34 protein-coding genes and 5 pseudogenes are annotated in these 50,510 nt (G+C 67.9%); 6 read left to right on the forward strand and 33 right to left on the reverse strand.

What is annotated here, in order from left to right; all coding sequences use genetic code 11:
- Both ACFW1A_RS05660 and ACFW1A_RS05665 read left to right on the forward strand, forming a co-directional pair.
- The coding region (locus ACFW1A_RS05660; RefSeq protein WP_380404674.1) for an ATP-binding protein at nt 1–1,903 on the forward strand (1,903 nt) is incomplete at its 5' end.
- Nucleotides 1,885–2,118, forward strand: a complete 234-nt coding sequence (locus tag ACFW1A_RS05665; protein WP_380404677.1) for a hypothetical protein — start codon at nt 1,885–1,887, stop codon at nt 2,116–2,118. The genes ACFW1A_RS05660 and ACFW1A_RS05665, both read left to right, overlap by 19 nt.
- Here the strand turns inward: ACFW1A_RS05665 and ACFW1A_RS05670 are convergent.
- From ACFW1A_RS05670 to ACFW1A_RS05685, 4 genes are all read right to left on the reverse strand, one after another.
- Nucleotides 2,055–2,729: a hypothetical protein gene (locus ACFW1A_RS05670; protein ID WP_380404680.1), complete on the reverse strand. Its 675-nt coding sequence runs from the start codon at nt 2,727–2,729 to the stop codon at nt 2,055–2,057. The genes ACFW1A_RS05665 and ACFW1A_RS05670 overlap by 64 nt on opposite strands.
- Nucleotide 2,730: 1 nt before the next feature.
- The gene (locus ACFW1A_RS05675) at nt 2,731–3,978 is read right to left on the reverse strand and encodes a tyrosine-type recombinase/integrase (protein WP_380404683.1); all 1,248 of its coding nucleotides are present in this window, start codon (nt 3,976–3,978) and stop codon (nt 2,731–2,733) included.
- 412 nt (nt 3,979–4,390) lie between these two features.
- A complete protein-coding gene (locus tag ACFW1A_RS05680) occupies nt 4,391–4,705 on the reverse strand; it encodes a helix-turn-helix domain-containing protein (protein ID WP_380404686.1) in 315 nt (104 codons plus the stop codon).
- On the reverse strand, nt 4,702–5,214 hold the full coding sequence (locus ACFW1A_RS05685; RefSeq protein ID WP_380404689.1) for a tyrosine-type recombinase/integrase: 513 nt from the start codon (nt 5,212–5,214) through the stop codon (nt 4,702–4,704). The genes ACFW1A_RS05680 and ACFW1A_RS05685 overlap by 4 nt, the downstream gene beginning before the upstream one ends.
- Before the next feature lie 689 nt (nt 5,215–5,903).
- Between ACFW1A_RS05685 and ACFW1A_RS05690 the strand changes: the two are divergent.
- Nucleotides 5,904–6,044: pseudogene (locus tag ACFW1A_RS05690) on the forward strand (ATP-binding protein); the annotation flags it as partial.
- A gap of 20 nt (nt 6,045–6,064) precedes the next feature.
- On the opposite strand, the gene ACFW1A_RS05695 reads toward ACFW1A_RS05690, so the two are convergent.
- The 6 genes from ACFW1A_RS05695 to ACFW1A_RS05720 all read right to left on the reverse strand — a co-directional run bounded on the left by ACFW1A_RS05695 (nt 6,065) and on the right by ACFW1A_RS05720 (nt 10,716).
- Nucleotides 6,065–6,475 (reverse strand): hypothetical protein, encoded by a 411-nt coding sequence (locus tag ACFW1A_RS05695; protein ID WP_380404692.1) that lies wholly within the window; start codon nt 6,473–6,475, stop codon nt 6,065–6,067.
- A 278-nt stretch (nt 6,476–6,753) separates the two neighbouring features.
- Nucleotides 6,754–7,182 carry a hypothetical protein gene (locus ACFW1A_RS05700; protein WP_380404695.1) on the reverse strand — a complete coding sequence of 143 codons (429 nt, stop codon included), beginning with the start codon at nt 7,180–7,182 and terminating at the stop codon, nt 6,754–6,756.
- Nucleotides 7,179–8,012, reverse strand: coding sequence for an IS5 family transposase (locus ACFW1A_RS05705; protein WP_380404699.1), 834 nt, complete (start codon nt 8,010–8,012; stop codon nt 7,179–7,181). Before ACFW1A_RS05705 ends, ACFW1A_RS05700 begins: the two co-directional genes overlap by 4 nt.
- A gap of 138 nt (nt 8,013–8,150) precedes the next feature.
- On the reverse strand, nt 8,151–9,179 hold the full coding sequence (locus ACFW1A_RS05710) for a GNAT family N-acetyltransferase (RefSeq protein ID WP_380404702.1): 1,029 nt from the start codon (nt 9,177–9,179) through the stop codon (nt 8,151–8,153).
- A complete protein-coding gene (locus ACFW1A_RS05715) occupies nt 9,176–10,186 on the reverse strand; it encodes a sporulation-delaying protein SdpB family protein (RefSeq protein ID WP_380404705.1) in 1,011 nt (336 codons plus the stop codon). The genes ACFW1A_RS05710 and ACFW1A_RS05715 overlap by 4 nt, the downstream gene beginning before the upstream one ends.
- The gene (locus tag ACFW1A_RS05720; RefSeq protein WP_380404708.1) at nt 10,138–10,716 is read right to left on the reverse strand and encodes an SdpA family antimicrobial peptide system protein; all 579 of its coding nucleotides are present in this window, start codon (nt 10,714–10,716) and stop codon (nt 10,138–10,140) included. The genes ACFW1A_RS05715 and ACFW1A_RS05720 overlap by 49 nt, the downstream gene beginning before the upstream one ends.
- A 337-nt stretch (nt 10,717–11,053) precedes the next feature.
- On the opposite strand from ACFW1A_RS05720, the gene ACFW1A_RS05725 reads away from it, so the two are divergent.
- The gene (locus ACFW1A_RS05725; protein ID WP_380404711.1) at nt 11,054–14,143 is read left to right on the forward strand and encodes a BTAD domain-containing putative transcriptional regulator; all 3,090 of its coding nucleotides are present in this window, start codon (nt 11,054–11,056) and stop codon (nt 14,141–14,143) included.
- A gap of 497 nt (nt 14,144–14,640) precedes the next feature.
- Here ACFW1A_RS05725 and ACFW1A_RS05730 read toward each other — a convergent pair whose 3' ends face one another.
- Nucleotides 14,641–15,477 carry a transposase gene (locus ACFW1A_RS05730; RefSeq protein ID WP_380404714.1) on the reverse strand — a complete coding sequence of 279 codons (837 nt, stop codon included), beginning with the start codon at nt 15,475–15,477 and terminating at the stop codon, nt 14,641–14,643.
- A gap of 128 nt (nt 15,478–15,605) precedes the next feature.
- Here ACFW1A_RS05730 and ACFW1A_RS05735 point away from each other — a divergent pair.
- Nucleotides 15,606–15,755 (forward strand): annotated as a pseudogene (locus ACFW1A_RS05735) (IS5/IS1182 family transposase); the annotation flags it as partial.
- A 63-nt stretch (nt 15,756–15,818) separates the two neighbouring features.
- On the opposite strand, the gene ACFW1A_RS05740 reads toward ACFW1A_RS05735, so the two are convergent.
- The 14 genes and pseudogenes from ACFW1A_RS05740 to ACFW1A_RS05805 form a co-directional block, all read right to left on the reverse strand.
- A complete protein-coding gene (locus ACFW1A_RS05740) occupies nt 15,819–17,081 on the reverse strand; it encodes a methylaspartate mutase (RefSeq protein ID WP_380404717.1) in 1,263 nt (420 codons plus the stop codon).
- A complete protein-coding gene (locus tag ACFW1A_RS05745) occupies nt 17,078–17,551 on the reverse strand; it encodes a cobalamin B12-binding domain-containing protein (protein ID WP_380404720.1) in 474 nt (157 codons plus the stop codon). Before ACFW1A_RS05745 ends, ACFW1A_RS05740 begins: the two co-directional genes overlap by 4 nt.
- Nucleotides 17,551–19,401, reverse strand: a complete 1,851-nt coding sequence (locus tag ACFW1A_RS05750; protein ID WP_380404723.1) for an amino acid adenylation domain-containing protein — start codon at nt 19,399–19,401, stop codon at nt 17,551–17,553. The genes ACFW1A_RS05745 and ACFW1A_RS05750 overlap by 1 nt, the downstream gene beginning before the upstream one ends.
- A gap of 34 nt (nt 19,402–19,435) precedes the next feature.
- A complete protein-coding gene (locus ACFW1A_RS05755) occupies nt 19,436–19,648 on the reverse strand; it encodes an MbtH family protein (RefSeq protein WP_380404726.1) in 213 nt (70 codons plus the stop codon).
- Between the two features lie 45 nt (nt 19,649–19,693).
- Complete coding sequence (locus ACFW1A_RS05760) at nt 19,694–27,091, reverse strand: amino acid adenylation domain-containing protein (RefSeq protein ID WP_380404729.1); 7,398 nt, start codon at nt 27,089–27,091, stop codon at nt 19,694–19,696.
- Nucleotides 27,088–31,665: an amino acid adenylation domain-containing protein gene (locus ACFW1A_RS05765; RefSeq protein ID WP_380404732.1), complete on the reverse strand. Its 4,578-nt coding sequence runs from the start codon at nt 31,663–31,665 to the stop codon at nt 27,088–27,090. Before ACFW1A_RS05765 ends, ACFW1A_RS05760 begins: the two co-directional genes overlap by 4 nt.
- The gene (locus ACFW1A_RS05770) at nt 31,665–33,122 is read right to left on the reverse strand and encodes a KamA family radical SAM protein (protein WP_380404735.1); all 1,458 of its coding nucleotides are present in this window, start codon (nt 33,120–33,122) and stop codon (nt 31,665–31,667) included. Before ACFW1A_RS05770 ends, ACFW1A_RS05765 begins: the two co-directional genes overlap by 1 nt.
- Nucleotides 33,123–33,201: 79 nt before the next feature.
- On the reverse strand, nt 33,202–34,947 hold the full coding sequence (locus ACFW1A_RS05775) for an amino acid adenylation domain-containing protein (RefSeq protein WP_380404738.1): 1,746 nt from the start codon (nt 34,945–34,947) through the stop codon (nt 33,202–33,204).
- Nucleotides 34,948–35,117: 170 nt separating this feature from the next.
- Nucleotides 35,118–36,023, reverse strand: coding sequence for an LLM class flavin-dependent oxidoreductase (locus ACFW1A_RS05780; protein ID WP_380404741.1), 906 nt, complete (start codon nt 36,021–36,023; stop codon nt 35,118–35,120).
- Nucleotides 36,024–36,043: 20 nt separating this feature from the next.
- Entirely contained in the window at nt 36,044–37,414 is a 1,371-nt protein-coding gene (locus tag ACFW1A_RS05785; protein ID WP_380404744.1) for a flavin monoamine oxidase family protein, read from the reverse strand.
- Nucleotides 37,411–38,607 carry an aromatic ring-hydroxylating dioxygenase subunit alpha gene (locus tag ACFW1A_RS05790; protein ID WP_380404747.1) on the reverse strand — a complete coding sequence of 399 codons (1,197 nt, stop codon included), beginning with the start codon at nt 38,605–38,607 and terminating at the stop codon, nt 37,411–37,413. The genes ACFW1A_RS05785 and ACFW1A_RS05790 overlap by 4 nt, the downstream gene beginning before the upstream one ends.
- 98 nt (nt 38,608–38,705) lie before the next feature.
- Nucleotides 38,706–39,872, reverse strand: coding sequence for an MFS transporter (locus tag ACFW1A_RS05795; RefSeq protein ID WP_380404750.1), 1,167 nt, complete (start codon nt 39,870–39,872; stop codon nt 38,706–38,708).
- Nucleotides 39,873–40,627: 755 nt separating this feature from the next.
- Nucleotides 40,628–41,056: a hypothetical protein gene (locus ACFW1A_RS05800; protein WP_380404753.1), complete on the reverse strand. Its 429-nt coding sequence runs from the start codon at nt 41,054–41,056 to the stop codon at nt 40,628–40,630.
- A 193-nt stretch (nt 41,057–41,249) separates the two neighbouring features.
- A pseudogene (locus ACFW1A_RS05805) lies at nt 41,250–42,418 on the reverse strand (IS3 family transposase).
- A gap of 137 nt (nt 42,419–42,555) precedes the next feature.
- Between ACFW1A_RS05805 and ACFW1A_RS05810 the strand changes: the two are divergent.
- Complete coding sequence (locus ACFW1A_RS05810; RefSeq protein WP_380404756.1) at nt 42,556–43,011, forward strand: hypothetical protein; 456 nt, start codon at nt 42,556–42,558, stop codon at nt 43,009–43,011.
- 11 nt (nt 43,012–43,022) lie between these two features.
- Here ACFW1A_RS05810 and ACFW1A_RS05815 read toward each other — a convergent pair.
- From ACFW1A_RS05815 to ACFW1A_RS05850, 8 genes and pseudogenes are all read right to left on the reverse strand, one after another.
- A pseudogene (locus ACFW1A_RS05815) lies at nt 43,023–43,574 on the reverse strand (ATP-binding protein); the annotation flags it as partial.
- 27 nt (nt 43,575–43,601) lie between these two features.
- The gene (locus ACFW1A_RS05820; protein WP_380404758.1) at nt 43,602–44,045 is read right to left on the reverse strand and encodes a hypothetical protein; all 444 of its coding nucleotides are present in this window, start codon (nt 44,043–44,045) and stop codon (nt 43,602–43,604) included.
- Nucleotides 44,046–44,104: 59 nt separating this feature from the next.
- Complete coding sequence (locus ACFW1A_RS05825; protein ID WP_380404761.1) at nt 44,105–44,554, reverse strand: DUF6262 family protein; 450 nt, start codon at nt 44,552–44,554, stop codon at nt 44,105–44,107.
- Nucleotides 44,551–46,749: a tyrosine-type recombinase/integrase gene (locus tag ACFW1A_RS05830; protein WP_380404764.1), complete on the reverse strand. Its 2,199-nt coding sequence runs from the start codon at nt 46,747–46,749 to the stop codon at nt 44,551–44,553. Before ACFW1A_RS05830 ends, ACFW1A_RS05825 begins: the two co-directional genes overlap by 4 nt.
- Nucleotides 46,746–47,906 (reverse strand): tyrosine-type recombinase/integrase, encoded by a 1,161-nt coding sequence (locus ACFW1A_RS05835; RefSeq protein WP_380404767.1) that lies wholly within the window; start codon nt 47,904–47,906, stop codon nt 46,746–46,748. The genes ACFW1A_RS05830 and ACFW1A_RS05835 overlap by 4 nt, the downstream gene beginning before the upstream one ends.
- A 172-nt stretch (nt 47,907–48,078) precedes the next feature.
- Nucleotides 48,079–48,330: pseudogene (locus ACFW1A_RS05840) on the reverse strand (ATP-binding protein); the annotation flags it as partial.
- Nucleotides 48,327–49,967, reverse strand: a complete 1,641-nt coding sequence (istA, locus tag ACFW1A_RS05845; RefSeq protein ID WP_380404771.1) for an IS21 family transposase — start codon at nt 49,965–49,967, stop codon at nt 48,327–48,329. The gene istA and the pseudogene ACFW1A_RS05840, both read right to left, overlap by 4 nt.
- 74 nt (nt 49,968–50,041) lie before the next feature.
- The coding region (locus ACFW1A_RS05850) for a transposase (protein WP_380404774.1) at nt 50,042–50,510 on the reverse strand (469 nt) is incomplete at its 5' end.

Raw genomic sequence — 50,510 nt, forward strand, 5'->3', positions numbered from 1 at the left:
GGATTCAGGTTCCAGTGCCCGCAAGGGCGTGGGGGTTCAACTCCCCCCTCGCGCACCACCAAGGCCGGCCGGTCCTACAAGACCGGCCGGCCTCATCACATACGAACCCGAGTCCAAGGGCGGCGCGGAGGCCTCGGTCCGCATCGCGAAGGCCGACCTGGTCCCCACCGAGGCGAACCTGCTGCCCGCCTACGACACCTTCGCCGAGCTCGCGGACGCCTGCCAGATCTGGTGCGACACGGTGAACACGCGCCGGCACCGGGCGACCGGGCAGATCCCAGCCGACCGGCTCGACATCGAACGCACCACGCTGCACGTCCTGCCGGCCGAGCCACTGGCGCTCGCGCTGGGCGAGGAGCGGGTGGTCGGCTCGGACCGCACCGTCAGCTTCAACTCCGTGCGCTACTCGACCCCGCCCGGCTACACCGGAGCCAGGGTCTGGTGCCGAGTCGTCGGCGACGAGCTGTCGATCACGGCCCGCACCAAGTCCGTTGGCCTGTCGGAGATCTGGCGTCACCAGCTGTCCACGCCCGGCGTCCCGCAGATCATCGACGAGCACTACCCCGACCACCCCGACGGCCGCTCGGTCCACCAGCCCAGGCTCCAGCCGCGTTCGGAGGCGGAGATCGCGTTCGTGGGCATCGGTCCCGGGGCCGGGCGCTGGCTCAAGGAGGCCGGACCCGCCGGGGTATCCCGCATCCGCGCCAAGATGGCCCACGCCGTCGAGCTCGCCGCCATCCTGGGCAGCGACCGGGTCGATCAGGCCCTCGGGCTCGCGGCTGCGGCCGGGCGCTTCGCCGAGGACGACCTGGTCTCCATCCCGGAGCACATCGCGGCCAGCAGGCCCGTCGGCCAGGTCGTCCGCGCGGGCGAGGCCCACTCCGTCCAGAACGGCACCATCGCCTGGCAAGCCTTGGGCCGGCAACAGGCGGCGGCCGGGGAGTCGAGGGCCGACCGAAGTCAGTCGCCGATGAACCACAGATACAAGTGCGTTCCCCGCTCCACGACCTGGCACAGCTCGCGGGCCTGCCCGACCCAGGCACCGCCCAAGTCGGCCGGAAGCCGGTCGAGTTCCGCCAGCAGCAGCGGCACCTGCCGCTGGTTGAAGACCGCATCCCCATACGGCGTCAGGGCCCAGAGCATCGGGAACTCCGCCGGGTCCAGATCCGCGAAACCGGCCGTCCACTCCACACCGGCCTCGGCGCTGGCCACGACCTTCCTGCTGTCACCACGCACCGCCATATTGATCACCCGCCGAGCCTATCGACGCCCACCACGACCCACGAAGGAATTACCGACCGTGACATTTCCCCAGTCCCCGGCCCTGCCCGAGGAGCTCGACAAGCTGATGCGCCGGATGCGCCTGCCCTACATGCGCAAAGCCGCCCCCGACGTCCTGGCCACCGCCCAGGCCCAACGGTGGGACCCCGCCGAGGTCCTGCGGCTACTGATCTCCGAGGAGGTCACCGGCCGCGACGCGGCCACCCGGCGCCTTCGCCGCCACTCGGCGAACTTCCCCACCGGCAAGACCCTCGCGTCCTGGCGGGCCGAGGACTCCACCATCCCCGAACCCACCCAGAACTCCCTGATCACCCTGGAGTGGATCGGCCGCGCGGAGAACCTGGTGATCGCCGGCCCGTCCGGGACCGGGAAGTCGCACTTCACCGAGGGCCTGGCCCAGGCCGCGATCGAGAAGGACCTGCGGCTCGCCTGGTTCACCCTGGAGACCTTCGCCGCCGCGATCGGCAAGTCGAAGGTCGACGGCTCGACCGCCCGCACCGTCGCCCGGATCTGCCGGGCCGATCTGATCGTGATCGACCTATGCCGATATCGGCATAGGTCGATGAGCTTGGCTACCTCGAACTGGACCGCCGCGGCGCCGAGATGCTGTTCCAGGTTCTGACGGAGAGGGAGGAGAAGAACAGTGTTGCGATCGCGTCGAACGAGTCGTTCGGGAAAGCGCACATGTTCCGGCGAACCTGTGCGAGGCGGTGCCGAAGTTCCACGCGTTCCGCCCGGTCATGCGAACCCGTTGATCCGAATCTGCAGGCTCGTCACAGGAGACGGAAGTCGCTTAGAATGACACCATATTCTGCAGGTACAACCCAGCAAGTATAGTGACGGCCGACGAGGTTCGACACACCAACCCCCAACTGTCCCGCCAAGTCGGCTGCGACAGTTTTATACGTCTTAGAGGAATTCCCAAGGGCTTGATAGTGCGCAAGAGCGCCACGTAGCCCGACGACAACGTACTCCATGCGCCTGCCTTCTCTGGCGATGCTAGAGGCATCTGACACGCCATGGGAGTGCCGGTCATCCAATGCCCGACCACAGAGATCGCACCTGGCATCTTCTTCGTTCCTGCGGGCGATCCGGAAATCACGATATTCGTCACAGATGATGCCTTGATTGACCCAGCGGTCAGGGTTCACGCTGGGCTCGCTGCAGGCCCGGTTGAAAGCCTCCTCCGGAGTCGACACGGTGGCGATCTCCTTGCCCCAGGTCTCGTCATCGGGGTCCAGGGGTGGGAATTCGGAGATGTCGTAGAAGGTGTCGGTACCCGCGTCTTCGACGTCGCTCAGGTAGATCGTGACGCCCGTGCGGCCCGGGCTGATGGCGATCCAGCGAAGGCCCCGGTGGCCCTCGTGGTCGACTTCGCCGAGGAACTGCTCGATTTGCTTGCCGCGGTGCAGTGCTCCAAGGGCGAGGGCTGGGGTGAGGTGTCGCACTTCATGGTCTCCGTTCTTGGTGGTCGGTCAGGCGCCCTGTATCGACGTAGTCGGCGAGGTAGATCATCACGCCCTCGGGATCCATGCCGAGGGCTGCGGCGACGAGTTTGGGATCCAGGGTGTTCACGAGGTCGGCAAGGCGGGTGCACCGCAGAGTCCGAGGCGGAACGCCGCAGGGGTCGAGGACGTGGCTGACATAGGCGGTCGACGCTGCTGCCCGGCCGGACTTGGTGATCTTGGTAACGATCACGTGGGGGTTGTCGGTGCGCTGGCTCGCGCGGTGGGCCAGGCAGCGCTGCAGCACCGACCAGCTGACCGGGTCCATGGGCACCGGATGCGGTCGTTTACCGAGGCGGACGCCGCGGTTGGTGGGGTCGAGGTCGTCCACGCGCAGGAACCGGACTTCGCTGCTGGAGGCCGCGTGGAGGAGGGCCAGGATTCCGAGCAGTGCCTCGTGCGGGTGCGCGTCGGTGCCAGTGGTCCAGCGGCGGAACAGTTGCCGCTGCTGGTCGACGGCGACGGTGGTGCCGCTGAACCCTGACGGGCCTTTGGCCTTCACGCCCCGGGTGGGGTCGATGAGCACGACCTTGCGGGTGCGCGCGAAGCGGAAGTACTGCCGCAGCACGGTCAGTCGGCGTTGCCGGGCCTTGGGCATGGTCGCCAGGAATGCCTCGACGTCGTGGACGTCGGTCAGGGCCCAGTCCTGCTTGTTGCGCGTGCTGGTCAGGAAGCGGGCGAGGTCGCGGATGATGGCCAGGGCCGCCTCGATAGTGCTGTCGGTGCGAGGCAGGGTGCCGGCCTTGAGGGCGCGCTCGCGTGCTCGCAACATGGACTCGGCGAACGCTTGCACCTGCGGTCGAAGCGGGATCGGGGTGGCGTCGATGCGGCGTCGGCGGCGCCCGGTGGCGAGCTGTTGCGCTTGGTCGGTGGGGAGGGCAAGGCCGCGCTGGGTGAAGAAGCCTTCGAGCGCGCGGGCGAGCGAGCCCATCGACCGGCCGGGGCGACGGGCGCGGTCCAGCAGTGTCTGGGGGTGGTTGGGCTGTTCGTCAGCCAGGAGCCTGCCCAGTGTGCTGATCATGGTGCAGGCGTGGCTCACGCAGTGCCGTTCGGCGAGATGGCCGGCGAAGTCGCTCAGCCAGGGCACGGGCTCGGCGAGCCGCGCGGCGAGATTCTCGGCGGCGATGAAGGGTCGGTCGGGGTGCTTCTGCCAGCAGGCCGAACACAGCCCGAGCGCGGCATGGCGCCGCACCTGGCCGCAGTCGGCGCAGTGCCGCGGCGGCTGCTTGCTCTGCCGTTGGCGAGAGCAGTGGCCGCACCATCCGGTGCCGGTCTGCAGGAAGCCGGGCCGCTGGCAGCGCGGGCAGAGCCGCTTCGCAGCCTGCCGGTCGGCTTCGCGTCGGCAGATCCCGCAGTGGCTGGCGACCGGTGAGCGGACCGGGCGGCCGCAGCCCGCGCAGGTCCGCGAGCAGCTGATGCACCGTCCGGTGTCGGCCTGCAGGACGCGTGACCTCCCGCAGGCAGGGCACGACGCTCGGGCGGCTTCGTCCTTCATCCGGGCCGTGCAGCGGCAGCAGTGCTGCCGGTCGATGAAGCCGACCGGCGCTCCGCAACCGACGCAGTCCCGCTGCCTCTTACCCATGCCTCGCCCACACCCCTTTCGGTCAGATCGGCGGCATGGATCGGCCCCGGGCCGAGGCGACCCGGGGCAGGTCGGCCGCCGGTGGAGGAGGAGCCGCAGGGTGTTCGACAGGGGTGGTGTCGACCTCGATCAGATCGTTGGGGGTGCACTCCAGCGCGGTGCACAACGCTGCGAGCGTGGACATCTTCACCTGCGAGGGTTCCTTGGTGAACAGGGCCGACACCGAGGCGGAGGACAGTTCCAGGCCGGCCTTCTCGACCAGGAGCCGCCGCAACTGGGCGCCGGTCCAGACCTCGCGCTGGGCGGCGGCCATCCGCAGCTTCCACTTAATGTTCACGGCGTGGGTTCCTCTCCGGTGAGCTCGCCGAGCGTGCTGGTCACGGCGCGTCGATACGCGTCCTCGATGAACGTGGCCGAGGGCCGGACGTATCTCATGGTCGAACTGACAGTCCAGTGACCGAGTAGCTGCTGGATGGCCACCAGGTCCACTCCGCGCTCGTAGTTGTGGGTCGCGCAAGCCCTCCGCAGAGCATGCGGGCTGAACCGGTCGGCGACCGGACGGCCCTCCAACTCCATCAGATAGCGCAGGCGGTTGCGGACCGTGCCCTGGTGCAGGTGGCCGCCCGACTCGTCGGCGAACAGCGCGGGCGAGTCGGGGAACCTTCCGCGGACGTCGTCGAGGAACCAGCGCAGGACGAGGTCCAGCTGGTCGAGCATGGGCACCCAGCGCGGGCGTGGACCGGAGGTGTGGGCGCCCTTGCCGAAACGCACATGCAGCTTGCCGAACGGGCCGCGGCCGAAGTGGACGTCCGGGCGGTCCAGGAGCGAGGCCTCCTCCGAGCGCAATCCGGCGTCCGGAAAAGTGCGTAGTCGCGGGCGGCGGGCGCGTACTTGCGAGCAGTGGCGATGCGGGCCTTGAGGAAATCGAAGAACTCCTCGACCCGCTCGGGGGTCGGCGGCGGCAGCAGGGCCGGGGAGTCGTCGCCGACATGCCGCGAAGCGTTGAACTCGTCCACCGGGCAGGCCAGCCGGACCCCGAACGCGGCCTCGATCTCGACGGCCTTGCGGGCTTGCAGGAACCGGTGGAACCCCTTGAAGATCTGAACGTATCCGCGGCGGGTGGACGGCGCCCGCCCCTCCATGGCCAGTCCGCCGACCACGCGGTCGATGTCCTCGGGCGTGACATCCCAGGTCGGCCGCCCCAGCGCCTTCAACGTCCGCTCCAGCAGGCCGATGTCGTTGTCGACCGTCACCGGGCTGAACCCCCGGGCCCGCCAGGAGGCCACGAACGCCTCCACACACAGGGCCTGGAACTCCCACGGATCCCAGGCAGCGGGCATCTCGGGCACCGTCCGGCCCTCGATCACCCGCAGACGCGACTCCATCATCGCGGCACACCTTCCTCGCACCTGACGAATGAAGGTAGCGCCTACAAAACCGCGCTGTCAGCAAGACAATCAAAGAGACACTCAGACCCCTGAAACGGCCAGGTCGCAGGGCACTCTCGCTCCAAGGAACATGTGCCAGCCCCAGTTGGCTGGACGAAGACCTTCACCGACCCCCGCCTCTGCGCGGCCATCGTCGACCGCCTCACCTTCGGCGGCAACACTATCGAGACCGGCACCGAGTCCTACCGCCTCGCGCAGACGAAAGCCAAGCAGCAGGCCAACCGCTGACGCTGCCGTCAGCGCTGCCATCACAGCGCGGCGGGAGCCGATCGACGCCCGAGGAGGATGCCGAGCAACGAGCCCGCGCCGGCTCCGACCGCCAGCAACACGGCCATCAGCAGCAGCGTCGGGACTCCCAGGAAGACCACGCCGGCGCCAGCCGCGTTGTCGTTGTCCGCCGACGCGCCACCACCGCCGGACGAGGGGCCCAGCAGCATGACAAGGACATAGCAGCACATCAGGAGAGCTGTGCTCGCTGGCGCTGACAGCGCGGCGACGGACCACGCCCGCCGGAAGCCGAGCAGGCCTCCCCACAGGATCGTCCCGGCAAGCCCCGCCCCGGCAACCCAGGCGAGCTTGATCAGCTCTGCGTTGCCCAACGTGCTCCCGTTGGCCGGAACCAGGGCATACATCGCGGGCAACCACGCCACCAACAGCACCGCCCATATGAGAGCACCGGCCGACAACCACACAGGAGAGGTCCGCCAATGCCGCACCGCGCTCTGGCCCAGAGCCCTCGGATCCAGCTGTTGGTCTCTCATTCCCCCGCCCTCCCAAAGCCCCGCCACACGCGGACGCAGCCACATAGGCTGCCATGACTCCGAGCAAGAAGCAGCCGATCAAGGCGATGCGCGAACGCGGTGGAGCCACCTCAGAGGGTGGAACGAGAGCTAATGTCCGTTTCGTCGTCGTGGAGGAAGTAGCCCTCGTCCGACGACTACGGACGTGGCAGCGTGAACAGGCCAGGCTCGGGCTCGGTCAGGATGTTGCGCCCGGTCAGGCGCTTGAGCTTCATCCGGACGTTGTTGATGTTGTTCGGCGCCAGGTCCAGGTCCAACGCCTGGCACACGCCCCGCGCCCGTAGCGGACCGCCCGCTTGGGCGAACACCGCCATGATCTCCTGGTAGGCCGCCCCACCTGGCAGCTCCGGCGCGGACGCCGACGGCGCGGGCGGGGCCGGCTCCGGCAGTTCCAGCAGCGTCTTGCGGGTGATCCGCACCTCCTCGGCAGCCCTGCCGAGCTCGTCCAGCACCGCGGTGAGCTGCGTGATCTGCTCGCGGGTCTGCTCGGCCTGCGCGGCGATCTCCCGCTCGCGCTCCTCCAGCCGTACCAGCACCGCACCCAGGGTCAGTTCCCCACCAGTCACGCGCCGCGCCAGGATGGGGTCACGCTGCCCGTCAGCCGACGGGTCATCACGTCGCTTATCGCCCAGTAGATCCGGGACACGGCCGAGGCGGGGCGGTGCTCGTAGTCGCGCACCAGCCGCCGGTGCAGCATCAAGATCCCGTTCGCCTGCTCCACCCGCCACCGGATCGCCTGTGGGACGAACCCGGTATCGACCGGGTTGCGTTCGACGATCTCGACCTCGATGCCCACCTGCTTGCCGTGGTCCACGACGGTCTTCTTGAACCCCTGATCCACCAGGGCCTTCGTCACTGTGCCGGCGGTGCCGGCGGCGACCTTGTCGAGCAGGGCGGTGCCGAAGGCGTTGTCGTGGACGGAGGCGGCCGGCACGACCACGGCGATCACCAGGCCCAGCACGTCCACGGCAAGTCCCCGCTTGCGGCCGGGCACCTTCTTCGCCGCATCGCGTCCAGTCGTCTCCGCTGGCACCCCGGCCGCGGCGTGCAGGCTCTGGGTGTCGAGCACCACCAGGCTGGGGTCGGCTAATCGGCCCCTCTTCTCGCGGACCTGCCAGCGCAGCAGGTCGTGAATGACCTGGTCGGTACCGTCGTCACGCCATGTGTAGAAGTAGTACTTCACCGCCCCGGCAGGCGGCAGGTCGTGCGGGAGGTAGTCCCACTGGCAGTCGGTCCGGGACTGGTAGAGCAGGGCGTTGACGATCTCCCGCATCTCGTAGCGCCCCTCGTGTCCGCTGACGGAGGGGTGCTGGGCCTTCCACGCGGTGATTACCGGCTCGACCAGTGCCCAGCGTTCGTCGGACAAGTCGCTCTTGTAGGGCTTGCGGTCACTCACGCACCCCTCAACATGCCGGTCGCCCCGTGACCGGCGGCAGTGCAGCAAGGCCACACATTCAGGCGACGACAGAACGGACATCAGCTCTCATTCCGCCCTCTCAGGCCAGGAGCCCCCGTCATGAGGTCTGCGTTGGAGTCAACGGGTGCTGGAAGGGTCGGCCAGGTTTTCGGTGAGCCGCTCCGCCGGGGTCTCAGACCAGTCCAGCGTTCGAGCAGTGTGGTAACCGAGTGCTTGGTTGATACTGATCATGTGACTGTTCGTCGTGGCTGTGGTGGTGCAGACGCGCTCGAGGTCCGGTCGCTCGTCGCTGAGCTGGCGCATCATGGCGGCCTTCATTGCTCGTCCAAGCCCGTGGCCGCGGTGGGTGGCGAGCACTGATGTGTCTTGGACGTAGCCGATCTCGCGGCGATGCGGGTAGTTGTGGATGACGTGAGTACCTACGACCTGATCCGTAGCATCGTGGATGGCGACAACAACCCGCTGCTCAGTGCCAGCATCCACAACTTTGCGATCCGTCGCACGAATCCGGGCTGGGGTCCAAACGGTTCCGCGGTAGCTCAACTGACCCGTCGGAGCGTCCTGAATGGCTTGCCGGGCCGTGGCATAGGACTCGATGAGGTGATCGGGCGCTGCACCGGTCCAGTGGGACAGGTGGTAGCCGCTGGGGACGGGAACCTCCCACAGCCTTGCGGGAGTTGTCGCCACGAGCAGGACCTGCATCGCCATGCTGTGAGTGACCTCGAATCCGAGGTGTGCCGTCCACCGGGATCCGGCCGAGCCGGGCTTCGTCGGAAAGGCGAGCACGGTGCCGCGTCGAGTTTCCTGCACCGCGCGCATCGCGACGCGGAGCAGATCGGTTCCGAGCCCGCGGCACCGCAGCTCGGGGTGCACGTTGACCTCGATGCGCGCGATCCCGCTGTTCTCATTCTCGGGAAGGGCAAGCTTGACCGAACCGGCCAGACGCCCGTCCAAGTAGCCGATCCAGTAGTGGCACGCCCCGTCTTCCGGCGGCGGCGTACGCAGCCGGCCGATCGAGGTCTCATAGGTCAGCGGCGGGTCTTCGGGCATGTCCGCCGCCACGCATGCTGCCCGCATCGCGAAGTAGTCGGAAAGTACCTGCTCGGAAACATTGGCCGGGTCGAGCGGCTGAATGTCGGGAGTCATCGAATCTCCATTGCCTCTGTAGATATATCTATTGCCCTTGGTCGGGAATCGCCAGGTGCAGGCTCAATGGCCGCCTTCACCTCGGGGGTAGTTGCTGAAGCGAGCGCGTTATGGTCGCCGACGAGTAGGGTTAGCACTAGCCCTATCATGACGAGCCCGAAACTGACCAGCCCCATCGCGGCCATGATCCCAACGTGGAGCAGAACTGCGAGGTAAAAAGCTTTCTTTCGGATTCTCCGCGGTGACAGTGCGCCTGCGGCGATAGCCAGCTCGATCGCGAGTACGCTCCAGGTGAGCAGCCTGATGGCGAATTCGGAGCTCAGTAGCGGGCCGACCGCATGCCGAATGGCTGGCGGGAGTCCGTAGAAGGGATCCACGAGGACCGTGTACATCGCATGGCCACCCCGCCACTGTGCTGTATACAGCTTCGAGATGCTTGCAGTGAGATAGATGATGGCGATTTGGCACCGGATTGCCCACCAGGCGGCGTAGGAACTTCCGGACCACACCGGGGCGAGCGGCTCGCGCGGCCTGGTCCAGTGCCAGGGCCGTCTGTCGCCCAGCAGGAACGGCATGAGGAGCATGGTTCCGGCGAATGCAGCCTCCTCGGCGCCACTGGGCATCGTCATGCTGACGGTCAGACTCCAGGTGACGAACCAGTGAGGGACGCACGTCCACTGCGGACGGTACCCGGCAATGACAAGGACGAGGACAGCGATCGCGGCCAGCCGGCTGCCGAGCAGGCCGGCAGGACTGGGTCCGGCGATGCACCACAAGGACAGGTCATGGGCGCCGTAGCAGCGCATGCCGTCGGAAAGACCAGGCTGGTAGGTAAAGAGGTCGTGGTCGGGCGTGAAGGTGATGGTGATCAGCTCGGCTATCGCCAAAACGGCCCTGGCAACGGCGAGTGGCAGGCCCCGCGGGTCGAAGTTCGCAGCCGACGCAAGAATGCGGACCGTCAGCCGGCGCATTCGATTCCAGCGTTCACTATCCTGAGGATCTTCCATTCGCTCTGCCAGAGGGGGGTGTTCGTCGTCCAGCGCACCGGGCTCTCCACCGAGATCAGTAGATGACCGCAGAAGGACGGATGCGAGGTGTGGTTGAGACTGCGAACCATGGGAGTGTGCAACGCCATGGACTTGCACGCGACAGGGGTCAGCTCAGTGCAGTCCAGCCAATCGCCAGAAGCCACTTGGCTGCTGAGGATTCCCAGCTCGACGTGTCGGGCATACGCCGAGCGACTCAGGCCCCAGTCCGTGGACCGCGTCATCTGCAGCTGGGTAACCGCAGTCAACTGACCGTCGTCACCCACGGAGAATGCCGCATTGGCATCCGCGGTCGGCTGATCGGCAAAGAAGCCCCAGCCCTGAGGCCACATCACCCTTGTTGAGGCGCGCTCCGTGCGCAACCAACCGGGCACCAGTCGGGCCGGCAGGAGCTGAGTTGAAGATGCCAGCAATATGACGAGGAGTAGGGAAGCAGTGAAGTAGAACCCTTGAGCACTCTGCGATGTGGCAGCTGCTCCTCGCTGTGCCATCACTGGCAGGAGATGCAGCTCAAGTCGGCCGGTATGGAGACAGAGCTGTGTGTCCCGGTCGATACGGTGCCCACCAGTACCAAGCCTATGAGTGCCCCCATGATGGCAAATCGCATCTGAACCCCTCCAGTTGAGTTATCGTCATCCCATCATCGGTCTCGGCAACCGATAGACTTGAACCTACCTCGCTCTACTACCGGATGCCTACCAGCGGGCTAACCCTATGCTGTACTGACGTGCTCTTGTCAAAGCTCGCGGTCTTGCAGGAGCCAGGAGCAAGCCTGTCAGGTGGTCACGGCGTCCCTGCGGACGTAGCCGAGGACAACAGGGGGTGCGGATGGATCTCGATGTTCGACTGCTGGGGCCGCTCGAGGTCGAGGTGGCGGGCGACCTCCTGCCCCTGGGAGGTCTCCGTTCGCATCGACTACTCGCCATGCTGCTGTTGAACGCCAATAGTGTCGTGCAGGTAGACCGACTGGTCGACGTGATGTGGGAAGCAGCACCGCAATCGGCACGCCAGCAGATCCACAACACGGTGGCAGCGTTGCGTCGCGTCATGGCGCCGGCGGCCGGACTCGACGTTGTCACCAGCCAACTCGGCTACCGAATCGTTGTCGACAGCGACCGGCTGGACCTGACCCGCTACCGCTCCGCTGTACGGCAAGCAGACCAGGCGGTGGCCGCCGGCGAGCCAGGGGCGGCGGTCTGCTTGCTCACGGGGGCACAAGGAATGTGGCGGGGTCCGGCGTTGACCGGACTTGGTGGCGAATACTTCGCCAACGTCGGTACCCGGTTGGCGGAGGAGTATCTTTCGGCGACCGAGAAGCTCATGGGACTGCATGTCCAGCTAGGTGAGAGCGCTCGCGTCGTGGGTGAACTCATCGAGCTGGTCGCATCGCATCCGTCGCGGCAATCACTCCGTGCGACGCTCATGGCCGCTCTTCACTCCACGGGCCGGCAAGCCGACGCGCTCGAGGTCTACGAGGAGGGCAGGCGACTGCTCGTAGACGAGTTCGGGCTCGACCCGAGCGAGGAACTCAAGGCATTGCATGCGCGGATCCTGCGGGGACTGCCGGTCATCGAGTCTCCCGTAGTGGAGCAACCGCTGGCTCCACCATCACCCGTTGCAACCCCGGCCGGTGCGTCCGTGCCGACAATGCGACGGTTCCTACCGCACGACCCTCGGGAGTTCTCGGGGCGTCAGCACGAGATCCTTCAGCTCATGGAGGACAGTCGACAGACCGGATCAGTCTCCCTCGTCATTTCGGCGATCAACGGAATGGGCGGGATCGGGAAGACTGCGCTCGCGGTGCGCTTCGCACACACTGTCTCGGCTGACTATCCCGATGGTCAGTATTTTGTCGACCTAAGGGGGTTCACCATCGGCGTGGAGCCGCTCAGCCCGGACGATGCCCTCGGCCAACTGTTGAGGCAGTGCGGACTGCCGGACGAGCTGATCCCGCCAGGTCTCGAGGACCGTACCGCTACCTGGCGTAGCGTCATGGCAGACAAGAAGGCGCTGGTACTGCTGGACAATGCGCTCGGCGACCAGCAAGTTCGGCCGTTGCTGCCCGGCGCGAACGGCCCACTCATCCTGATCACCAGTCGCCGTCGAATGCCGGCATTGGAGGGCGTTGTACCGCTGTCACTCGACTTGATGCCGTCCACCGACGCGGTTGCGCTGTTCAGCCACATTGTCGGAACCCAGCGTCTAGTCTCCGATGAGGATGGTGTAGCCGAACTCGTCGAACTGTGCGGGCGGCTGCCCTTGGCCATCCGGATCGCCGCCGCACGTTTTCGTGAGCGGACGAGCTGGACAGTGCCGTACCTTATCCAGCAGCTCAGTGACCAAGAAAAGAGAGCCAGGTTTCTCGACTTTGGCGATCGGAGCGTGTCTGCGGTAATCTCCGTATCCTACCGCTGCCTCTCGAACGACCACCGTCGGCTCTTTCGTCTGCTGAGCCTACATCCGGGACCCGACTTTACTCCCGCCGTCGCCGCGGCCCTCGCAGCATTGCCGACTGGCCAGGTTCAAGAAGTTCTTGAATCCCTGTTTGATGACAACCTTGTCCTCCAGGAGCAGCCGGGTCGGTACCACCTTCATGACCTGGTCCGTGACTACGCGTCGCGTATGTGTGTGAAACATGACAGCGACGAAGACAGAAACGAGGCCCTGACTCGACTGTTCAACTACTATCTGCAGGCCGTCTCGACCTGGTGCGCCCCGCTGGCCATGGGGCCATTCCGCGTCAGGCCGACGATCGCCCACGCCGTTGCCGGTATACCTGAGCCAGCGTCAGCCACCGAGGCCATCGAGTTGCTCACGGAAGAGTCCGCCAACCTCGCTGAAGTCGCCCGGACTGCGCTCCGAGACGGCCCTTCTGGCATGGCCTGGCAGTTGGTTCGCGCTGCCCAGCCGTTTCTCCGGCGGACCAACTATGCAGGTGCCGCGCTCAAGCTCTTCGAGGACGCAGTTGAAGCTGCCCGGTCGGCCGGCGACGAGCACGGCGAGGCGCTGATCCTCATAGGGCTGGCCGGCGCCCTACGGCAACGAGGCCGTGTTTCGGAATCCCGTGCAGCCCTGGAGACAGGTATTGAGATCAGTCGGCGCAGGGGCGACCGGTTCACCGAGATGTACCAGTTGACCGAGGTTGGCATCCTCAAGATCAACAATGAGAGCTACAGTACTGCGTACGACTGCTTCCGGTCGGCGCTGTCCATAGCCGAGGCTCTCTCCGACCAGGAGCTTGGCGCAGTACTCAAGAACAACCTGGGGGTGGCCTGCAGAGGGCTTGGCCGCAGTTCGGAGAGCTTCAAGTACTTCTCCCAGGTGCTGGACTTCCATCAGGTGACCGGCCGCGGTCTGTCGGAGGCGTTCACGTTGGTGAACATCGGAGTCCTACTTGTGGGGGAGGGGCGCTCCGGTGAGGCACTTGACTACCTGAACCGCGCTCTGACGATGGCGGATGGCGAGACTCACGTGCACCTGGCAGCGGAAGCACAGGCGATTCTGTGCGAGGCGCACAGAGCGCTCGGCCATGTCTCGCGCTCTTTTGAATTCGGTCGCGCTGCTCTGCGCATCGCCCGCGAGCACAAGCTGCTGGAGGTCGAGTGCTACGCGTTGAACGGGCTCGGTGAGGCATACCTGGCTGTACATGACCTGGATAACGCGGAGGTGACTTATCGCCATGCTGTCAAGTTGTCCAGAGAAAGCAAGCTGCGTTCGTGCGAAGCCAGAGCTCTAGAGGGCGCCGCGCACATCGCGCTGTATCGAGATCAGAAGCAAGAGGCGGTCCGCGGGTTTCAGATTGCCAGTTCGACCTACTTGGCTGATGCTGCAGAAGTAGAGAACTCCCGCGTCCACTTGGCCGATCTTGCATCCCGGGAAGTCCGTTGCAACCGTTGTGTCGGTTCTGTTGATAAATGATCTAACTGGGCGTTCGTCCCTGGTGTGGTGGCGCTCAGGTGCTCCAGGACCTGGGGCCGCATCGGACACACCCCCGTTGTGCGGGTGCGATGGCGCGGCTCCGGCCGGGTCTCGATGGCGGGCATGGTCTGCTACTGATTGGCCCTGGATATTCAGCGGAACTGGGCTGCCTGACGCCCCGATAGCAGAAAGGTGCCGCTGACCTGCAATGCCGGTGAGTTAAGAGGGCGTTTTGGCATCTTTGATCCCGTAAGTTCCTTATAGGCATGCCGCTTTAATGACGCCATGCCCAATTGATGAACAACATTCCTCCTCTCGCTGGAAGGGTGACTGTCCATCTCATCCGCATCTATAGCTCGAAGTCCGTCTGGTTTGAAGAAGTCATAGAAACGCCGATCCGGCAGTGGAACGGGATCCTCCGCCCCATCTGTGCTGACGCTGTGTCATGACCGAGCGCAAGCCGTACCCGAGCGACCTCTCCGACGCTCGATGGGCGCTTACTGGTCCAGCGCCAGCACGGCCTCCATCTCCCGTTCGGTGAACGTCCAGCCTGTGGAGTACTCCCAGCGGTAGGAGGGGTGCACCCGGCCGCCAGCGGCGGCGATCCAGGCCAGCAGGCCGGTGGAGAACCCGGCCCCGTCGACGCGGAAGAGGATCTTCTTGCGGTGCTGCCAGGGCAGTTGGGCCACCGCCGCGTCCAGGATCGCGATGTTGTCGTGCGTGTCGTTGGCTCCCGCGTTGCCGGGCCGCAGCTGCTGGGCGAGAAGTTCACCGGTGTTGTCGCAGTAGGCCAGGATCGGGCACAGGCCATAGACGCCCTTCTTGTAGGTGCCCGCGCAGCCCTCCTTCTCGCTGGCGCAGGCCACTGGGGTGGCGTCGGGGTCGATGACGGTCCAGCCCTCAAGCGCCTTGCCGTCCACGGTGATCCACGGGAAACGCTTGGGACGGTCCGCGAGCAGGCCCCAGACCCGGCGCCTGACCTTCGCCCGCGCCAGCGCGATCCGCTTCAGTTGCAGCTCGCCCACCGCGTCCAGGGTCCGCCACACGGTGGGGACGGAAGCGGTGGGGCCGAGGACCTCGCGCTGGTGCTCCAGCACGGCGATGTCGCTGATGGCGACAGCGCCGAGCACGATCGCGCAGGCCAGGTCGGTGAGCACCCGGCCGCGCGGGTGCCGCGGGTGGAAGCCGGGCTGGCGCATCGCGTGGTCGAGCTCGGCTCCCAGGCCGACCCGGTCCGCGAGCAGTTGCAGGTGCACCCCGCCCGGGTGCCCGACCTGGTTCTTGCCGTCGGCGGACATGGCCAGGCCGGCAAGACGTCCACTACTCTTGCGCACGGAAACGGTGCCCCCACCAAGTGCATGATCAGTGACTAGACACCGCAGATCATCGCAGGTAGGGGCACCGTGTCTGCTCTCGGGTGACGCTCAGTCACCATCCTTCAGGCCGCCATGAAAGACCGAGGTTGGGGTGGATCATGCAGCGCCGCCGTCTCACCCGCGACTACGAGACCCTGCCGGCCAGTTCCGAAGCCATGATCCACATCGCCTCGATCGACAACCTCGCCAAGCGTATAACGGACGAAACAACACCAACCTGGCGAGGAACCTACTAGGACATAAACGGCAAAGTTCTCTCGTCAAATGCCCTCTGAGATGCCCAGGGGCGGCACGCGGGACTACATTGCGTCGAAGCGATCTGCCACGTAGCGGAGCATTTGGCTCAACTCCGAGGCACCAACAGCGTGACCTGCCGGGCGTGGTCCCTTGATGGGCAGCGACCCGATATGGGTCCATTCCAGACGCCCATCCTTGCCGACGCGGCTTCTGGCCTTCCCCGACGTGTCAGGGTGCAAGCAGTAGGGGACATCGACCAGCCCACGGCCGAACGCCTGGAGCAAGCCCCGGCCCAGGTCCGGGTGCAGTGATCTCACCGTGTCCACTATCGCTCGGGCCTCCTCGTAAAGTCCCGATTGCGTGGGCTCCCACGGGTGCTCGCCGTTTGCCCGCATCAGGCGGGCCCGCTGCACCTCGCGCTCGGCTCTCTCGAGCGCCTCCACGTTGTCGGCGATCGACGGGATCCGGCTGGATTCGACAACTGTCTTGACGATCAGCCTGTCTGCGCCGCCGAAGACGGCGAGTCGGGCGCTTTCGTCGAGCAAGGCCAGAGCTCCGCGCCGGGTGCGCGGGAACACACCCATGTAGGTGTAGAGGACGATGTGGGTGTCCAGATCAGGGAGCAGCTCGTCCATAAGTCGACGGAGAGCCGCAAGTGCCTCCAGGTCCTGTCCCGGATGGGTCTGCTGCGCGTAGCTCAGCGAGATGCTCGGCACCCTGTGCTGCGCGAAGAACAGGCCCTCCAACACCGAGACCGCTACCAGAAGCGACGGTGGGCACAGTTGCCCCAGCAGACAGCCGCCGAAGCTCTCCAAATGGGTCGGTCGGTCGACTGTCGCCAGCTGCGCGAGCCGGTCGCAGGCCCACGCCCACTCGATGACCGCGGACCTCAGTGGTGTGCGGCCGTAGGGCAGGCAGTAGGACACAGGCCCGCCCTCGGTGGCGTCGAGCCCGACCCGTGCCATCGCCTCGATGATGTGTCCAGGCATGGCCGAGCCGTGCCGTACCTGAATCGGGAAGCCAGGGCCGCGGACGTCGGCCAGCATGGCGAGGGTCGTGTCGTCCGCGTGGCTGCACAGCGGGTAGCCATTGAGATCGGCTCGGTCCCGCAGCGCCGCCCTCGCGCTGCGCAGGTCCCCAACTCGGGTATAGCTGTCCAGCGTGATCGTGCCGACCGTCGTTGCCCTCGCGTTGCGTACGGCGGTCAGCCCTGCCCGCATCACGGACGGATCGGCGAATCCCATGCGGGGCTGGACGACGACCAGACCGTCACGTCGAGCGTCGCCCAGCCGTGCGGCGAACCCTGAGTCAGCCAGACTCGTCATCCGACCGCCTCGAGTTCGTGTGACGAATCGACGCGAATAGCGGCCAGGAAGCAGAGCAGCTCCGGCAACTCGTTGGTCTCCAGGACGGCGGACACGCCGGCGGCCAGGAGCGGTCCCGCGTAGTCGGCGTTGGGACGTCCGGCTGTGCCCAGCAGTCCCCCGACAACGATCGGCATCGTGGTGAGCCGTGCGTCACGGCGGAGTGTTGCGACAGCGCGGGCCGCGTCGGCATGGCCGTGGCCGTTGACAGAGCTGAGGACCAGAGCGTCGGGCCGTGTTCCGACGCAGGCGTCGGTTAGCAGCTCGTCCGGAACGCAGGGACCGAGGTTGGTGACCTCGTGCCCTGCCTCTTCCAGCGCGAGCTGGAGGTACATCAGATTCCATGTGTGGGCGTCCGAAGAAGTGCCGGCTACGAGCACCCGCAGGTGGGGCACGGGGGGCGAGCCGAGCCCCAGAGCGTGGGCGCCCATCACAGACGCCCGCTGATCAGACCGGCGAGCTCGGCCGGGGTGCGGTGGTCGAAGACATCGACGTAGGTGAGTTCGGCGTTGAAGCGCCGGTACACCTTGGAGATCAGCCGGGTTGCCAGCAGCGAGTCGCCGCCTGCGTCGAAGAAGTCGTCAGTCGCACTGCAGGGGCTTCCGAGGACGGCAGAGCACAGTTCGGCCAGCTCAGCGGCAATCTCCTCGACCGTAGCGGTCGCGGCGGGCGCAGAAGTGTTCTGGGCAATCATCTTGAGGTTTACCTTTCCGTTCGGGAGAAGGGGGAGTCGGTCGACGACGCGGATGTGCTTGGGCACGAGATAGTCGGGTAGGCGCTCGGCCAGCCAGGCACGGACCTGTTCGGCACTCGGAGCGCTACCGCGGTGCGGGTCGAGTGGGACGATGCAGGCGGTCAGGACCATCGCACCCGACGGCTCGGTGCTGGGTGCCACGGCTGCGGCCTGCAGGTCTGGGTGGGCGTGCAGGACACGCTCCACCTCCTCGGGCTCGACGCGCAGACCTCGGATCTTGATCTGCCGGTCGCATCGCCCCACGAAGTCCAGCTGGCCGTCCGGGCGTTCCACGATTAGGTCGCCCGTGTGGTAGTAGAGCCCGGTACCGTCGGGGCCGGGGCGGAACCGTGCGGCTGTCTCCTCCGGCTTTCCGATGTAGCCGAGGCAGACCGTCGGGCCACCCACCAGCAGCTCTGCTGCGCCGTTTGCACCACTCCTGGGGACGAGCAACTGCTGCACGTGGCCCAGAGGAGTACCGATCGGCACCCTGTCGTCAGGACGTAGGTCGCGTCCGATGCCCCCGCTGAGCTCCGCAGCGTGTGTGACCAGCACCGTCTCGGTCTGACCGTAGGTGTTGAGGAGCCTGATACGGTCGGGGACACGTTCGGCCCATGAGCGCACCTGGGGGGCGCGCACCTCCTCCCCGCCGATGATGACGAGCCGCACGTTCCCCAGCAGTTCCGCTGCAACGTCGCCGCTGGCGCCGTCCTCGTCCAGGAACGCGACCAGCTCGTTCCAGAAGGCGGTCGGCAGGTCCACCACCGTGATGCGGTTGCGTCGCAACGCGCCCAGGAACGCGGGGATGGAGCCGCTGTTGGCGGCGGGGTCGATCACGAGCGTGGCACCTGACAGCAACGCCGAGTAGATCTCCTCTCCGCTTGTGTCCCAGCTCAGCGACGCGAAGCTGAGCACCCGATCCCCAGGGCCAGTGCCGCACAACCCGATGAGCGACCTGGCCGCAGTGTGGAGCGCTCGGTGCGGTACCAGCACGCCCTTCGGGTCACCGGTGGATCCGGAAGTATGGATGACGTACACCGGGTCGTTGGGGTCGGGCATGGCCGTGTCCGCCGCCGCGGCGGAACGCAACGCCAGGTCGATGTGGACGAACTCGACGGGGAGGCCCTGCGGGAAGGCCGTGAGGGCAGCGGAGCGGCCTACCACTGTGCGCACTCCGCTACCGGCGATCATGCGTTGAAGGCGTGCGGCCGGCTGGGTGCCGTCCAGCGGGACGTAGCCGGCCCCCGCCCGGGCGAGTGCGAGCATGCACAACAGGCTGTGCCGCGTCCGTTCAGCGGCTACGCCGACCAGGTTGCCCCGGGCTATCCCGAAGCGGCGCAGGTTGGCGGCGAGAGCGTCGACCGTGGACCACAGCTCGCGGTACGTCAACGTTCCGTCGGGGTCAATGAGCGCCGGGGCGTCGGGGTGGAGCGCAGCCACACTGCGGAGCGTGGAGACGACGGTGCCGGGGTACGACGCGGTGTCGAAGGCCGGCGGTGCCAACGTGGCGGTGTTCGGTGCGATGGTGCTGTCGAACGTCGCGGTCATGCAGCAGTCCTTCGTGGATAGGTGGTGACAGGAGTCAACGGAGCCCGGCTGCCAGGCGCTGCCTGAGGCTCAGCGGACGCAGATCGGTCCACACGGCCTCGATGTGCTCCAGGCAGGCTTCGCGGGTGCCCTGAGTCCCCTCCTCGTGCCAGCCCTCCGGTGTCTGCCTGGAGAGCGGCCAGATCGAGTACTGCTCCTCGTGGTTGACGACGACCTTGAACTCGTTGTCGATGTTGCGGTCTGACACGTGGGTGCCCTTCTGTGACTTGCAGCTTTTGTGCGGTTCGAGGGGTCAACGGTTCGGGAGCGCGACGGCATCGCGAGCGCGTGCGTTCGCGGCTCGGAGCGCGGTCATGCAATGGCCGGCGACGGTCGGAAGGTGCTCGGCGGCGAGCATTGTGGCGTGGATTCCCGGTATCCGGGCCGTCTGCGGTGCCCCGTCCCTCCCCAGCAGCGCTTGCCAGCCTTCGAAGTAAGGGACGTAGGCGAAGTGGGAGGTGCCGGACGGGTGCTCTGTGCTTGCGTCTGTGCACTCGGCCGAGACCACGAACCAGGTGCGCACACCAGAGGCCTCCCGGAGGGGCTGCGGTCGGTAGGAGGCGAAGGCCGCGAGCATCTGACCGCACGCGCGCATTGGCAGGGAGTCGCCAAGGCTGACCTCCGCGGCCGAGTAGCCGGCCGTCTCCAGCATCTCCGTGAGCTCCTCGTGAAGGCGGTCGCGCTCGGGGGCGCCCTCGGGGAGCCGAAGGATCCGCTCTGCCAGCTCCGCGCCCTGCAGATAACTGACGACGGCCGGTCGGTGCAGTTCGATCGTCCTGTCCACACCAGGCAGGGTCGGCTCCAGCAGGACGAGTTCGACCTGCTGACCCAAGTCGTCCAGCTGCCGCGCCATCTCGAAAGCGATGGCGCCTCCGAGAGACCAGCCGACCAGTACGTACGGGCCCTCGAGTTGCACCTGGCGCATGTCGGTGAGGTAGGCGCGAGCCATTTCCTCGATGGTCTCCAGCGGCGATTCACGCCCGTCCATGCCGAGCGGCTGGAAGGCATGCACCGGATGCCCCTGCGGCAGCGCGCGGGCCATCGGGAGGTACCAGCCCACGCTGCCTCCGCTGGGGTGAACACAGAACAGCGGGCGCTCTGCCCCGTCCACCCGTAGCGTCACCAGCGTTCGGGTCATGCCCGTGTGCCCCGCGCCGAAGACGGTGTCGAGGAGGGGCGCGTTCGTCTCCCTGCGCTCCAGCTCGATCGTCCGCAGGGCTTGCGCACGAACGGTCTGGTGCTCGAACACGTCCTTCGGCGAGAGCCTGACACCGGATCGGTTGCAGGCCGCCGCGAGCCGAATGACGGCTACGGAAGTGCCACCAAGGTCGAAGAAGTTGTCCTCGATGCCGACCTCGTTGACCCCCAGCACGGTGGCCCACAGCTCAGCCAGCAGTTGCTCGCCAGGGGTGCGCGGAGCCACGTACCGGTGCTCCAGCTCCGGTCGTTCACCAGAGGGTTCGGGCAGCGCTTGGTGATCGACCTTGCCGTGCGGGGTGAGCGGGAACGAGTCGAGGAACGCCCACTGGCTCGGCACCATGAACTCCGGCAGCTGTTCCGCGCAGAATCGACGCAGTGCCGAGATGGTGGTCGGCGCCTGGCCCTGTGCACGGACGATGTACGCAATCAGCTGCTCGCCGCGCACCAGCGCCACGGCGCGATCCACACAAGGGGCCTCGGTCAGGCGAGCTTCGATCTCACCGAGTTCGATGCGATAGCCCCGCAGCTTCACCTGGTGGTCGACCCTGCCGACGAAGTCGAGAAGCCCGTCCGTGCGCCAGCGCACCAGATCTCCGGTGCGGTACATACGCGCGCCCGGTCGGCCTTGGGGATCGGGCAGGAACCGCTCAGCGGTCAGGGCAGCCCTGCCGATGTAGCCGCGCGCGACGCCCTCGCCACCGATGTACAGCTCACCGACCGCCCCGATCGGGACCGGTTCGAGCCGGGGGTCGAGGACCTGGAGCCGGGTCGCACCGAGCGGGGCCCCTAGTGGGAGGGGAGCGTCGGGGGCCAGGTGGTCGCCCGCACGCACCGGGTGCACCACCCGTCCGATGACTGTCTCCGTCGGCCCGTAGTGGTTGACCACGACCGTGTCCGGACGTAACTGGAGCAGTCGTTCTACGAGCTGCGGGTCGAGCACCTCGCCGCCGACAACCCAGCCGCGCGCAGCAGGATCCAGGCTGTTGTCACTCCAGTGGGCGGTCAGGTGTCGAAGGTGGGAGGGCGTCAGCCGCACGTAGTCGAACGCGAGCGGCCCAGACAGCTCACGGGCGAGGTCGGCCAACGTCGCGTCGGCCGGCAGCAGTGTCATGCCTCGCCCGGACACGAGCGGTTCGAGCAGGCTCGACATCGTCAGGTCGAAGCCGACCGACGAGTGCACGAGCGTGCCGTGCTCCCCGGAACCGGGGTAGTTCCGGGCCGCCCACGATAGGTAGCGCACCGCGCCGATGTGCTCGACCGCGACGCCCTTGGGGTGCCCGGTGGAGCCGGAGGTGAAGATCGAGTAGACCAAGCTGCGCGGATCGACGGACAGGTCCGGGCGGTGTGCCGGCATCCCGGAGAGCACCGCAGTCGCATCCTCGACAGCCACGACCGGCACCACGCCGAAGAGCTGCGGGTCGGACAGGCGCCGGACCAGATCGCCGCGGCTCAGCACCAGGGAGGGCTCCACCGTGGAGGTGATCCTGGCGAGGCGCGCAGGCGGATAGCCGGGGTCCATCGGGATGAAGTACCCGCCGGCCTTGAGCACGGCGAGCATGGCCACAACCAGCTCGGGGCTGCGATCGAGCAAGAGGGCCACCGGGGCTTCGGGCGTGAGCGGGAGTGCCCCAAGCGCGCCACTCAACAGCGCGTTGGCCAGACGGTTCGCCCGATCGTCGAGCTCCGCGAAGCTCAGACTGTCGCCGCCTGCGCGCACAGCGGTCCGGTGCGGGGCGCGATCGGTCTGGTCCTCCACGAGCTGATGTACCGTCAGTGCGCCGGTCAGCTGCTGCTCGGACACGCCCCACCGCGTCATCAGGGCCAGGTCCGCCTCGGGTACCAGTGGCAGGCGCGACAGCGGCGTGTCCGGGGCGGAGGCGGCCGCGGTGAGCAGCCGAGTCAACGATGCGGCGATGCGGCGGGCCGTGTCGTGCAGGTAGAGGTCGCTTGCGTACTCAAGCGCGCCCTCCAGGCACGACCCGTCGTCGACGACGCTGAGGACGAGGTCGAACTTGCAGGTCGTCACGGGCACGGGAACCTGCTCGACAGCCACTTCGCCAAGCAGGCGTTCGGCGGGCTGTTGCGCGCTGAAGTTGTACATGATCTGGACCAGCGGGGTGCGGCCGGCATCGCGGGCCGCACGAAGTTCTCCCATCAGCCGGTCGAAAGGAAGCTCCTGGTGGGCCAGGGCTTCCACGGTGCGGGTGCGGGTGCGCTCGATCAGTTCTGCGAAGGTCGGCGCACCGGCGAGGTCGCCGCGCAGCACGACGGTGTTGAGCATGCAGCCGACGACCTTCTCCAGCCGTGGGTCGCCACGCCCGGCTACCGTGCTGCCGAGGACGATGTCGTCTTGGCCGGTGATCCGGGACAGGAGCGTCTGTAGTGCCGCGAGCACCACGGTGGACACCGTCGTACCGTGTCGGCGCGCCAGCTCACGGATGCCATGGGCCTCCTCCGGCGCCACCGCGAAGGCGACCGCGCCGCCGCGGCCGCTGCGCGTCGCGGGCCGGGGAAAGTCTCCCAGCACCTCGGTGGCAACGGCGCCGGCCAGTTCGGCGCGCCAGAAGGCCAGTTCGGCTGCGTGCTGCTTGCTGTCCAGCCGAGCCCGCTCCCAGACTGCGTAATCGGCCTGTTGGATGGGAAGCGGATCGAGGTTCGGCTCGCGGCCGTCAGTTGCTGCGGCGTAGAACTCGGCGAGTTCTCGCTGCACGAGATCCATCGACCATGCGTCGACGGCGACATGGTGGGCGGTCAGAAGCAGGAGGTGCTCCTGGCCCGAGACGCGCCAGAGCACGCTGCGCAGGGGATGCTCGGAGGCCAGGTCGAAGCCGCGGGCTGCTTCGGCGAGGACGAGATCGGTCAGATCCGCCACCTCCACTGCATCGCGCTCCTCGAGCACGGCTCCGTGACCCGCCGTGTCGGCGACCTGAAAGGGCACCCCGTCGGCGCCGACGCTGATGCGAGTGCGGAGCACCTCGTGGCGCTCCACGAGCCGGTCGAGCGCGTGCCGCAATGCGTCTCGGTCAAGTCGGCCGGTAAGCCTGAGCGCCAGCGGCACGTTGTAGCCGCCGTCCGCCGAGGCGAGTTGGTCGGCGAGCCAGACCGACTCCTGCATCACGGAGAGGGGCAGGGGCTCGCCCCGGATCACCGCGACGAGCGGCGTGCGTCCGCTCTCGCTCCTGCAGTTGTCCGCGGTTGGCATAGCGGCCATGGACTCGGCGACGGCCGCTGCGGTCGGAGCAGCGAAGAGGCGGCGCAGGGGGAACTCCACGCCGAACTCCTGCTGGATTCGGGCGAGCAGACGGAACGCGAGGAGCGAGTGGCCGCCGAGGTCGAAGAAGTTGTCGTCGACGGCGACCTCCGGCAGGCCAAGCACCTCCGCGAACAGCGTGCACAGGACTTCCTCGCGTCGGTCCCGGGGCCGGCGGCTGGCGGTTCGCGTGCCGTAGTCGGGCGCCGGCAAGGCCGCGCGGTCGAGCTTTCCGTTCGGGGTCATCGGGAAGCCGCTCAGCGGGATGATCGCTGACGGGACCATGTAGTCGGGCAGCGTCCGGGAGAGCTCCCTCCGGAGCTGCTCCGTGTCAGCTGGGCCCACTGGGATCACGTACGCCACGAGCCGCTTGTCGCCCACCCGGTCCTCGCGCACCATCACGGCCGCCCGCCGCACCGCGCCGGTGCCTGTCAGGGCCGTCTCGATCTCGCCCTGCTCGATCCGGAACCCGCGCAGTTTGACCTGGTGGTCGCTGCGACCCAGGTACTCGAGATCACCGTGCGCCGACCAGCGGACCAGGTCCCCAGTGCGGTACATCCGGGTGCCCGGAGGCCCGAACGGATTGGGCAGGAACTTCTCGGCGGTCAGCCTCGGGCGGTTCCAGTAGCCGCGCGCGAGGCCCGCCCCGGCGAGGTACAGCTCGCCGGGGGCACCGACCGCAGTAGGCCGCAGGCCGTTGTCGAGCACGTACACCTGGGTGTTGTCGATGGGGAAGCCAATGGACCCGCGGCTGGCGCTGTCGTTGTCCACCGGGCGGTTTGTGGACCAGATCGTGGTTTCCGTCGGTCCGTACATGTTTGTCACCGCATGGGCGGATTCGCCCAGGGCACGGGCGAGTTCGACCGGCAGCGCCTCACCGCCCACCAGCACCCGGACCCCGGACAGCGCTGATCGGGTTTCCTGAAGCAGGGCCTGCCACAGACTGGGGGTCGCCTGGGCGAGGGTCACGCCGTGACAGGTCATGAGCTCGAGTAGCGCCTTCGGGTCGCGCGCCGTGTCCGTGCCGGCCAGTACGACACGGGCGCCACTCAGCAGCGGCAGGTACAGCTCCAGCCCGGCGATGTCAAAGCAGATCGTGGTGGTTGCCAGAACTCGGTCGGCCGGGGTGAGGACGAAGCGGTCGGCCATGGCGCCCAGAAAGTTGTCGAGGGCGGACCGCAGCACCACCACGCCCTTGGGCCGGCCGGTCGATCCGGACGTGTAGATCACGTACGCGGGGTGGTCAGGGGAGACCGCGGGTAGGTTCTCGCCCACGACGGTTGACGCATCGACCTCGTCGACGAGGACGCGTTCCGTACCGTCGCTCAGCATCGCCAGGTGGTCCGCAGTGGTGGCGTCGGTCACCAGGAGGGCAGGTCGAGCGTCCTCCAGCATGTAGCCGATCCGGTCCGCCGGGAAGTCGGGATCGATCGGCAGATACGCTGCCCCGGACTTGAGCACCGCCAGCAGCGTCACTACGAGGGTCGGGGAGCGGGGGAGCAGTACCGCCACGAAGCGCTCGACGCCCGCACCCCGGTCGACCAGCAGCCGTGCCATCCGGTTGGCCCGCTCGTTGAGCTCTCGGTAGCTCAACGATTCGTCGCCGCAGGCCACCGCCACCGCGTCGGGCGTCTGTGTGGATCGCTCCTGGAAACGCTCGACGAACGACCGCTCAGGCTGCGGCCGTGCCGTGTCGTTCCAATCGCGCAGGACAGTGTGCAACTCGGCTGCGTTCAGCAGACCCAGGTCCGACACGGGACGACCGGGCGCGGCGACCAGGCCGTCAAGAAGGGTGAGGAACTGACCGGCCAGCCGCCCCGCGGCGGTGGACTCGAAGAGATCAGCGGGCACGACCAGATTGACGCTGATGCGCTCACCGTCGTCCTGAACGCTCAGATCCATGTCGCACTTCGCGAAGGCGACATCGACAGGTACTTCCCTGCCCAGGGCCTCACCCAGTCGGATCGGCGCACCGGCCGACTCGGTGCCGATCATGGCCTGCACCAGTGGCTGGCTGCCGGCGTTCCGCTCGCGGCGGAGCTCGCGGACGAGTCGGTCGAAGGGGATATCCGGCCGTGAGAAGTCCTCGCGAGAGCCCGCGACCGTGCGACGGAGCACCTCGTGGAAGTGGGGCCGACCGGCGAAGTCCATCCGGACCGGGATCGTGTTGACGAAGTAGCCGATCACGGACTCCAACTCGGTGCGGCCACGGCCGGCGACCGGGACGCCGAGTGCGAAGTCCTCCTGGCCGCTGAGCCGGTGGAGGAACGCGGCGAAGGCGACAAGCAGCACGGTGAACGACGTGGTGTCGTGGGATTCCGCGAGGCGGCGTACGGCTGCTGCCGTGCCAGCGGGCACCACCCGCCTTGCGCTGTGGCCGCGCCAGTCCCGCGTGGCTGGGCGCACGCGGTCGCCGGGGATCTCCAGGTCGGGCATTCCGGCAAGGCGCTCGCGCCAGTACCCGAGCTGCGCATCCAACTCCGGGCCCGCGAGACGGCAGGCCTGCCAGCCGGCGAAGTCGCGGAACTGAGGTGTCGTGACGCCCTCGGACAGCGCCGGGCGCCGTTCAGCGAGAGCAGGCCCGTTGTCGGTGTGGCGAGCCTCGTAGGCGGTCGCCAGGTCCTTCAGGAAGAGGTCGGCGGACCAGCCGTCGAAGACGATGTGGTGGACGGCCGTGAGCAGCACGTGCTCTTCGGTATTGATCCGATAGAGGCGGGCACGCAGCAGCGGACCCTTTTCCAGCTCGAAGGGCTGCTCGGCTTCCCGCCGCAGTGCGTCGGACAGATCCTGCTCGGTGACGTCCAGCACCTCGAAGTCCACAGCTCCGGGGGCACCGACCTCCTGGACGGGCTCCCCGTCCGGGCCGACCCGGAAGGTGGTGCGAAGCGCGCCGTGGCGGGATACCACCCAGGCCAGCGCGGAGCGCAGCACGGTCGGTGCCACCGAGCCGGTCAACCGGATCGCGAGAGGCACGTTGTACAGGGGCGTCCCCGGCGTGAGCTGCTCGAAGAACCAGATCCCAGCCTGTCCTGCGGCCAGAGGGGCAGGCCCAGGGGGCAGGATCGGCAGCGTGTCGGCGTCAGGGGTGCCGCGAAGGCGCGCACCCGCTCGGGCGAGTCGGTCGCGTACCGCTGCGAGTCGCTGGTCCGGTTCGGCCGCTGCGGGGGCCGGCACCGTCTGCGGCAGCACGTGGGTAGTCATGGTGTGCCTTCCTGGAGGTCCGCGGGGACGAGAGCGCTCAGCACCGCTTCGGATACCGCGGCGATCGTCCGCGTCGCGTACAACTCCGTCAGGGAGAAGCCGATGTCGAAGGTTTCGCGCAGCCGCGCGACCAGTTGGGCGGCGCGCAGGGAATGCCCGCCCAGGTGGAAGAAGTCCTCGAACACGCCTGGGGCCGGTACACCCAGAACCGCGGCAAACAGTTCCGCCACCAGTTCTTCCAGCTCGTTGCGAGGAGTCGTCTGCTCGATGCCTCTGAGCCCGGCAACCAGCGGGTCGGGCAGGGCGCGCCGGTCCACCTTGCCCGCGCTGGTCACGGGCAGCTCGCGGAGCTCCACGAACAGGGCGGGAACCATGTACGGCGGCAGCACACCGGCGCAGAACTCGCTCAGTGCGGCAGGGTTCAGCTGTCCGTTACCGCTAGGTACGACGTAACCGACCAGGAAGCGGTCAGCACCCGGCTCCGGCGGCAGGAAGTCGAGAACCGTCGCTGTTTCCACGCCAGGATGCTCAGTGAGCCGGGCCGCGACCTCGCCCAGCTCGACCCGATATCCGCGGATCTTGACCTGGTCGTCGGCCCTGCCCAGGAAGTCGAGCAAGCCGTCGGGCCGGACCCGCACCAGGTCACCGCTGCGGTACATGCGCTCACCGGGGAAGGCGGGATCGGGCACGAAGCAGTCGGCGGTCAGCCCCGGACGGTTCAGGTAGCCGCGGGTGACGCTGCCTCCGATGTAGAGCTCGCCCACCGTGCCCGGCGGGACCGGTCGCATGGCGGGATCGAGGATGCTCACCCGGACGCCGTGCCGCGGCCCGCCGATGGCGACGACTCCGGTGGCCGCCTCGGCCGCGGTGACCTCCAGAGCGGTCGCGGTGATGGTTGCCTCCGTCGGCCCGTAGGTGTTCACCAGCCGGCACATGGGTGCCTGCGCCAGCCAGCGATGGGCTACGTCGGCGGGAACCGCCTCGCCGCCAAGGACGAGAAGCCTGAGGCACGCAGGCGGCGCGTCGTCGCCGAGCCGGTTCACGACTGCAGCCCAGTAGGCGGGCGGCAGTTCCGCGACGGTGATCGCGTTTCGGCGCAGCACCGCCGCGAACTCCTCCGGTTGCCAGAGCTCGTCCGGGCGCAGGACCAGGGTCGCGCCGGACACCAGGGTCGGCAGGATCTGCTCGAGAGAGGCGTCGAAGGAGTGGCTGGCGAACTGGAGCACCCGGTCCTGGCCGTTGAGCCCGTAAGCGGCGGCCATTGCCCGGCAGTGCTGCGTCAACGCTCCGTGCAGGCCCATGACGGCCTTGGGCCGTCCGGTCGTGCCTGAGGTGTAGATGAGATAGGCCAACTGCTGCGGGTCCACGGAGGGCAGCGGCGTCTCGTCGTCAACGTCACGGTCCGCTGCATCGAGGAGAACCAGGTTCTCGTGCGGTGGGAGGGGAGCGAGGACGGCGTCGGTGATCGCGAGGCGGACACCGGCGTCCTGCAGGAACATGCTCTTGCGCTCGTCCGGCAGAGTGGAGTCGATCGGCATGAAGGCCCCGCCGGCCCGGACCACCGCCAGCAGCGCGACGACCGATTGGACGCCTCGGGACACGTGCACCGCGACGGGTTGTTCGGCACGGACTCCTAGAGCGGCCAGTCGCCGGGCCAGTCGCTCGACCCGGTTGGCCAGCTCCGCGTATGTCAGCCGGTCAGTGCCGCACACCACGGCCAGCGCGTCGGGCGTGCGGTCCGCGCACTCGAAGACGAGCTCGTGGACCGGCCGAAGATCCGTCGGTTTCGCCGGTGCAGGGGCCGACCACGGCCGGACGCTCGGCGGATCGGCCGGCACGACCAGGTCGAGTGCGCTTACCCGTGTGTCCGGAGCTGCCACCATCTGCTCCACTACAGCCAGGAAGCGAGCGGCCAGCTTCTCGATCGTCTCCGAGGTGAACATGTCCGACGCGTATTCGATGGTGCCGCGGAGGCGGCCCTCCGCGTCCAACTCCAAGTCGAAGGTCAGCTCCGCTGAGGCGCTGATCCGCGGAAGTACCACGTCCCGGACGGCCAGACCTGCGACATGTACTGGTGCCCGGTCCACGTGCCGCACATCGAACAGCAGGTTGAACAGGGCCCCCTCGCGGATATCTCCGCGCCGTTGGAGTTCATCGAGCAGCCCCTCGAACGAGCAGCCGGCGGCCGAGTACCCGTCGCCTGCTCGGATGCGGCCTCGGGTGTGCTTGTGGGTGATCAGAGTGTCGGCGCGGACCACCTCCACCAGTGCCCTCATCGGAGGATCAGCGGAGAGATCAGCCAGCCGGGGAACGCTGTCGACGAAGAAGCCGACCACGTCCTCGCCGCTCGCGTGCAGGCGGTCGGCCGTCGGGGTGCCGACACAGACCCGGGCGTTTCCGGTCCAGCGGGAGATGAGCGCGTGAAAGCAGGCCAGTAGGGCCACGTTCGGCGTGGTGCGGGCGCTGGCTGCCAGGAGACAGAGCGCGGCCGCGGTCTCGGTCGAGACGGTGAAGGCGTGCACGGCCCCCTTCCCGCTACGCGGTCCTGTCCGGGGGACATCGACCGGCGGGTCCACGGGCCCGGCCGCCTGCAGGTACTCGCGCCACCAGTTGAGCCGCGCGGGGGCAGGCTCTTCCTCCTCGGCTGCCCGTGCCAGGGTGTAGTCACGGAACGAAGCCGGTACGGCCAGTGCCGAACCTTCATTTCCGAGGGCTTGGCCGTACAGGTGCAGCAGCTCGCCGCGGACCAGTTCCAGGGATTGACCGTCGAAGGCCACGTGCGCGACGTTCAGCACCAGGACGTGACGGTCGTCGGCGATCCGCACCAACAGCACCCGGGCCAGGGGCCCCGCAGTGAGATCGAACGGGCGGGCAAGCTCGTCCGTCAGGCACTCCGTGAGTGCGGCGTCGGGGTCGGTTTCGCCGCGCACGTCGGCGAAGCGGGGCACCAGCGGGGCCGGTCGGCGAAGCGTCCACTGCGGCCGGCCGTCGGCCGAAGTCGTGATGCGGGCACGAAGTGCCTCATGGCGGGCGACGAGCCCGGTGAGGGCCTCAAGGAGCGCAGCGCGGTCCAGCCTCCCGTCCAGGGTCAACGCCATCGGACACGCGTGCTCGGCGGAGTCTGGACGAAGCTGGTGCGCCGTCCACATGCGACGCTGTCCACCCGTCAGGGGGAAGTCGGACTTGGTCGGTGCCGTGCTCGGGAACGGCCCCAGGGGTGCCAGCAGTCGCGTGCCCCGTACCGGGGCCACGCCGAAGGCGCTGACTGGCGTCAAGGCGTTCGAGACGACCGCATTGAGCCCCCGTACGAGCGCTTCGCTGAGGGGAGCGATGGATGCCTCGTCGAACAGCTCCGAGTCGTACTCGAAGAACGCCGTCATCCCGTCGCCCTCGTCCGCGACGTCGAGGAGCAGGTCGAACTTCGCGGTGGCGCGCGGCACCGCGAAGGCGGTGACATCCACCCCGGGCAGCGTCAGGGGTGCCCCGACCGCGTTCTGGTAATTGAAGCCCACCTGGAACAGCGCGGTACCGGTCGATGTGCGCCGCGGGCGCAGCCTGCGTACGACCCGGTCGAAAGGCAGGTCCTGATGGGAGTAGTTGTGCAATGTGGTCCGACGCACTTCGGACAGCAGCCCTTGGAACGTCGTGTCGGGGGCGACCTGGACGCGCTGCACCACGGTGTTCACCAGGTAACCGACCACGTCATCGCTGCCGGCGACCGCGCGGGTGGCCACCGGCGACGTGACCGCGACGTCCGTGCTCCCGCCCCAGTTGCCCAACAGCGCCTGGAACGCGGCGAGCAGGACCATGTACACGGAGGAGCGAGTGGTCTTGGCCAGCCCACGGATCCCGGTCGCGGTCGCCGCGGGTATGGAGAAGTGGACCGCGGCGCCTGAGCCGCGTCGGTGGTGGTGGCGGGGCCGTTCGGTGGGCACCGTCAGGTGCCGCAAGCCGGCGAGCCGGTCCTCCCAGTACTGCAAGTGCCGTTCGGTGTCCAGCTCCGCGAGACGCCTGCACTCGAGTCGCAGCAGGTCCGCGTAGTCCACCTCCGGTCCGGGCCATCCGGACCCGTCCCGGTAGGCAGCGCCGAGGGCCCTCAGGAACACACCGGTTGACCAGTCATCGAAGACAATGTGATGGACGTTCAGAACGAGAATGCGTTCGTCGGAGCCGAGCCGGATCAGCCGTGCCTGTGCGATCGGTCCTCGTTCGAGATCCAGCGGCTGCCAGGCGAACTCGGCGACGGCCGAGCGCATGTCGGTGTCGTCGAGGCTGGCTGAGTCCAGGACCTCGAGGTCGAACGGGGCTGCTGGGGCGATCCACTGCCAAGGATTGCCGTCTTCGTCCACACTGAACCGGGCTCGCAACGCCGTATGCCGCACAGCAAGCGAGTCCAGAGCAGCCCTGAGCCGCTGCTCGTCCAGAGGGCCACGCAGCCGCACAGCCACCGGGACGTTGTATGCGGGAGTCGCATCCTCGAAGGTCTCGGCGAACCAGATGCGCTGTTGTCCCGGAGTCAGGGGCAGGCGCACGGCTTGCCCGGATTCCAGTGTCGCCGATCGCTGCGGTGTCATCAGTCAACCTCCACCATGGAGGCGTGACGGCGCCACCAGTCCTGGCCGCTCTCGGGCAGCGTGTGGATCGGGTCGAAGTACTGGTGGGTGGTCACATTCCCGGGCTCTTCCGCGCCCTTCTCGAGCGAGGTGCGGTAGTTCTTGGTCCAGTAGCTGATGCCGCGTTCCCGGTCGTACTGAAGCGGCTGGTGCACCCATCGCTTGCCGATGAAAGGCACGTCGCACACGATCCGTGGGGTGGCGAATCCGGGAAGGTACCCGAGGATCCCCTGCTGGAGGTCCTGAGCGTGTGACACCGATGTGCGCCAGTGCTCGCTGAACGGGATCATGTCGCAGAGGTAGAAGTAGTAGGGCATGATCGCCGCCCCATCGAGCAGGGCGAAACTCAGGTCAAGCAGGGCCTCGACGGAGTCGTTCACGCCGCTCATCAGCACGCCCTGGTTGCGCACGTCGCGGAGCCCCGTGTCGATGAGGCCGCGTGCGGCGGCGGCCACCGCTGGCGTTATCTGCTGTGCCGCGTTCGCGTGCGTGTGCACGGCGAGCTGTACGTCGTGGCTGCGCGCCAGTCGAACCAGCCGCTCCATGCCGCGTCGCACCTCGTCGGACGACCAGTACTGCGGCAGCCCCACCACGGCCTTGGACGCGAGCCGGATGTCGCGGATCGAGGAGATGCGTATCAGCTCCGAGACGAAGGCTTCGAGCCGAGGCCACGGCAGGTTGGCGACATCGCCGCCGGAGACCACCACGTCGCGCACGCCAGGGGTGGTGGAGAGGTAGTCCAGCATGGCCTTGAGGCGGTCGGCCGGCCGCATAACGAACCGTGCCTTTGCCACCTGTGGCGTGGAGTTGCCCACCAGGTCCATGCGGGTGCAGTGCCCGCAGTACTGTGGGCAGGTCGCGACGACTTCGGCAAGGACCTTGGTCGGGTACCGGTGCGTGAGCCCTTCCACGGCCCACATGTCCTGTTCGTGCAGTGAGTCGCGCTCTGCGAAGGGGTGGGAGGGCCAGTCCTGTCGCCGGTCGGAGTACAGCGGCACCATGTAGCGGCGCACCGGGTCGGTTCGGAACGCCTCGGTGATTCCTCCGCGGGTTGCCGTATCGAGCGAGGGCGCGATCGTGTTGAGCATCTGCGGTGGCAGCAGCATGGACATCGTGGCCCGCTCGCGCTGGTCCCGTTCGAGGTCGGCGTAGCAGGAGTCGTCGAGCAGCTCGCCGACAACCTGGCGCAGCTGCGCGACGGTCTTGATGCAGTGGGCGCGCTGCCACTGTGGGTTGTTCCAGTCAGCGGTGCTGACGTTGCGCCAGCCGGGGAAGCGACGCCAGTCGGGTTCGACGAGGCTTCGGCTCTGGTACGCGTAGGGCTGCTCGGGGAGTCCCGACCCCAGGGCAGCCGCGAGTTCGGTCGCGGAAGGTGCCGTGAGCTGCGATACATGTGAGTGAATCGCGATGTCAGTCATTTGCTTCTCCTGCGGCGGGAGCGGCCAGATGCGGCCGCGCAGATGCTGCTCCGACGGATGTTGAGTGGTCCGCCCGGAGTCATGAGGTAAGTTCCTCGATCGTGGCGGCGAGGCCTGCCACTGTGGGCTGTTCGAGCAGGTCGAAGTAGGCCAGCCGGACTCCGTGCTCGCGCTGTATCGCGTGCAGGGCACCGGCGGCAAGCAGGGAGTGGCCGCCGAGCTCGAAGAAGTCGTCGTCCACGCCTATCGGTTCGACCCCGAGAAGAGCCGACCAGAGCTCGGCGAGGCTGCGCTCCAACGCGGTCTCGGGTGCCCGGTAGGGGGTGGTGCAGGTGCGGGGGGCGTGGCGGGGGTCGGGCAGCGCGGCCCGGTCGACTTTGCCCGTCGGACCGAGCGGAAGCGCCGGCAGCACGATCACCGACTGCGGGACCATGTAGGGCGGCAGCGCTTCACGTAGCTGTTCACGCAACTGAGCGCCCAGCTCCGGGGCGGCCAGGGCCTTGGGCCTCGGAATTGCGTAGGCCAGCAGTCGCTTGGCGCCGGAGTCGTCGGATCGTGCGACGACCGCAGCGTCGCTCACGGTCGGCAAGCGGGTCAACGCTGCCTCGATGGCGCCTGGCTCGACGCGGAAGCCCTGGATCTTGATCTGTCGGTCGGCACGCCCGAGGAACTCGATGGTGCCGTCGGCCTGCCAACGCGCCAGGTCGCCGGTCCGGTACATACGGATCACGACCCCGGTCGGCCCGGCTGCCAGGACGAACCGTTCGGCTGTCGCCTCGGGACGCCCCAGATAGCCGCGGGCCAATCCGTCGCCGAAGGCGTACAGCTCGCCGTCGACGCCCACCGGAACGGGACGGCGGTCGGTGTCGAGGATGGCGACCCCCGTTCCGCTGACCGGCCGCCCGATGGGCACCGGCCGGTCGAGGACGACGGGCCCATGTACCGTCCAGCAGGCGGTGAACGTCGTGTTCTCGGTCGGCCCGTAGCCGTTGGTGAAGCTGAGATGGGGATGAGCCGTGAGCAGTCGACTCACATGGTCACGTGAGAGTACGTCCCCGCCCGCGAGGACGTGCCGCAGCCCCCCGAACGCCTCGAGGCAGGTGTCGACCATCTGATGGAAGAACCCGGCCGTCAGCCAGAGGACGCTCACCTGCTCGGCCCTCAAGGTCTGCGCCAAGGTGTCCGGGGTGGTGCGCCCGGGCGGCTGGACTGCGAGCCGACCACCGAGGCTCAGCGGGGTCCAGATCTCCAGGGTGGAGGCGTCGAACGCGACCGGTGCGAGCTGCAGGAAGACATCGGCCGAGGTGAACTGCGCCCAGTCAGGTTGCTGCACCAGCCGGGCGACCGCCCTGTGGGGGACGCAGACCCCCTTGGGCTCGCCAGTGGAACCCGAGGTGTAGCTGACATAGGCGAGATTCTCCGGCGTGGTCGGCGCGGCCCGCAGCGGGGAATGGGTTGGCATAGCGAGGAGGCGGTCGAGTTCCTCGGTGGGGACATCCACCTCCGCGACCCTCTCCCACAGCACTGTGTCCGCCAGGAGCAGTACCGGCTCTGCGTCGGAGACCAACTGCACGAGGCGCTCCTGGGGAGCGTCGGGCTCGAGCGCCAGGTAGGCCCCGCCGGCCTTCAGGATGGCCAGCAGAGCGGTGATCAGACGCGGGGAACGCGTCGCAAGTAGGGCGACGACCCGATCCGGGCCGACTCCACGCTCCACCAGATGGGTGGCCAATCGTGTCGCGTCAGCCTCCAGATCTGCGTAGGTCAGTTGCTCACCGCCGCAAGAGACGGCGACAGCGTTGGGGGTTCGGCGAGCCTGCTCGGACACCAGGTCGTGGATGCATCGAGCAGGTACCGGTGGAAGACCACTCCCGCCCAACGAGCTCAGCGGATCCGGCCAGGCATCCGTACCCGCCTTCGATGAGCGGGCAGGGCGAACTGGCGACGACGCCACGGTCATGTCGCTCTCCAAACAAGGTCAGGCAGAGGTTTGACAGGTCATTGGGCATGGACAGCTCGAGCTGCGGGGCGAGGCGGCCCGTGATCAAGCCAGGCGGTCAGTTCCTTCGGGGATCGGCGCCAGGGGTCGAATGCCTCCAGACGCCAGGTCGCGCCCACCTCGGCCAGGGCAGCAGACCTGTCGTGAGCGGCCCCATCACCGGGCGCCACGCTGTCGATCGCCACCACGTCGCGGGTCCGGACCGACGCATCTTGAGGTGCCAGCGTTGCCAGGCGAGCCAGGATGTCCGCCAGTTCCACCGCGTCGGGGCCGCGCAGATGGCCGCCATTCCCACGGATCATCGGGACGATGCCCTCCTGCCGTGCTGCTCGTAGGAGAGCACCGGGACGTGAGGCGGGCCAGGTCGCAGCCGCCCAGATCGGGACACCCGGATCTCCTCGCCCGGAGGTGCTGCGGGGCGCAGGCAAGAAGGTGGCGCGGTCCACGCGGTAGTGATCGCCGGTGTGGCTGAACTCGTCCCCGCGCCACAGACCCGCGATCACCCGCAGGGCCTCGTCGACCTTGGACGCTCGGGTGCGCAGCCCCCCCGGCTCCCCGAAGGCGGCGAAGTCGAGATCCGCATCGGCGCCCAGGCCCACCCCGAGGACCAGCCGCCCCTCGGAGAGGTGATCGAGCGTCGCCGTCTCGCGGGCGACCTTCCAGGGCCGGCGCCGGGCCAGCGGGGTGACCAGTGGACCGCTCCTCAGCCGACTGGTTCGGGCCAGGATCCCCGTGACGACCGTCCAGGCGTCGACAGCCGGCAGCCGTAGCTCACGGGACATCATCAGGTGGTCCCACAGGAACACACCGTCCCAACCGGCCTCCTCCGCGCGGACCGCGAACTCCACCAGCCGCGACGGATCGGCGTAGTAGCCGACATTGGGGAGCAGCAGTCCGTGTTGCATGCCGTTCTCCGCCGACCCAGTCATCGCGAAACTCCCGAACTGGCGATGTCGCCGCGCGCGACCTGCTGCGCCACCGCTTGCGCCGAGCGGACGGCTCCTTCGAGATGGCCGTAGAAGTACGGCGAGTATTCGGATCCCACCCGATGGATCGGCCCAGCGAAGCCGCCTGGATGCCCGTTCGATCGGACGCCGGCCCACGCTCCGAGCTCCGGAACCGCCGCGTAGCATCCTTGGATCCACGGTTGCCGAAGCCAGTCCTGGGCCTGTAAGTGAAGCGGCTCCAGGGCGTCGGTACCGAGCCATTCGGCGAGTCTGGCCGTGAGATCGCCCCACGTCACGCTGCCACTGCTCCAGGCTTGTGCTTCCGTACCAGTGAGGAAGCCGACCAGCACGCCCAGGCCGTCCCTGCCGTTGGAGTCGTCCACCAGGAAGCGGATCGGGGGCCGGTCAGCGGTGACCCAGCCGCTGAGGCCACTGTTCCGCCAGAACGGCGTGCGGTAGACGAGGTGGACCTTGACCGCCGAACCGCCTTTGGATGCGGGCACGACAGGCGGGTGCGCGGTGGGAAGGTCCAGCTCGATGGACCGCTCCTGCCCGGGGCCGGTTGCCAGCACCAGCTGAGAGCATTCGACCCGGAGGCCGTCCGCGTGCACCTGCACCGAGTCGGCTGTCTGCGTGATGCGGCGCACCGCGCTACCCGTGCGCACCTGCCGGTCGAGGCGGGCCGCGAGCCGCCCGCAGAGGCCCTGCGCTCCGCCGGCCAAGCGGAATTCCTGGGCCCCGCCGGCGAAGGCTGTGAGAAAAGGCAGCCCGCCACCCGACTTCACGTAGAACAGGAAGTGAAGCAGCGACACCTCGTCGGGGTCCGAGGCGAGCATCTCCCGCACGATCTGCTCGATCAACAGGCACGCGTCAGCGGGCATCTCCTCTGCGCGCAGCCAGCTATGCACAGTGATCCTGTCCTGCATCTCAGCGTTCGGGGATGCCCCAGGGGAGTGCAGGTCGACCTGGTCGGCGAGCTCCTCGATCCGGTCCAGGGCCAGGCCGAACGCCAGCGCGCTGAACGGCGCGTGCTCACCGTCGCTTCGGTGCAGGCGACCGGCCAAGTCGAAGAGCGACGCGCCCTCCGCCACTGTGCGCTGGAGCGGAATCCCGAGCCGATCCGCCAGTTGCCTGACCTCTGTGTGGTGCTGTCCGACGTAGGCTCCGCCGCAGTCCAGCGCCAGGCCAAGACTCGTTTGCGTGCGGGTTCGACCGCCCAGCTGTTCGGACGCCTCCAGGACGAGGACATCGTGCCCGCGTGCTGAGAGTCCTTCCGCGGCGCAAAGTCCGGACAACCCCGCACCGATCACGACGATCTCGGCCTGCTCTGGCGAATTCTCGGAGGTCATGCGTTGTGCTCCTCGGCTACCCAGAGCGGACGCAGGCCGGCATCGCGTTCGTAGGCGTCGGCCAGCGCCTGCAGAAACGTGCGCAGTTCCTCCTCGTTCGGCGCCAGCGGGCCTGCGACGTACCGTGAGTCCGTGACACCACGCTGCGTCGAGGAACAGGCGGCCCAATCCTGCAGGTTCGTGGTCTTCCAGAAGTCGACCGCGTAGTCCGGCTTGAAGCCCCGGCTGTCAAGCAGCTCGTCGGAGAAGAACCAGTCGCAGATGACACGCGTGCGGTTTGGGGCGAGCGGGTCGAGGCGATGGGTGACGACGTAGTCGTGCATCGCGGTGATGAACAGACCGGGCAGTACCGCGTAGTAGCACACCTGGCGGGCGCGATCCTCATCGAGTTTCGGAAAGGCCCAGGCAGGCCCCGAGCCGTTCAGGGACATGCTGTCCGCCGAGTTCTTGAGGTCCAGCGAGCCGCCGAGCCACAGTCCGGTGCTGGCGAATCCCTCCCCGTTGACCGTGCGCTGAACCTTGCTGAGCTCGGGGTGCGTACTGGGGCAGTGATAGCACTCGAGGTAGTTCTCGACGATCAGCTTCCAGTTGGCCTCGACCTCGTACTCTTCGGTGCCCACCCGACGAAGCTCGCCGAGCTGGTAGGCGTCCAGGACCGTTGTGAGGTTGCCGAGTGAGGCGGGGAAGTCGGGTGCATCACCGGAATGGTTGACGAACAGCCATCCGTTCCATTCGGCCGAACGGACCGGGAGCAGCCCCATACCGCGCGGGTCCGCTTCGGCGAGCTCCTCGAACCGAGGTGCACTGCGCACGGCGCCGTCGAGCCCGTAGACCCAGGCGTGGTAGGCGCACCACACCTGCGCCCGGCGGATCTTGCAGGCTTGAGTCACGAGTTCGTGCCCCCGGTGCCGGCAGGCGTTGACGAACACGTTCACACCTTCGCCGGTTCCGGCGACCAGGATGTTGCGTCCGGCCGACATCATGGCCGCCTGGGAACCCTTATCGGCGTAATCGGCGACGCGTCCGATGGGCACCCAGCCCTGCTGGAAGATCCGCTGGCGCTCCCACTCGAACAGCTCGGGGGAGGTGTAGGCGAGGCCTGGTAGGGCGCGAGGTTCACGGGTGACCGTCAAGAGCTCGGTGACCGCTTCTTCTCCGAGAACGCGGGCTGGAGCACTTGCCTGCTCGTCCATATTAGACGGGTTCATGACAAAACCCTCCTGTGGCAGCACCACGTTTGATGACGCCGGGTTGATGCGATGCCGCTGGCGCGGCGGTACGTGTGACTCGGTCAGTGCGGGCGGGTCTCGGTGGCTTCCGCTGCCGGTCGGGAGCCGGCAGGAAGGGCCTTCGCGCCGATTGCGGCAATCAGCGGGAGCGTTGCAGCCGCGAGCAGCACCGCCCGGGCGCCCAACTGCTGGGCGACCGTTCCCGCCGCCAGATAGCCAGCGGAGCCGCCCACCGCGCTGGCGGAGTTCATCCAGGTGAATGCCTCCGTCCGCCAGGCTGTCGGTACGTTCTGGCTCACGAGGCCTGCGGCAAGCGCCGCCGTCGGCGCGACAGCGAGCCCGGCGAGGAACATCAACGGCGCCAGCACGAGGAAGTCGGGTGCCACCGCAAGGACGGCGAAGCCGGCCGCGCACGACAGAGAGAGGACCGCATACTGGGTACGCATCGAAGCTCGCCAGCCAGCGAGACTCTGGACCAGGCCGCCGCCGACGCTGCCTAGGGCCCAGACGGCTAGCAGCCCGCCTGCTGTTGCGGCACTTCCCAGTTCTGCAGCGCGGGCGACCGCGCCTACCTCGACCATCCCGACGGCCAGGAACTGCACGAATGCAAGGGCGCAGATCACCCACACCGGGCGGCGTGAGACCGTCGGCGTATCCGAGGCTGAAGCGGAATCACCGTTCGGCTGCTGGCCAGAGCTTTGAAGGCTTCCCTGGGCGCCGGCCAGGAACACACTGGCGCCAAGCGGGGTCAAGGCTGCCCCAATGAGCAGCGCGGCTGCAGGCGATGCCGCAGACGCGCACAGGCCGACAACAGCAGGGCCGAGAATGAAGCAGACCTCGGTGCTGATTGAGTCGACGCTGTAAGCAGCGGTGCGAACTTCCGCATCTCCGAAAGTAGTCGATATCAGGGACCTCAGCACTGACGAGACCGGAGGCTGCAGGGCGCCTGCGAGGAGTGTGACCACCCAGAGCTCTACGGTGGACCCGTGCCGAGCCGCGAGAGCCAGTGTGCCAATGCTGATCGGCGCAGCCGCCGACGCGACGGCCAGGACAGCTGGCCCGCGGCGGTCGATCAGTCTTCCCCACATCGGTCCGCAGATGGCCACCGCGAAGGTGAACGCTGACACAACCGCGCCGGCGGCCGAGACTCCGCTGAAGCGCCGTTGGAGTATCAGCAGCAGCGCCAAGGGGTACATCGCCTGTGCGAGTCGCCCGGCGAAGACACCCACCAAGGCCCGCCTGATCGTCTTGACGGCCAGGACTGCACCGAGCCCGCGAGGTCGCCGACCGTTGCCAGCATCCCCCGTATCAGTGCTGGTAGAGACGAGTCCGCCTTCGGTATCTGGTCCAGCCAAGGGTCTCCTCCAGTGGTGAGAAGCTAGCGGTCAGGCATCGGGTCTCGCTGTGTGGATGTCAGCTTTTCATTCGAGCCCACGGATAGAGGGGCGATTGACCTGCCATGTATGTCGGGATCACCTGCAGCCTGAGCGCTGACCGAGTGGTCGACGCCACCGGTGGCGATACCGGTGTCCTCCAGCGGCCGAGGGCCTCCGCGGGGTGCTGAGTGCTCGGGATGTCGTCTGTGAGGAAGGAAACGCCCAGTTTGATGCGATGAGGTCGGGTCTGGGTTGCATGGTGTGCCACTCGGTCTCAACGCACTATTAGCTCCTTGTTTGCTTCCGATAGGTGGATCCCGGTGCGTCCTGCGCCAGGAGTTGTTGAGCTCGCACATTCATGCGGAGAGGCTCTGCATCAAGCATGAGGCAGGGCCCCATCGGCGGAGTACTCGCCCGCCATCCGCCGCCGAGTAGCAGGAGAGTAGGACCTTGGCTGGGGAGGTTCTCGGGCACAGCAACGCTGGAAGCTGACGGCTGAATGGCGGACGACTGAGTCCGCTGCGCCCGGAGCAAGGTGGTGTAGCAGGCTGCCGTGACGGTTCATGAGGAGAGACTGCGTCGTGGAGGAAGTAGCCCTCGTCCGACGACTACGGACGTGGCAGCGTGAACAGGCCAGGCTCGGGCTCGGTCAGGATGTTGCGCCCGGTCAGGCGCTTGAGCTTCATCCGGACGTTGTTGATGTTGTTCGGCGCCAGGTCCAGGTCCAACGCCTGGCACACGCCCCGCGCCCGTAGCGGACCGCCCGCTTGGGCGAACACCGCCATGATCTCCTGGTAGGCCGCCCCACCTGGCAGCTCCGGCGCGGACGCCGACGGCGCGGGCGGGGCCGGCTCCGGCAGTTCCAGCAGCGTCTTGCGGGTGATCCGCATCTTCTCGGCAGCCCTGCCGAGCTCGTCCAGCACCGCGGTGAGCTGTGTGATCTGCTCGCGGGTCTGCTCGGCCTGCGCGGCGATCTCCCGCTCGCGCTCCTCCAGCCGTACCAGCACCGCACCCAGGGTCAGTTCCCCACCAGTCACGCGCCGCGCCAGGATGGGGTCACGCTGCCCGTCAGCCGACGGGTCATCACGTCGCTTATCGCCCAGTTGGCTGTGTAGGTGAAAGCGAGAGCGGATGTCGGTGGGTTCTGGCGTCGGTTCTTGATCGGGATGCCGAGCGATGTTGGCGAGAAGTGAGCTTGCTCCGCTTTGACGGACACCATCGGTGTGGTGGTCAGGCCGCGAGCACGGTCTCGTACTCGGCGGGACTGCGGTAGCCGAGGCTGCTGTGCAGTCTGCGTATGTTGTACCAGGCCTCGATCCATTCGAAGATCGCACTTCGTGCCGCAGCTCGGCTCGGCCAGGGACGTTCGCCGATCAACTCTCTTTTGAGGGTGGCGAAGAAGGACTCGGCGAGCGCGTTGTCCCAGCACTGGCCGGTCCGGCCCACGGACAGTCTGACTCCGGACTCGGCTGCGAGATTGGCGAATTCACGGCTGGTGTACTGGCAGCCGCGGTCGGAGTGGAAGACGACCGGCCGGGTCGGGCGGCGGGTGTGGCAGGCGGCCCGCAGGGCATCGGCTACCAGTTCGGTTCGCAGGTGGTCGGCGGTGGCCCAGCCGACGACGCGCCGGGAGGCGATGTCGATGACGGTGGCCAGGTAGAGCCAGCCCTCGCCGGTGGGAATGTAGGTGATGTCGCCGCACCAGCGTGCATCGAGGGCCGCCGGGTCGGGCTCGAAGTCGCGAAGGACCAGGTCCGGCCGGGCGGCGGCCCGGGGGTCGGGCACGGTGGTGCGCTGTCGGTGTCTGCGATGACGACCCTCCAGGCCGGCTCGGCGCATCAGCCGGGCGACTCGGCGGCGGCCGCACCGGTCGCCCTCGCGCTGCAGGGCGGCGTGGACGCGCGGGGCGCCGTAGCTGCCGCGCGAGGCTTCGTGGAGCTCGGTGATCTTCTCGGTCAGTTCGGCGTCCCGGACCGCGCGGGGGCCGGGGGCGGCGGTGCGGCGGGCGTAGAAGGCGGCTCTGGAGACCTTGAGCAGTTCACACGCCCGTTTGACGTTGTGGCCTGCCTGCTTCTCCGCCTCGATGAACGGGTGCACCGTCACCGGGTCTCCTTGGCGAAGAAAGCCGTCGCACGGCGGAGGATGTCGACGTCCTCGCGCAGGCGGCGGTTCTCCCGCCGCAGCCTGGCCAGTTCCTCGCGTTCGTCGCTGGTCAGGCCGTCGCGCTCGCCGGCATCGGCCTCGGCCTGCTTGACCCAGTCCCGCACCGCGGTCTCGGTCAGGTCGAAGTCCTTGGCGACCTGACCGACCGAGCGGTCGCCGCGGCGGCACAGCTCGACGATCTCGGCCTTGAACTCCGGCGTGAACGCGCGACGAGGGCGTGGCTTCTTCTTCCCCATGCTCTCCATGATGGACATCATCCTTCTCAGGGCCGAAGCCCCTGATCAGAGGTGTCCGCCAAAGCGAATCAAGCCCAAAGCGAGAGCACCTCGATGGCGGTGTCGGCGTGTCGGAGACCGGCGGCATAATCCGTGCCGTGGATCTGAGAGCGGAACTGGTGCCCCCGTCGGTGAGCCAGCAGCGGCAGGACGAGCTCAGCCGTGAGATCGTGCGGATCGCCGACCTGGTGCTCCGCGGAGCCGAGAACGCGGACGAGGAGATCGCGGCCTTCAACGCGAGGACGGGCCACGACTACGTGGCTCTCGACTTCGCCGAGTACGACGCCAGCCGCGACGTGGCCGAGTTCGCGCTGGAGGCAGCCCGCCCGGCCCGGCCCCGGATCGCGGACGTCACCACGGACGAACTCGTCGAGATCGTCCGCAGAATCCTGGCCAGCGACCCGGCGAGCGACTACTACCTGCGGCTCCTCGAAGCCAACGTGACGCATCCCCGGGTCAGCGACCTGATCTTCCATCCCCCGGCCGGCCTGCGGGACGCCTCGGCCGAGCAGATCGTCGACGAGGCCCTCAGGTATCGTCCGATCGCCCTGTGACCGGCCGGCCGTCAGCGGGCGGCGGCCTGCTGTTCGGCCCGGGCCCGGGTGCTGGCGAGGCGGTAGGAGTCGGTGCCGGTTTTGATGATGGTGCCGTTGAAGGTGAGGCGGTCGACGATGGCCGCGCAGAGGCGGGGGTCGGTGAAGGTCTTGGTCCAGGCGGCGAACGACTCGTTCGAGGCGATGGCCACGCTGTTCTTCTCCTCTCGCTCGGTCAGAACCTGGAACAGCAGTTCGGCGCCGCGGCGGTCGAGTTCCATGTAGCCGAGTTCGTCGATGCAGAGGAGGTCGACGCGGCCGTAGCGGGCGATGGTCTTGGCGAGCTGCTTGTCGTCGGCGGCCTCGACGAGTTCGTTGACGAGCTTGGTGGCCAGCACGTACTTGACCCGGAAGCCGGCCATCGCGGCTTCGGTACCGAGCGCGATCAGCAGGTGGGACTTGCCGGTGCCGGGGTCGCCGATCAGGCAGAGCGGCAGGCTCTTCTTGATCCACTCGCAGGCCGCGAGGGTGTGGACCGTGGCCGGGTCGATGTTCGGGTTGGCGTCGAAGTCGAACTTCCGCAGTTATCTGGGGTTGGTGATTCAGATAGATCAGTTGTCGCTGATCAGGACGTTGCCGACGCCGTCGGTAGCGTGCGACTTGCCTTCTTGCGCTGCTTCCGCCTCGGCCAACTCCTGCCGAAGCCGCTCGTAGTGGGTGCGGGCCATCTCCTGCTGCATGGCTGACCTGCCCTCGACGTGTTGCAGCAGCTTCTCCGCACCTGCGAGGAACTCCCTGATCGCTTCGATCGGGCGCTGATGGCCGCACGGTGCCTCGTTGCCGTTCTTGTCGAAGACCTCGGCGGCGTTGGCGGTGTTCGCCCACACGCTGATGCCCTGATCATGGACAATCACGTTGAAGGGCGACTCTTCGGGCTCGCCTTCGGTGACGACCGTGAACTGTTCTCCGGGACGCATCCAGTGGTCCGTTCCCCAGGGCTCCAGCCACAGGCAGAGCATGTTCTCGGTGTCGTTGTTGACGCTCGTCTTCGGCATGGCAGCACCGTAGCGAAGCCCCCGCGGTCACGGGATGGCAGCCCGTCGAGGCAGGTGGTTCACCGATCTGCGAGGCCGTGTTCGCGGAGTCTGCGTTGGAGACGGAGGATCTCTCCGTGGGCGGCGGCGAGCCTCTGCTCCAGATCACGGACCTGGTCTCGGCGGGTGCCGCGCTCGCGACGAAGCGCCTCCGTCAGGGTCTGGATTACGGTGCCGTTGCTGTTCGGCGTGGTGTCGGCGGGGGGCCGTGCCGTGGCGCGCTGTTGTTGCCCACGGAGGGTCTCGATGCGGAGTCGCAGGTCAGGATGGTCGTAGAGGAAGTCAAGGCTGACACCGGCTGATCGGGAGACCGATCGGAAGTTGATCTCTGTTCCGTCCTTGAGCAGGGACCGGATTCCGGCCTCTGCCCGGTCGGTCGCCGCCTTTCTCTTGTTCTGGGCAGCCTTCTTCAGGGCTTCGATGCGGCGAGTGCTGCTGTTCTGGCTGGCTGGGTCGGGGAGATCGCTCATTGACCGGCACCGCCTTTCGTGGCTGGCGAAGCAGGGGTGACTTGGTAGCCGTCGCGGCCCAGGACGCCGGCGCCGCGGACGGCGGTGGTGCTGTCATCGGGTTGAGCTTGCAGGGCGGTGATCTCCAGGCGCATGCTGCGGATTTCGGCATTGCGCTGTTCGAGCCAGACGTTGGCCGCGCTCATCGGCTCGCCGTAGCGGTCGGCGTGTCGGGCCTGCCGGGATGCGATCAGCGACTCGGTCTCGGCGAGCTGGCGCTGGATGTCGGGCAGGAAGGTGCGGTCGGTGGCGAAGTGGTCGCAGCCGTGGCAGGCGTTGCCCTTGTCGCAGGAGCGGGTGGGCGGCAGGAGGCAGTAGCCGTTGGGCAGGATCCGGTCGGTGCGGCGATCGAGCTGGACCAGGTCCAGCATGTCGCGGCGGTCCATGCCGAGCTCACGGCCGTCCCGGCCGACCTTGGCCAGGGCGAGGAATTCCCGCTCGGCGGTGCTGGCCAGAGTCGCGGCATAGCGCATCGTCATTTCGGGAGAAAGGTGGCCAAGGTAGCGCTGGACGACGTGGATGGGGGCTCCGGCGTTGATCAGCGTGGTCGCCTTGGTGTGGCGGAGTCGGTGGCTTCGTGAGTAGAGGAGGAGTTCGCCGCGTGAGTCGCGCAGGTCCAGGTGGTGGCTGAAGTCCTTCAGGACTCGGTTGTAGTTGCTGGTCTCCCAGGACTTGGTGCCGTGCCGGGTACCGGTGGTCTTGGGGAACAGGTAGCGGATGGTGTCGGCGGCGCCCAGGTGCCAGTGCTCGCGCACCCACGCCTGCTGTTCCCGGACGATCTCGACGGCATCGCGGCCGACGAGGATGGTGTTCGGTGCCGCGTCGATCTTCGTCTGCTGGTAGCGGAGCCGGGCGACCATCCCGCCCTCGGGGACGGCTGCGGCATCCAGGCCGGGGATGTCGGAGAGCGGTTCGAAGTCCATCATCAGCACTTCGCTGGCCCGGCGCCCGGTCATGGCCTGGATGAGCCAGGCCCGCATGACCGCAGGATGTCCGAGGCCGGCCAGCTCGACCTGCCGGGCGTCGCGGACGACGGTGCGGGTCTGCTCGGTCGGCAGGCCGATGAGCTCGATGTGGGTGAGCATGCTGCTGAGGTCGGTGTCGTTGATGTAGTTGCGTTCGTCGGCCTCGCGGACCTCGCGTTGCCGGGGCCGGTCGCCGGAGCGGAACATGCGGGCGTGGCTGTCGGTGAGCGCCAGCCACCGGGCATCGTCCAGGGCTTCGGCGGCCTCGGTGCGGCAGTCGGTCATGACCCGGTAGAACAGGTCGATCGTCTGCAGGTTCTTGTTGATCGTCCTCGGCTGGAGGCTGCCGCCGACCTCGGCTCGGCCTGGTGTCTCGCGCTGCCAGTGGTGCAGGAAGGTGCCGAAGTCCAGTGCGAGTGCGCGCAGGCTCCACTCGGAGCCGTCCGCCAGGGCGGGGTGGTCGATTCCGCGTTCGGCCGTGAACGCGGCGAAGCGTGCCGTGTTCACGCGGTGCTGCATCACCGTCGACCAGGTCAGTTGTCCCGACTCCATCTGCAGCCGGAGGTAGAATTTGGTCCCCTCCCGCAGCCAGACCGGGGTGACGTCGCCCCAGCGGACGGCGGTGTTGGCGCGCGGCTCGTGCTCGCGCCGCGGGATGCGCGGGTCCAGCCGCAGCGACCAGATGTCGTGCCGCCACCAGTCGACTTCGCTGGCGTACTGCCGCAGCAGCCGCTCCAGCATGCCGCGCAGAGCGTGCTCGGCCCGGAGCCGATGCCCGGGGGCGGGCATCCGGCCCCGGTCGGCGTGGAATCTCCGGACCCAGGCGGTCATCCACTCGGCCAGCGACTGGTCGGCGAAGGAGGCGACATGCGGGTGGCGTGCGATGACGTCGCCGGCGGTGACCGCCCAGCGGTTCCACTCGCTGGCGTGGGCTTGGCGTTCGCCGGTGCGCGCGCAGGTGGCCAGCCACCAGCCCACCTCGCGGCGCATGACCAGCGGCAGGGCGGTGATGTCCAGCCGGACCTGCCGCGATCCGCGCATGAACACCCCGGCCAGCTTCGGGTCGCGTCCGTCGAACAGCGGCCCAGCGAACACCGGGTCCAGTCCGTTGACCAGCGCGGCACTCTGGGCCGACCGGTCCGGGGCGGTCGAACCGCCGGCAGGAACCGACGGGATACGATGGTCGGTCATGCCGAACTTCCCTCCAGGCCGCGCCAGTTGGTGGTGAATGACTTCCAGTTCGCCAAGGTCTTCAACTCGGCATCCTCGGTGACCCAGCCGTAGAGGGTCAGCGTGGTCTGCACGTCGGCGTGGCCCATCCGCCGCATCACCACGTGCTCGTGAGCCCCGGACAGCAGCAGAGCGGTCGCGTGGGTATGGCGCCACCAGTGCGGTGTCCAGGCGGACGGAACCGCCTCTCCCAGCCGGCGCTTGAGACCGTCGACCACGTCGTAGACGGTCTCCGGCCGCAGCGGCGCGAGCCACTCGCCGCGACGCAGGTTGACGAACACCCACCAGTTCTCCAGGTCCACTGCCCGGTGGGCGTCGGCGTCGCACAGTTCCCACACGTACTCGCTGTGCAGACGCTCCAGGTCGTCGCTGATGTAGATCCTGCGGAACCGGCTGTTCTTCACCCGCACCCCGGCCGGGTGGTCCTGCCGCGGTACGACCTCGACGAACGGCGTCCCGCCCCGGCCGACATGCCAGTCGCAGTGCTTGAGCGACAGGCACTCGCCCAGCCTCATCCCGGTCTCGCTCAGCGTCGCGAACAGCAGCCGGTCGCGTACCGACCCCGACCACCGCCCGGAGACGACATCGAAACGCGCGCATCCGTCGATGATCGCCGCGGCCTGTGCCGGCGTGAGGACCGGTGCTGGCCCGCGATCGCGGATTTGGATGCGCACTGCCGGGCTCACATGGTCATTCCCGCGGTCCAGGTGGGCCAGGGCCCCGACGTATCGGCTGCGGGCCCGGCGCCCACCGACCCGGTAGAGCCGGCCGGCGACCGCCACCCCGTGCACATCCGCGTGATACCGGTAGAACGACAGCACCGCCGCCACCCGCAGCCCCACCGTCGACTCCGCCACCCCGCCGACCGGGGCGGCACCAGCACCTGGCAAACGGTGCACCCCGACCGGATCACCGGTCCGCAGCACCGTCAGGAACGGCAGGAACGACGACAGCGTCACCTCGTCCCACGCCAGCCCGGCCGCCTCCAGGTAGTCCCACCACGCGTTCAGCGACGCAGCGTAGGAACGGAGAGTGTGAGGCGACGCATCCCGGCCGACACGCAGGAACTCCAAGAACTCCTCGACGGACACGATCGGCAGATGGTCGGGACCGACCACCGTCCACGTCCGCCGATCACCCAACTCGACTCTCTGCACTGGCACAACGCCATGGTGCCGACGTCACCGACGCTGTCGGGCCACCCCGGATAGCGCAACGCCAACGACCACCAAAACGAGTGAACCCCACGCTGACTGACGTTCCAGACGGGCACAGACGAACCCCAGATAAGCGAAGCGACTTGTCCCTGGGGAACCCGGCGGCCTTGATCCGCCGCTCGGAACGGCGCCGGGCCCGGTCGTCGCACTCCGACATCAACAGCTCCGAGAGGAAGCCGAGGTAGGACATCTGCTCGCGGGCCGCGGTGGCGGCGAGCTCGGGGAACTGCGAGCGGATGGTCGGCAGCCGCAGCAGCCGGCAGGCGTGGTCGATGGCGGCGGTGGCGGCCTGCTCGGTGAGTCCTCGCTGGCGGGGGAAGGTCACGGTGTTTCTCCTTCAGGAGTGGGCGGTCGGTCCGGTCGGTGAAGTCGCAGCAGCTGGTCGTAGTGGGCCACCGAGGGCAGCGGCCTGGTGTCCGGCGGGAGCTGGGCCAGGCGACGCTCGGTGAGCGCGGTCACCGCTGCCCGGTCGGCCGTTGGCAGCTGCGGGTCAGCGGCAGCCGTGGTGTCCGCGTCGGCCGCCTTGCGTGCTTCCAGCGCGACCGCGTCCGCAGTCAACGCACCCGATCGCAGGGCGGCGGCGAGGCCGGCGACCAGGTGCTCGTGAGGCAGGTGGCGGCCCAGCAGCAGGACCTTGATAAGCGCTCGCGTGCCGTCGCGCTCGCCATGGGCCTTACGGGCCGCGGCCCACCAGGCGTCGTGGAGCGGAGTGAACTTCCCGGCGGAGCGGGCTTGGTCGAGCGCGGTCGCCCCGGGCAGAGCCCCGGGCTTGCGGACCAGGGCTTCCAGGTAGTGGTCCAGGTCGAGCCGGGTGCCGCCCTTGGCGATCAACCGCTCGTGCCGGGCGACCTCCTCCCGGCCGTCGTAGACCACCAGCTCGGAGGCGTGCAGTATGGCCCGCACGGTCCGGTCGATCAGCCGCACCGGCACCGAGTAGCGGTTGGTGCGGACGCTGATCTGGCTGTAGCGGTCGACCCGCAGCGTGAACGGCCGGCCGGTCTCGAACGGCTCGCCAGGAAGCGGTGCCAGCAGCGGTTGCTCGGCGGCGAAGTACTCGCCGATGGTGCGGGGCCGGGAGCGGATGCGGCGGGCGTCGTCCTCCACGTCCCACTTGTCGATCATCGCGTTCAGCTCGGCGAGCGTTGCGACTTCGGGGACGGGAACGAGGTGGTTGCGGCGGAACCAGCCGATCTGGCCCTCGACGCCGCCCTTCTCGTGGGCGCCGCGGATTCCGGGCTGGCAGTAGAGCACGTCCAGGCCGTAGTGCGAGCGGAACGCGGTCCACCGCTCGGCCTCGATCCGCTGGCGGGAGAGGCCCAGCACCCGCGCGACGGCGGCCCTAAGGTTGTCGTAGCGGACCTTCCCGGTCGGCACCCCGCCAAGCGTGTTGAGAGCGTGGACGTGGCCCTCGAAGAACGCCTCCTGCCCGGCCGAGGCGAAGATCCGGTGCACCGCCTTGCCCGAGTAGGACAGCCGGAAGGCGAACAGGAAGCAGGTCACCAGCTCGCCGGCCAGACGCACCGTCACGTCCCCGAAGTCGACCTCCGCTTCGGCGCCGGGCTTGTGGGTCTGCGGGATGAACGCGTCCTCCACCCCGCGGCCGGCCTCAAGGCGGATCTCCTTGCGGCGCTCGGCGATGTAGCCGCGGACCATCTGGTACGAGACCTCGTCGGCACCGTGCTCGTCCACCAGCCGATCGAAGATCCGCTTCGCCGTGTGCCGTTGCTTGCGCGGTGCGTCCAGGTCTGCCCGCAGCATCCGGTCGATCAGCGGCTTGAACGGATCCAGCCGCGTCGCTCTGGGCGGCAGCTTCTTGCGCGGCTCGGGCCACGCGGACTCCAGGGCCTTCTTCACCGTCAGGAAGCCGACATCGTACTTGCGTTGAAGAGCGCGGTTCGACAGGCCGGCGTGCGAGTCCCGGCGGATCGCCGCGTACAGATCGACCTTGGTCTTCGGCAGCACCCGGGTCCCCTCGTCGTGCAGTGCACAACCATGTCCCGAAGCAAGCACCCGAGCGCTCTCAAAACTCAGCGACATCACTCACCTGGAGCAGCGGGTGGTCTCGTCGCCGAGCGACAGGTGCTCTCACAACTCGCGTATAAAGCCACCCAGTAGATCCAGGACTCGGCCGAGGCGGGGCGGTGCTCGTAGTCGCGCACCAGCCGCCGGTGCAGCATCAAGATCCCGTTCGCCTGCTCCACCCGCCACCGGATCGCCTGTGGGACGAACCCGGTATCGACCGGGTTGCGTTCGACGATCTCGACCTCGATGCCCACCTGCTTGCCGTGGTCCACGACGGTCTTCTTGAACCCCTGATCCACCAGGGCCTTCGTCACTGTGCCGGCGGTGCCGGCGGCGACCTTGTCGAGCAGGGCGGTGCCGAAGGCGTTGTCGTGGACGGAGGCGGCCAGCACGACCACGGCGATCACCAGGCCCAGCACGTCCACGGCAAGTCCCCGCTTGCGGCCGGGCACCTTCTTCGCCGCATCGCGTCCAGTCGTCTCC

The organism is Kitasatospora sp. NPDC058965 (genome assembly GCF_042741245.1).
Lineage (GTDB): Bacteria > Actinomycetota > Actinomycetes > Streptomycetales > Streptomycetaceae > Kitasatospora.

Coding starts and splice junctions, on each gene's coding strand:
- ACFW1A_RS05665 (WP_380404677.1), top strand. CDS start 1,885: ATGCTGTTCCAGGTTCTGACGGAGAGGGAGGAGAAGAACAGTGTTGCG.
- ACFW1A_RS05710 (WP_380404702.1), bottom strand. CDS start 9,179: ATGACTCCCGACATTCAGCCGCTCGACCCGGCCAATGTTTCCGAGCAG.
- ACFW1A_RS05715 (WP_380404705.1), bottom strand. CDS start 10,186: ATGGAAGATCCTCAGGATAGTGAACGCTGGAATCGAATGCGCCGGCTG.
- ACFW1A_RS05720 (WP_380404708.1), bottom strand. CDS start 10,716: ATGGCACAGCGAGGAGCAGCTGCCACATCGCAGAGTGCTCAAGGGTTC.
- ACFW1A_RS05725 (WP_380404711.1), top strand. CDS start 11,054: ATGGATCTCGATGTTCGACTGCTGGGGCCGCTCGAGGTCGAGGTGGCG.
- ACFW1A_RS05740 (WP_380404717.1), bottom strand. CDS start 17,081: ATGACGAGTCTGGCTGACTCAGGGTTCGCCGCACGGCTGGGCGACGCT.
- ACFW1A_RS05745 (WP_380404720.1), bottom strand. CDS start 17,551: ATGGGCGCCCACGCTCTGGGGCTCGGCTCGCCCCCCGTGCCCCACCTG.
- ACFW1A_RS05750 (WP_380404723.1), bottom strand. CDS start 19,401: ATGACCGCGACGTTCGACAGCACCATCGCACCGAACACCGCCACGTTG.
- ACFW1A_RS05760 (WP_380404729.1), bottom strand. CDS start 27,091: ATGACTACCCACGTGCTGCCGCAGACGGTGCCGGCCCCCGCAGCGGCC.
- ACFW1A_RS05765 (WP_380404732.1), bottom strand. CDS start 31,665: ATGACACCGCAGCGATCGGCGACACTGGAATCCGGGCAAGCCGTGCGC.
- ACFW1A_RS05770 (WP_380404735.1), bottom strand. CDS start 33,122: ATGACTGACATCGCGATTCACTCACATGTATCGCAGCTCACGGCACCT.
- ACFW1A_RS05780 (WP_380404741.1), bottom strand. CDS start 36,023: ATGCAACACGGACTGCTGCTCCCCAATGTCGGCTACTACGCCGATCCG.
- ACFW1A_RS05785 (WP_380404744.1), bottom strand. CDS start 37,414: ATGACCTCCGAGAATTCGCCAGAGCAGGCCGAGATCGTCGTGATCGGT.
- ACFW1A_RS05790 (WP_380404747.1), bottom strand. CDS start 38,607: ATGGACGAGCAGGCAAGTGCTCCAGCCCGCGTTCTCGGAGAAGAAGCG.
- ACFW1A_RS05820 (WP_380404758.1), bottom strand. CDS start 44,045: ATGCCGAAGACGAGCGTCAACAACGACACCGAGAACATGCTCTGCCTG.
- ACFW1A_RS05825 (WP_380404761.1), bottom strand. CDS start 44,554: ATGAGCGATCTCCCCGACCCAGCCAGCCAGAACAGCAGCACTCGCCGC.
- ACFW1A_RS05830 (WP_380404764.1), bottom strand. CDS start 46,749: ATGACCGACCATCGTATCCCGTCGGTTCCTGCCGGCGGTTCGACCGCC.